Source organism: Halobacillus trueperi (assembly GCF_003386945.1).
Lineage (GTDB): Bacteria > Bacillota > Bacilli > Bacillales > Halobacillaceae > Halobacillus > Halobacillus aidingensis.
The window spans coordinates 228,193-284,877 of the sequence record NZ_QUAE01000001.1 but is presented as its reverse complement, the minus strand read 5'-3'; the positions used below and the strand labels follow the sequence as shown (position 1 = coordinate 284,877).

The following is a 56,685-nucleotide window of genomic DNA, read 5'->3' as shown; positions in this document are numbered from 1 at the left end:
GCTTCGTCCACGGTTTTTTCAATGCCGGTCCGAACTGTTTCAGCATGTGACGCATGCCGCCTTCTCCGCCAGCCAAGTGGAAGGTGAGAAAAGGCCCGTACTGGGCATAACGCAAACCTGCCCCGTGGGTGAACGCTTTGTCCACTTCTTCTGTAGTGGCAATGCCTTCATTGACGATATGCAGGGATTCTCTCCAAATCGCTTCAATCAGACGGTCAGCAATGTGCCCTTCAATTTCATGACGCACAAGCAAAACACTCATGTTCAAGCTTTCGTAAAAAGCCTTCGCTTTGTCTACGTTCTCCGTCGTCGTCTGTTTTCCTGCCACGACTTCCACAAGCGGCAGAATATACACCGGGTGGAACGGATGTGCGACAACTACGCGTTCCGGATTCTGCAAATTCGCCTGCAGCTCGGAAGGCATGATGCCGGAAGTACTGGATCCGATCAAGGCATCAGGCTTTGCATGCTGATCGATGTTCTGAAGAACCGTCTGTTTCAGCTCTTCTACTTCCGGTACGTTTTCCTGGATAAAATCCGCATCCTTCACGGCATCCGCCAATTCTTTTTCAAACGTCAAACGGTCTTTGGACGCTCCTTCGGCAAGTCCCAGCGCTTCAACATATGGCCACGCCTGATCGACCGCACGGCGCATGCGCTCTTCAGCTCCCTCTGCTGGATCTGTCGCGACAACGTCATACCCTTGTGCAAGCATGCGGGCGATCCAGCCGTTTCCGATGACTCCTGTGCCGACGACGGCTACTTTTTGTACGGTCATGATTACTTCCCTCCGTGTGGATTTCTAAGATTGTAGTATTCACGTGCTTCCTGAGGCGTCATTGGCTCAAGGTCAAGACCTCGCAGCATCGTCACCGCTTTGTCGACAAGCTGTTCGTTCCGTGCCACCACACCTTTTGAAAGGTAGATGTTATCTTCAAGACCGACGCGAACATTTCCGCCGAGCATCGCCGCCTGGGACGCCATCGGCATTTGCATACGGCCGATGCCGAACGCAGACCAATGCGCATTTTCCGGGATACGATTTTTCATATATAGCATCGTTTCCGCATCGGCTGCCGCTCCCCAAGGAATGCCAAGACAGAACTGATACATCGGATCCCCATCAATCAGTCCTTCTTCCACTAATTGATTAGCAAAACGGATATGCCCTGTATCGAAGCATTCAAGCTCAGGCTTCACACCACTTTCCTGAATCATTTTCGCCTGATCTCGAAGCCAGTCCGTCGGGCTCATATAGATCATGTTGCCGAAGTTCGTACTTCCACAGTCAAGCGTGCACATTTCCGGCAAAAGTTCTCCCACAGGTTCATGACGCTCCGCCGGCGTTTGGATGTCTGTCCCATCGCCACCAGCTGCCGGTGTACTCAAACTCGGAATAAAATCACCGCCGCCTCCGGAGGTAATATTAATGATGACATCCGTTTCTGATTCCCGAATGCGATCGACGATTTCACGGTAGTGCTCCAAGTTATGACTGATGCCACCCGTTTTCGGGTCACGGGCATGGACGTGAGCAACCGTCGCTCCTGCTTTGGCCGATTCAATCGCAGATTCCGCGATCTCTTTCGGTGTCACAGGGACATGTGGATTTTTCTTCATCGTATCTCCCGCTCCTGTCACGGCAGATGTCAGCAATACTTTATTTTTCATTCCAAAGGTCCTCCTTTGAATTCGTTTGTTTAATCAACCACCACAAACTATACCATCTGGACTGTTTAGTTTCAAATGCTTTTTATAGATTTTTCTATAGATCCTTTTTTCTTCCCCTAAACGACGGGCGTGCACAATTCAGCTATTTGTCAATTTTCACTTTATACAATGGATGAACTGGCACTAATACTTAAAACACATGAAAATAAGTGAAATATAACTTCACACCCTATCATTCCTTGAATATTGCTTAATATTCTCCCATTTACACCCTCATCCATGTTTTGAAACAAAACCGTCCAGATTGTACAGTTTAAAAAGTCACACACGAAACATCGCATCTGAATAAAGGAGGAATACCCATGAAGAAACAACTCATGGATTGGAAAACGTTCGGAGGGGCTCTTGCCTTATTACTATTTGTATCCCTGCCTCTGATCATTTTCCCTGAACAAGGTAAAGAAATTGTGCTGGCGGCGAATGAGGTCGTCACGCAACGATTAGGCTTCTTATTTTTATCAGTCGGATTAATCATGCTGCTTTTCTTATTGTTTGTCGGAGTGAGCCGCTATGGAGATATCAAGCTCGGAGACGCTGAGACAAAAGCAGAATTCAAGACGAGCTCCTGGGCAGCGATGCTGTTTACGAGTGGAATTGGAACGGGGATTCTTTATTGGGGCGTTATTGAATGGGCCTACTACTATCAAGGACCTCCCTTCGGTGTTGAAGCAGGTTCCAATGAGGCGATCCAGTGGGCATCCACGTACGGATTTTTCCATTGGGGGCCGATCGCATGGGCGATGTTCGCCATTCCAGCTCTTCCGATCGGCTATATGTTTTTCGTGAAGAAAACCGATGTTTTCAAAATCAGTGAAGCGTGTCGTCCAGTGCTCGGTAAATACACCGACGGCTGGGTCGGACGTCTTGTCGACATTCTGTTCATGTTCGGACTTTTAGGCGGAGGTGGAACAGGCCTTGCGCTTTCCGCACCGATCATTTCAGCTGGTCTGAACAACTTAGTTGGCATTCCAGATACGATGACGACGAAATCGATCATTCTGCTTTTCTGTACGTTGATCTTCGGATTGAGTGCTTATTCAGGTCTGCAAAAAGGAATTCGCGTCCTTAGTGATATCAACTTGTGGCTCGCGTTCATCCTGTTGATTTTCATTTTCACCGTCGGGCCGACCACATTCATTACAGAATCGACGACTTCAGCCCTCGGCCGGATGATGGACAACTTCTTCCTGATGAGCTTATGGGCAGAACCGTTCAACGATCTTGCTTCATTTACCCGGACTGGATTCCCTGAAGGCTGGACTGTCTTCTACTGGGCATGGTGGATTGTATATGCTCCGTTTGTCGGGTTGTTCATCGCACGGATTTCCAAAGGACGGACGATACGCCAAGTCGTTTTCGGAACCATCCTGTTTGGAAGCTTAGGGACGATCCTTTTCTTCGGAATCTTAGGAAACTATTCCATGTACTTGGAATTGAGTGGTCAGTATCCGGTCATTGATACCTTGAACCAACAAGGCGCACCTGCTGCCATCATCGGTACCTTGACTGAACTCCCGCTCGCAACACTTGCAATCATCGTCTTCATTTTGCTCGCCACCATTTTCTTATCGACGACCTATGACTCTGGATCGTATGTCATCGCATCCGTTGTACAAAAACACGTCGAAGGTGAACCGCTTAAATGGAACCGTCTGTTTTGGGCTTTGGCCTTATCCATTCTGCCGATGATTTTCATGAACATGGGCGGACTGACGACACTGCAGACGATCAGCATCGTCGGCGGTTTCCCACTGTTGATTATCCTGCCAATTCTCGGATGGTCCTTCATCAAAATGGTCAACGAAGACCGCGCGAAAGAAGAAAAAGAAGACAAGAAAGCATCTTAAGAAAGGAAGAGACACCATGAATACACGTTATGAAAAAGGATTGGAAACCCTCCGTTCCTATACAGATGAAGAAAAAGGCACCAACCATTTTGAACTTATGAAAGCACTGGAAGATATCGCCCCGGATCTCGGAAAATACATCATCGAGTTTGCCTACGGCGATATCTACAACCGCGATCACCTAAGCAAACAATCCCGCGCACTAACGGTATTGTCGAGCCTTGTCACGCAAGGCTCCGGCAGTCTGCCGCAGCTTGAGCTGCACATCAATACCGCTCTAAATGCTGGTCTTTCAGAAAAAGAAATCATTGAATCCATGATGCAGCTGATCCCTTACGTAGGCTTCCCATCGGTCATCAATGCTCTCACACAGGCACGAAAAGTGTTCCAGGAACGCACCGAAAAAGCTTTCGCCTGAAATTTTTTCATCATAATCAAGATTTCTGTAGCCAAATAAAAATCACCAGCTCTCCCAAAGAGCTGGTGATTTTTTATTTCGATTTGTATGTTTGCTCGTTCAATCGTTCAAGAACCTGTTTTCTAAGCGTCGGTGGCAAAGTCCCGAGCCCGAAAATTTCCGACAGCCATAACCCATCGACCGCAAGACGCAAAATCGTCGCATCGATTTGATCGAGGCCGTCATGCTCGATATGATTCTGCCAGTCGGCATATGTATCCTGAAGAGGTTTCAACAACTTGGGATTGATCCCTTGAGCGGCCAGCATCCCTGAACTGAGCGGTCGGTTTTCCGTACTTTTATCATGCATGACGTTAATGAACGACCTTGCCCATTTCCCCGTCTCCGCATCATCGTTTTCTACTAATTCTTCCACATTCTCCCGGTAGACATCGTTCATGTATTGGACGAGCCCTTCCACGAGCGCTTCTTTTGTGGAAAAGTGATACAGCAATCCGCCTTTGCTCACTTCTGCGCGCTTAGCAACAGCGTCCAATGTGAGCGCATCGCTCCCCTGCTCACGCACGATGAGTGCGGCTGCTTCCAAAATCTTTTGCCGTTTCGATACTCTTGGCATGTGCTTCCCTCATTTACGTTCATTTTCTCTACATATTATCAGTATTCATGGGGGTTTTCAATTTGAGTGAGCACCATATTCCTTCCTTTGTTGTTTCTTTTCGTATGTATTCCCGACAACATAGCTGCCTGCAATCGCCAGGATTGGCGAAACAACAAAAGGTACACACCTGCTTTCAGAAGTGTGTACCTTTCTATTCAATCCGATGAAAGCGTCCACCTTGATTCACGCGTGACTTTTCACATTTTCCAACGCCATAAAATAATTGAGCACAAATTGGCGCACTTCCCATTCAGGAACTTCCTTCACGCCATCCGTAAAAACCGACTGATGATAAGAGTAATTTCCGAAATGACGACGTTTGCCTGAAATCAAATCGGCCATCACTTTGTTCGTCTTCTCCATGTATTGCATGCTCATCATCCTTTCTATCACTAGCATAGCCAGAATACGAGACTCTTATACTAGGACGAGAGAAGATCAGCTATCCTCCTGATCACATCCATGACCTCTCCCTCTTTTTCAATGGTAAAAAAGTGGTCCACCTCTTCATCAGACGGGGGCTGGATATGCGGTGATTCTTCCTGCTGCCGCCTCAGTACTTCAGCAAAAGAAGAAGCAGTCCGCAACACCGATGAATCCCGCTTTCTGTCTGCTACGCGTTTTTCAAGGAGAGTGATTGGCACATCAAAATTTACAAGAATCGTAGAAAAACCTTTCCATTCAAAATCATCCAGCAGCGCTTTCCTTGCTTTTGGATTCCGGTTCGAATTACAGATGATGAGATGCAGATCCGTTTCTTCTACCGCATAATCGACGAGCATTTTCGTCATGCTGTGTTTGATCGTATTCGGTCCATGTCCAGGAACCAGCCGGGAATAATGTGTATTCAAAAACGCCGCCTGATCATCCTGGTCAATCACGACCGTGTTCTTCAACGCTTCCTCCAGCATTCTCGCAAACGTCGACTTTCCACTGTGCGTCATTCCGACAGTCATCACCACATATCTATTCATAACTTCTTCTCCCTACCCATTTTTGGACGAGATTTGTTTTCCACACGTGGAACCCAAGCCAGGCACCGAATAGATTCAAAATAAAATCATCGATATCAAAGCTACCCCTTTGGGTGAGTAATTGCGCGACTTCTGCTGAGAGAATGATCAACACAAAGGCGAGCAAGAAGGCACGCAGTCGGTCCAATTTTCTAAACAGGGCAGGCAGGAAAATACCCATTGGTGTGAAGACGAGCACATTCCCAAGCAGATTTTTAACAGCCGTCCACGTATTCATCGTCCCTTCCTGTAGGGCGGTTATATAATTAGTGATGGTTTTAAATGGAATCAGATTCGAGCGGCTTTGTATATATTCAAATAGACTCAAGGACATCCCCGCCGCCCCGCGTGATTGGAAAAACATATAAAACGCGAGAAAGAGGATATACCCGGTAAAACCTAAACTCATGATGATGCGTTGAACCTTTGACATAAGAACCTCCACCAACTTTTCTCATCGATATATTCCCTAACCATACCCCGGAGCAATGACAAACCAAACCATCCCGAGGACCTTTTCATGAAGATGTAACATTCCATCATTAAAAAAGCACGACCTATATCGCCGTTTGATTCACTTTCTTCTCTTTCCACTGGCGATTGTAATAACCTAGAGCTAACGTTACCAAAAGCATCATCAACGATCCTCCTATAACCGCCGTTTTTATCGAAACCCACTCTGCAGCCGCTCCTATAACGACGGTCGCAAAGATGACGAGCACACTTTCCAATAAACCGAACACACTCGTCACTCTCCCCATCACATGAACAGGGATCCACTCCTGGTAGAACGTGTGAAAGCCTGTATTCGCAAAAGCAAGCGCCAACGATAGCAAGAAGAACCCGACCGCCGCTCCTGAAAAATCTACCGAAAAGGCGTAAATCAAATAGCCGGCCGCTACAAACAACCCGCCGCAAGTGAGGAGGATTTTCGTCGAGAGATAATTTCCGAACCATGTAAGGAATATAGCCCCAACAGCGATTCCTGCTCCCGCAATACTGACAAGAAAACCATACGCCACGTCCGTCAACTGCAGGACTTCTTTTGAAAAAGCGGCCTCCACCGAATCAAGCGCTGCCGCCATCACCATCATCAGTCCGAACAGAAAATAAATCGTCATGATCAAAGCATGATGCTTCGTAAACGACCGCACAATGCCCCAATCTTTTTTCAGCAAGGTCACTGACCATGCTTCCCTTTCTTTTTCAACCTTTGTTTCCAAGCGGGGAAGCAGGAAAGAAATGATCCCTGAAATGAAAAACGTCCAGGCATTAAAATAAATCGCCAGCTCAGGAGTTCCGATGATGAAAAGAACGCCTGCAATCGCAGGTCCGATCAGAAATCCTCCCGAATCAATCAAACTTCTTAACGCATTGAATCGTTTCCGCTGATCGCTTGGAATCAGCTTCGTCACATATGTCATCGAAGCGGGCTCGAAAATAGACCCTGCCATATTCACAAACAGGACAAGTGTGTACATGGCCGAGAGAGAAGACAAAGCAGGAAGAACGACAAGCAAAAGAGCTCGGAACACATCGAGCCCAATCATAAGATTCCGCTGATTGACCCTGTCCACCAGAGACCCTGCCCACACATTTGTCATAAGCGTCGCTACCTGCTTCAGCAAATACAAAACCGTGACCGCAAGCGGCGAACCGGTCATTTCAAGCACGATCAAATTCAAGGCAATCAAATAGATCCAATCTCCGATGTTTGAAAGACCTACCCCTGATAGCAATAGAAACGGGTGCTTCCACGAACGAAACCTCTTTTTCAATTCCATACACAGCCTCCTCGCAGCTATTTTAAGAAATAAAAAAACTCACCCCCAAGACGTGTAAGTCTTGGGGGCGAGGTCTGTTTCATCCGCGGTGCCACCCCAGTTTCATGGATGTGTCGCCACACCCAGCTCATCGAGTACGCGCTTCATACCCTATCTCTGTAACGGGAGCTCCCGTCCCATGATCACCTCCACTGGTTCCCATGAGAAGCTCAGAGGTTTGTTTCGATAAAAGAATCCTTGCCCCTTTTCAGCACGCGGAGCTCTCTGTGAAGGCTTCTACTTATCTACTCTTCTCTTCAACGCCGTTTTCATTTCTCTATACTATGCAAGAATATTCCATTATTGTAAAGGGCATTTATTGAACTTATCCCATTAAGTAAAGGATTCCCCTTTATCCTTTTTCTACTATCAGACCCCTTTTGAGGTCCTGAGAAATGATAGGTTTCGTGATTCTTACGCTTTTCATTATCGAATCATAAACACTTATCTATGTTGATCGATGAGGATAGGGTTACCATCAGGGTCTTCAATTGTAAAACTTTCAGGTCCTTCGCCCGTTTCATCTGCTTCGGATAGGATTTCAATTCCTTTTTGTTTCAACTGGTTTTGTAATTCCCGTACATCTGTAAATGAATCGGTATTCTCTGCTTGTTGATTCCAACCAGGATTGAAAGTCAGTATGTTTTTCTCAAACATCCCTTGAAATAATCCAATGACACAGCTTTCATTTTTCATGATGAGCCAGTTTTGCGAAGGATCTCCACCATAAGATTGAAATCCTAATTTTTCATAAAAAGCTTTGGATTTGTTGATGTCTTTCACCGTTAAACTTACTGAAAATGCACCAAGTTCCATTTCATATCCCCCTTTAATTTTGCCCTATCCTGTAACATGTTCGCTTTGGTAAGGTAAAAAACCTGCCATTCCTTTTCCATATGGTTAATGAAGCGGAAGACGTTTTGAACAGAAAGAACAAATAAAAACAGGATCGTCCACAAGTGCGGATATGTTCAATTGAAAATTAGCGGCAAATAATCTCCATGGCCCCTGATCAGTTCAACCTCATCGATCGAAGAGATCCAAAAGAAATGAAACGTAAGCCCCTCTTCTTCTCCCCCACCTGTTGGATCGTGGTCCCATTCATCATCTACATGAAAGACCGGTAACTCATAAAAAAATCGGTGATGTATAGACCCGTCATCATTTTCCCACAAATCTTCAGCAAGGAGTTGTTCAACTCGAAGGTTTCTTAATCCCGTTTCTTCTTCCATTTCTCTTAGAACGGCATTCTGAGTTTCTTCACCCGGCTGCACCGTCCCCTTGGGTATTTGAATCCCTGCTTCAGCGACAGGATGCTGCAACACTAATACTTGCGGTCGACCTTCTATTATTCTCGTTACGTACCCATATGCTTTTTTGATAGAAGTCACTCTATGATATCCTCCTGATTCCTAAAGGTGCGGTTATCCTAATCGGACAGCTGCCACTCTATAAGTTTTCTTAACACCATAAACGACGTTGACCAAAGGAGATAGAGAATTTTCACCATGATTACGTCCGTCTGTTCTTCATCTCCCATAAAAAAAGAATGCGTATCCACTTCTACAACCCCATCTTCTTGCAGAAAATTATAGCATTCTCATTTCTTTTCCACACACCCAGCCATATCTTCTATTTATTAAATTCCAACGCAATTTTCACAGCTTCATTTAGCAGATACTTCCCAAATCCAAGCCTTTAAAATTTGTTGATTTAACGGCGTTAGAATAACATTCCCGTTTGATGAAAGGGGAAAGACTATACCTCCAACCATAAAAAGCGCCTGCCTTACTCAAAAGTAGGGCAGGCGCTTTTCCTTTTTAAAGAGAAGCAGGATCTTCAGAGGCACTCTTCGAACTCACCCGCTTCAACATATATTCAAGCAGGAAAAGATAATCCTGCTGATGGCCTGTGTTTTGAGCAAGTTCGGCTAACTGCTCTAAAATATACAGGCAATCATTTTCGTACAGACTGTAGTTATCAAACCCTAGAATCGTCTGACGGGCAAATTCCCATAGATCTTCGTGAACATTCTGATCCATCGTTTTACTGAGGAGCGAAATCATGGTCAAAAGCTCTGTCATCACGGTCGAGTTCTGGTCCGCGTACTCGCGGATGGAGGCAAATCCCCTATGAAGGTAATACCGGAAAGTTTTTTGATTCAAAATGATCCGAAGCTCCTCTTCATTGTCAAAAAGATAGGGAGAGAAATTGGTAGACTGACCGATGCTTTTCAACAGATCCGCAATCTGGTGAATCGTATTCGTCACCGTAAGCGGGTCATTATGACCTAAAGCCTTGATGGCTACCTCGGCCAGCTTATTGAGCCCGTACTCCAGGTCTTGAATTTCTGTTTGTTTGACCCCGATTTCCATCGACTTCAAATAGCGGTCGGGATGAATGGTTTGACCTTGTTCCCAATACGTAAGGATCGGTGTTCCTTCTAAAACAAACTCCCCGATTCTGACATCAAACCTAAGAAGGCTGTTGTCACTCTTCGCCTGCTTAATCAATCTTGAAAAGTCAGCCACTTGAAGATAACCAGACTGGCGGGTCTTGATCACCTTCCCATCCGCATCAGCGGGGAGTGATTCTACCTCTATCTCCTTTTCAAGGTGGTAAGGCTTTAATTCTTTTTCCAGAGAAGCCTGGACCTGTTTCGACTTGGTATTCATATTAAAACTGATGTTATGCACCTGCATCCAGGTGGTCGTATGGTTGATGAAATAAATAAACGTCACCGCAGCTGTAATCGCTGTGAGGATGGATAAAACCGGTGTTGCAACAATATACTCCTCTTCTTCATGCGTCACGTACAAAAAGTTCAGCAGTACATAAATAAAACTTCCGTTAAAAATACCAAGCACATGCTGGGTCGCCCGGTCACTGACAAAGTTCACAAGCATCTTGGACGAAAATTGCCCGCTGAACGTCGTCAAAGCGACGAGCAGGGAGTTAATGGTAAACGCGCTCAAGGTCAGTACCCCACCGACAAGGGCACTCAGAAGCACCTGCAGTGTCTGTCCGCTGAAACCTATGGCTGCTGGCAGATATAAACCGACATCCACCACATAATCAAGATAAAAGGTAAAGGCGGATAAACCGATCGCTCCCACGATATACCAAAAAGGCATAAACCATAACGTTGACTTTAATTCACTTTTCCGCTGTCGTCTCGACATCTTAAAATATTTCTTTATATAGTAAAAGATCCCCATATGATCCCCAATCTTTTCTTAAGACTTTTGAATCCTTCTATTTCCTACCCTGCAAAGAAGGAAGTGAACCTGTTTTTTTGTGTTTCCATCAAAAATAGGGATAAATATCGAAATCATCCCTGGGCTCATGAACCTAGAACTATTCAAACCCCATTGAATATAGAAAATTATTCAATTCAGTAGAGACCTCACCTCTTGTTATTTCCTTTATTCTTTCAAATTAGCTTTCCTATTCCATGCAATGAAATTCACGTTTAGGTGGAAAAAATTTGAGGAACTACCTTTAACACGTTAAATAAAAACACGCAGCACCGTAAATGGATGGGGCGCCCCATCCATTTACGTATATGAGTTCACTTTCTCTGACCTAGGAAAATTACGATGACTGAATATATAGGAGGCACATAATGAGATACGCAGGTGTAGGATTGGTTATACTGGCAGCAATATGCTGGGGCATTAGTGGAGGAATCGCAGATATTTTGATGAGCAAGGGCTGGGACCCTATCACCATTTCCTTTTACAGAGGTGCCGTTGGGTTCTTATGTTTTTTTGTTTGGTTTCTCATCCGATTTAGCAGGAAGTGGGTTTACACCAGCCGCTTATATCTATGGTCTCTGTTGGCTGGTGTAGGTGTTGCTGGTAACTTCACTTTATATTTTCTGAGTATTGAATCTGCAAGCGTAGCTGTGGCTGCTACTCTGATGTACACTGCACCTGTCTTTGTCCTTTTGATCTCTTTTGTATTAGGGATTGAGCGTTCATCATGGTTGAAATGGGGATGCATCGCAGGCGTACTCATAGGGATCATCCTTCTTACAGGTGCCTACAATATCGAAACGCTGTCCGGGAGTTTTCTAGGGACAGCCGCTGGACTCGGGGCCGGAATCTGCTATGCGGTGTTTATATTCGGATTTAAAAAGGCTTCTCATAAGGGCAGCGTGGAGACAGCGTTAGCCACCGCCTTTTTCTTCTTTTGTGTCATTCTCTTTGTTTTTACAGACAAGCAGGAAATGACAGATGCGTTGACGTCCAGCGACATCGGATGGTTCATTCTGTTAGGGCTCGTCGGGGCTGGAGTTTCCTTCATCCTCTATATTATCGGTATACGCAAGACGGCACCGTCCACAGCTTCGATGGTCGCTATGGTCGAACCCGTCACAGCGTCATTATTCGGTGTGCTGCTCCTTGGGGATCAATTGGGCATGATCCAGCTCGTTGGAATGGCTCTGATCCTGTTTACGATCACAACTCTAAGCGTGAAGCAGTCCGACTGAAGGAATTTAGTGCAGGCACGTTTAGCCGTTTCACAAAAAAACACGGCCTCCATTTAATTAAATGGAGGCCGTGTTTTTCATTTTCCCTTTAGGATTTCCGTAAAATCTTCTCCATCGCTTTCCCCTTGGCCAGCTCATCGATCAGCTTATCCAAGTAGCGGATTTCCTGCATCGTCGGCTCTTCGATCTCTTCCACCCGTACGCCGCAGATGACACCTTTGATCATGGCTCGTGAAGGGTTCAGTTCCGGAGCTTCTGCAAAAAAGGTTTCAAAGTCTGTCTTTTTTTCCAAATGCGCCTCTAACTCTTCTTGATTATAACCTGTCAACCATCGGATGATTTCGTCGACTTCAGTTTTCGTACGGCCTTTTTTTTCTGCCTTCTTCACATAGTGAGGGTAGACACTTGCGAAACTCATCGTATAGATCTTATGTTTGGTCATCATTCATCCTCCTTTTCTTGTCTTCTTCATTCATTGTTTTAATTATATCATTCCATAGTTTTGACTTGTCATAAATAAATGGTGCCATGACGGTGCGGTTTGGAAGATTTAATTTATCACTCGTGAAATTTTCAAATAAAGGTTTCGTTGTTGTTTGGTTTGTCATTGATCTGCCTCCTTTTTCAACGATGTATGTCATTATCACAGAGAAAAAGGGAAACGAAAGAAATCTGTTTCTATGCAGCACATCCATTTTTCGATTAGAACTGGTGTAAAGACTAAGACATTGAACTTTGTATTTAATCCCGTTCCTGTCATTTACCTTTTAGCATGGTGAGGGACAGATGGCAATAATAAAGAAGAAAGCCAACATTAAACGTTGACTTTCTTCTCAAGTAATTGCAATGATTCAATGGCCTTGTGGAGGCTGCTGAACGTATGGATCCCTTTCATATCAATTCCCAGACTAACCATTGTCTGTACAATATCAGGACGGATGCCGCTCATTATTCCATTCACACCTGTAAGTTTTAATGAATTAATGACTTTAAATAATTGGTGAGCCACCATTGTATCGATGATACTCACACCCGATAAATCTAAAATGATCGTGTCAAGCTCGTATTCTTCCCCTTGCTTCAAGGCATTCTCCATAAGCAGTTGGGCCCTTTTCGTATCTATTTCTCCAACGATTGGAATGACACCGACTGTCTCCGTAACTCGAACGATAGGAACGGAAAGTTCATCAACCGCATAATTAGCCGTTTGTATCGTATTTTCAAAGTCATCCATATACGATCGACTCATGAATTGCACCGCTTGGTCAACCGCATGATGAAACTGAGTAAGGATATCATAAAAATCGTCAAGGGACAGATTCTGTGTTTTCGCTTCGTCTTTGATCATAGCGCCAATGACTTCCCTATACTCATTTATTTCTACGAGGGCCAAGTTCAAAGGCAACCTTAATCCTACTAGTTCCCCTGAAACGTGATCGCTCCACTTTTCAAGATTTTGAGTCACTTCCTCAAAATCCTGACTTAAAGAGTTTGCATAGGCTTGAATCAATCCCATTCTCCAAGTAATTAATTGTTCTGAAACACCTTTTCCTATTTCATTAGGTATTGCAACCGCTCGAGCCAACTGTTCTTTCTGTTCAAGTATTGTAGTCGTTACAGGGCTCAATGCTCCTGACTTTGCCGCCGTCATTTATTTTCCTCCTCAAAAAATACAAATGAATGATTTAAACAATTTCCGCTGAAAATGTATCTTCTACTTTTATCTTTTTAAGTCCCAAAGGATATTCATTAATATATTACAATAATACGTACTATATTTCGAGTGGAAATATAAAACTCTTCTCATAGAACAATGTTCAGTGGGTGATGAGGCCCTGCAAAAGTAAAAACCCTGATTTCTCATGAGAAATCAGGGTTTTCATAACTATTAAAGAATGATCTAGTCTTTTAAGAACCCGCCCATACATCCTTAGCCAATCGGCCGGATCGCTCAAGCTCATCCAACCATGAAACAGCTTCCTGCTCGCTTACTTGATGGAGGTCCTGGTAACAAGCGATAAGCGTATTCGTTACTTCTGGGGCCATTTTGCTGCCATCCCCACAAATATAGAGACGGCCTCCTTGATCCAATAAAGAAAGGATAGCTTCCGCATTTTTCCTCATCATATGTTGGACATACACCTTTTCACCATGCTGATGTCTTGAAAAAGCGGTATGCAGGTCAATCAATTCTAAACGTTCCGCTTCTTTCAATTCCTCTTCGTACAGAAAGTCCTGTTCTGGGTGACGGCACCCGAAATAAAGGTGGGCTTCACCAAGCGTTGTCCCTTCCTGCTGCATCGCTTTACGAGCCTGAATGAATCCTCGGAAGGGAGCGATTCCAGTTCCCGGTCCGACAAGGATCATCGGGGTTTCAGGATCTTCCGGCAGTTGGAAATCTGATTGAGGTGTGCGGACGAAACAGGCGATTTTGTCTCCGATATCTCTTGATGCGAGGTAGTTCGAAGCCACACCTTCATACTCTCCGTTGCCGCTCCAAGCCTCTCCTCGAACAACACTCACCGTCACACTCGGTTGATGGGCATCAACACGAGGGGAACTGGAAATTGAATAATAACGGACTTTCAAAGCTGGAAGCAGGGAAATGAATTGTTCAAACTCCATTTCACAGGAAGAATAGGCTTCCAACAGTTCAAGCATCGTTTGACGTTTTTCCAGAATCTCAGTTTTATAGTTTTCATCCTCTACGAGTTGTTCCAGCTCGATTTTGTGAGGCGGGCAAGGATTACTCGCTGCGAGGGCACGGATTTGTGCACGAGTCGCCGGTTCCTGCAATTCCACGTAAGACGATAACAATTGGTGGAGTTGAACGGGTTGGCCTGTAGGCAGATGGGATGCCCGGCCGGTTCCTTCGCTCAAAATCACGTGCTCTTCTCCTTTGATTCCGAACCGATCCAACACCCTGTTGATAAGGGCCTGTGTATTTTCCGGCACGACACCCAAGTGATCTCCTTCTTTGAAAGTCATGCCTGCAGGAAGTTCAACCTCCACGTGTCGGGTGCTGCGCTCATCAGACTTCAACAGCTCCCTGTTTTCAAGCACAACAGCTGTGAAGGCGTCATAGGTACGAGCGACAGGCGTGTAGCTCGTTCCACTGACGAATTCCATGGAAACGGGGCTTGAGAGATCCTGTCCTTCTTCTAAATCCAATTTAAAATGGTCGGCTAAAGACGGCCATAGTTTCTCTTCCCATTTTTCCAAATCACCATCAAAGTCTTCGCTGGCATCACCTTCTCCTCGTTCAAGCAGGCGGACAGCTCCTTTCGCATCGAGCTCGTGATCGATCGTTGCAGGAACCCGTTGATAAGTGCTCGCCCAATTGCGGTCTCCACAGCCAAAAACCGCGTAAGTTACCCCATCGAGGTCTGCTTCCTCAGCAGAAGTCAGCCACTGGACAAAAGAGGTCGCGTTGTCTGGCGGATTGCCATTGTAGGAGGCAGATACGATCAAGGTAGCTCCTTCTTTTGGAAGACTCCCTGTCCATTCATCGAGTGGAGCCGTCATTACGGAAAACCCTTGATGGCGGGCGGTTTCTACAAGCTCCCGGGCCACTCCTTCTGCTGTCCCCATGTTCGACCCGAACAATACAAGGAATGGAGTGCCATGGGACTCACGTGCGGGAATATCCTTCACATCTTCCTTTTCATCAACGTCTTGTGGCTTGAACCCGTTGAATTCTCTTCTCGCTTTCACTTTCATCGTCAGCCCGTCAGGCTTGAACGTCAACGTTTCTTTGACATCCAGTTCATAATCGGTATGATCTTCAAGATCGAAATGCTGCAAAACCATGCCGAGAACGAGGGTCGCTTCATGGAGGGCGAACTGCTGCCCGATGCACGCTCTTTGTCCATTGCCAAAAGGCTTATACGCATGATGCGGGATGCTCGCTGGATTTTCAAAGCGTTCCGGATTGAATTCCTCCGCATCGTCTCCCCAAACGGTCGTATCCCGGTGAAGCTCCGGAATAAGCAGGGTGAACGTATCCCCTTTTTCCACCTCGTATTCGCCATCAAGCGTTGTATCTTCCTTGGCATACACAGAAAACGCTGGAGCGGTCGGCCATAGGCGTAAAGCTTCGTTCAATATCATCCGCACGTATTTCAACTGTTTCACTTGTTTATAGGAAGGGGTATCGTCACCAAGCACTTCATCCACTTCTTCATACGCCTTCTGTAACTTATCAGGATGTTTCAACAAATAGTACATGGCAAAAGATAGGAGTCCACTCGTCGTTTCGTGTCCGGCGATGAGAAAGGTGATGATTTGGAAGCGGATATTCTCATCATCCAGTGCTTCCCCTGTTTCAGGATCTTTCCCTTTCAGCATATGCCCAAGCAGGTCGTCCTCTCCTTGATCTCCTGCTTGTTTCCTTTCTTCGATTAATTGATCGACTAAGTTGAACATGTAATCGATATCTTCTTTGAATTGTCGTTTGGAACGGACCATCAGCTTATCCTGGATCCCGAGACGCTGCGTCTGGCTCATCGATTCATCAAGCGCCCGCACCATTTTTTCTATGAAAGGATGCGAATCTTCCCGATAGAAGCTGTTGAAACGATAATTGAATCCGCACAAACCGATGGTATCAAGCGTCAGACGTGTCATATCATCAGGTACATCAACTTCTTCATTCGGATTCAGCCTCGCCCATTTTTGGATCAGCTGGGAAGCAAGGTCGATCATTTTTTCATGATAGCCCTTCATGGCTTGCTGGCTGAAGCTTGGCAGCAGGATATTATGAGCCTTCTTCCAATTCGGTTCTTCCGTTCCACTTGTGAACAAACCATCACCGCCAAAAGCGCGTACTTTTTGGAGGGCAGGCCCTACTTTTTTATCAAAACGCGTCTCGTCACAGATTTCAGCAGCAAAACGTGCGTTTGAAATAAATGTACTGACCCGGCCCGGGAATTGGAGTTGATAGATCGGACCAAGTTCCCGGGCATGCTTCATAAACGACTGCACGGGTTTTTCTTTGTCAATGCCCGGTAAATTCCCGAGCGGTCCATAAGATTTCGGTTGTGGAAGATTTTCTGTATGATTCATGGACAAACACCTCTTTGATCGTATTGAAGATACCGGAATGAATATTCATTCCGCTTATAGGAGAAGAAAGCTCTGCCTCATCACTCATGATGACGCACAGCATCCCAGCAACTTTCCTCGACACCTGCTAATAATGCATCCGTCGCTTCGACCTCACCCGCACGGATCAATTTGAATAGCTCAAGAAATCCGCCGAAGATAATCGCAATCAACGCCTTCGATGGCAGTCCCCTGATTTGCTCTTTCTCCTTCCCCTCATCGATAAAGCCTTCAAGAATCATCAACAGATGATTGAATTGACTCCGGCTTGTCTCGTCAAGGAAATAAGCGGCGTTATGAGTTTTTATAAAATAAAGCGCGTGCTCATGCTCATTTGTAAAACGAACCATCCCTTGGAAAAGATGATGAAATTGATCACGGATCCCCGCGTCTTTAGGGTAATCTTCTTCAAGCGTCTTCGTGAACAAGGCCGCGTAATGTTGAAACAATGTATTGACGAGAACTTCCTTGTTCTCGAAATAGCGGTAAATCGTTCCCGCTCCCACTTTCGCATCACTCGCAATCATCGGAATCGTTGTGGCATCAAAACCGCGTTCTGCGAATAGGGACAGCGCGCTTTGGAAAATATGATCACGTTTACTTGTGGATGTCGGCATAAGAACTTCCTCCCTTCTATGCGGAATGAACATTCATTCCTGTTCAGCTTAGTATATTTTACCTCTTCTTTCAATCAAACGAAGGTCTCATAATTATTCGTTCATTTAATATAAAATCGGTGCCTGTCCCCGCTCCGTTACTATTGTAAAAGAGCTTGGTTCTGGCACCGATTCTAAACAACAATCATGCAGTGGCCTGTTGTTTTTTCGTCGTCAACGTAAAAAAGATCACTGCACCAATCGAAGCTGTCGTAAACAAGATCGCTCCCATCGGTACAGCCGTCGTCTCATCAAGACCGACAAGCGGAGATACTGTCGCGCCAAACAACAACGGCAGCATCCCGAGCACCGCACTGGCACTTCCTGCTCGGTGGCCTTGATGCTCCATCGCCAAGGTAAATGTACTTGTCAAAACCATCCCCATCGCTGTCATGTAAATGAAGATAGGAATGACAATGGAATACAACGCTCCTTCGACAATTGTCATCACTAAAAGGAAACTCGTCGCACTGACAGCAACGAGTACAGCGGTCCGAAGCAGATTCCTTTCATGGAAGATCCCCCCGAGACGTCCGACTAAAAAGCTTCCTGTAATGATTGCCAGGCCATTAATTCCGAATAGCACACTAAATGCTTGAGGGGACACGCCATAAATGCCCTGATAAACGAACGGTGTTCCGGATACATAAGCAAAACTTCCCCCATGGACAAAACCGATGGTGAGGGCGTACCCGATGAACGAGCGGTCCTTCAGCAGGCGGCCGATGGTCAGAATCGATTCTTTCACAGAGCTTGGGATCCGCTTTTCTACGGGAAGGGTCTCCGGTAATTTTCCTGCAACGGTTAAAACGATTGCTACACCTAAAATACTTAAAACGAAAAAGATCGTCTCCCATGTAGCGAATGGTAAAAGTAAAATCGCTCCCCCTGTCATCGGGGCAATCATCGGAGCTGTCGCATTGATCACCATGAGTAAGGCGAAAAATTTCGTCAGCTCCCTCCCTGAAAACACATCACGCACGACGGCTCGTGAAAGGACGACCCCGGCAGAAGCTGTGAAGCCTTGGAGGAAACGAGCGATGACGAGCACAAGGATATTAGGCGCAAGCGCACAAAGAAAGGACGCCAGTGCGAAGAGGGAAAGGAAAATGATGAGTGGTTTCTTCCTCCCTTGCGAATCACTGACCGGGCCTACGACGATTTGACCGACGGCAAGACCGATCAAACAGGTCGTTAAGCTAAGCTGAACAAGGGACGCGTTTGTCTCTAAATCGGATGCGATCCCCGGAAAGCTGGGCAGATACATATCAATGTTCAATGGCCCTAGAATTCCAAGCATTCCGAGTAGGAACGCGAGGCCAATTCTTTCTTTTCCTTTTGGATTATGCAACATAATTAAACACCTTCTTCAATTCTATCTACTTTTTTTAAAAAGACCCCTGAGTAATATCCCCACGTTCTCTAAGCTGTTAAACTATGATTTTATCTTTATTCACCAAGGAAGTCTATTCATCAGCATAGAAAAACCGTTCCATAAAACAAACATGGAACGGTTGGGATCTCATCGTTGATAATACTCTTTAACAAGCTCCCCCATCACCCTATTGGTTCGAAGCGCTGTTTTTCCCGTGCTCGGACAAGTTCCTTCTCCCAGCAGCTCATCAACGATCGTTTGAATATGAGCCTTTTGAATATGTTTTGGACGCTCGAAGTAAAAAGATTCTTCCCCTGAATCGTTTACAAGGACAACCGGCTTGTCATCAAAGGTGGAAAACTGTATTTCTCCTTTTGTTCCAACAATTCGGTTATCATCCTCATTCTTATAAGAAGAAAAATTCCATACCCCTGTTCCGACAGCTCCGCTCTCAAATTTCCATACACCGCTGACTGTGTCTTCAGCTAGATAGGAATCAGCAAGGTTCAGCCCAAATCCTCTCACATCTTTTAAAGGTCCAAGCAGATAGTCGAAGAGATCTAACGTATGAGAACCGACATCGTAAAATAATCCTGCCCCGCTTTTTTCCGGAATCACTCGCCATGGCCAATTCCCATGCTCATCCTTTTGCACGATCTGCTGGGTCTGCTGCATTGAAGCGAATCGTACATCTCCGATGGCTCCTTCTTCCAAAAGTTCCTTTACTTTTAAGAACCTCGGCAGGGATCTCCGATAATAAGCAACAAATAAAGGCACACCATACGCTTCGCAAACTCGGACCATTTCTTCACATTCTTCCAAACTATTTGCCATCGGTTTTTCCACATAGACAGGCTTTCCTGCTTTGGCTGCCATGATTGTATATTCTTTATGGGAAGAAGGTGGCGTGGCAATATACACCGCATCCACTTCGTCATCATGGATTAAATCCTCCGCCTTGTCATACCATCGAGGCACACCATGACGCTCGGCGTAGTCTTTCGCTTTCTCACCATTTCTTCTCATAACAGCTTGAAGTGAACTTTGTTCGATCAACTGAAAAGCTGGACCACTTTTCACTTCTGTCACGTCCCCGCATCCTATGATTCCCCATCTGATCGTTTTCATCTGAATTCCTCCCCGCATTTCTTTTCTTAGAATTCGATACATAACTACTATTCCGTTACAACTTTAGCATAATAGGGACGGACACTAAATTATGGAAGCCTTCCCCTTTAAGAAGAATCGGAGGCCGATATTTTTCGTGAAGACCATTCCCCGCATATTACAAGGGCATGGCAAAGGAGTGGTTCCTTTTCCATGAATCATCGATTCGATTTTTTTCGACATTTTATATAAAAAGCGTTTTCAAAATTGAAAAGTTGTACTACACTACTTGTATACAAGTATACAAAGTTACACAAATGAGGTGAATAGATGAAGGATTCCAATGAATTTCTGTACCCGCTCCAATGGTTATCAAAAGCATCCGCTGGTGAACGCGTGGCCTGCGAGCTCCGAATGCGTATCATTTCGGGCACTGTTGAAAGCGGTTCAATCCTATCTGAGAATCAGCTGGCTTCCGAATTTTCCGTAAGCCGCTCCCCCGTAAGGGATGCATTGAAAGTCCTTGCTTCGGAAAACCTGATCCGGTTGGAAAGGATGGGAGCACGCGTTCTCCATATCACAGAAAAAGAAATCCAGGAAATGTACGATGTTCGGTTACTCATTGAGAGTTTCGTATTTGAACGTCTCGTCCATATGGAGACAGAGGAACTGGTCAAAGATCTCAGCAAGATTTTTGAAATGATGAAAATAGCGATTCAATATAAGGATGCCGATGAATTTTCCAAGCAGGACCTGGAATTTCACGATACGATCATCCGCTCGATCGGTCATTCTCATATTCAGATGATTTGGAACAACCTGAAACCCACACTCGAAAGCCTCGTCCTCCTTTCCATGAGATACAGGTTTGAAGAGATGTATGGAGACTTTGAAAGAATCATAGAGAACCACGAATTATACATTGAAGCCATTCGCAAGAAAGATCGCGACCTTATGGTTCAATCCCTGCACCAGAATTTCGATGATGTCGCCAAAGGCCGGGTCGAAGAACTATGGATGGCGCAGGAAACCTTTACTAAAGGAGTCGAAAAAGAAGATGACTAACTTCATGCTCGGTATCGACATCGGTACCACAAGTACAAAAGCTGTATTATTCAGTGAAAAAGGCGATGTCATTCAAAAGGAAAGCAAGGGCTACCCCCTGCATACACCGGACATCTCAACGGCTGAACAAGATCCGGATGAAATTTTCCAGGCGGTTGTCACTGTCATGACCGCCATTATGAATGATCATAAAGACAAGAATCTCTCGTTTGTGTCATTCAGTAGTGCCATGCACAGTCTGATTGCCGTAGACAAAGACGGCCACCCCCTGACCCCATGTATCACCTGGGCGGATAACAGAAGTGAAGCATGGACGCAGAAAATCAAACACGAATGGAATGGTCATGACGTTTACAGACGTACAGGCACTCCGATTCATCCCATGTCTCCTTTGAGTAAAGTGACATGGATGGTTCAGGAGCATCCTGAAATCGATTCCATCACCAGCAAGTACATTGGAATTAAAGAATACATTTTCCATAAGTTTTTCGACGAGTATGTCCTTGATCATTCTCTTGCTTCCGCTACTGGAATGATGAACTTGGAAAAATTGGACTGGGAGGAGGAAGCGCTCCACATCGCAGGGATTTCCCGGGATAAGTTATCAAGGCTTGTACCAACGACGGAAGCTTTTACTTCCTGCAACCGTTCACTGGCAAAGAAAATCGGATTGAACCCGGAAACTCCATTTATTATCGGTGCGAGTGATGGTGTTTTATCAAACCTTGGTGTAAACGCTATCGGAAAAGGAGAAATCGCGGTTACGATCGGGACGAGCGGTGCCATCCGTACGATCATCGATCAGCCGCAGACCGATGAAAAAGGAAGAATCTTTTGTTACGCACTGACAGAAAATCACTGGGTCATCGGTGGTCCTGTCAACAATGGCGGGATGATTCTGCGCTGGATCAAAGACGAATTCGCTGCCGCTGAAATTGAAACCGCGAAGCGTCTCGGCATCGATCCTTATGAAGTCCTGACAAAAATCGCCGATGGTGTGAGACCAGGGGCAGAAGGATTGATTTTCCATCCTTATTTAGCTGGGGAGCGGGCACCGCTTTGGAATCCGGATGTCCGTGGGTCATTCTTCGGGCTGACCATGTCCCATAAGAAAGAGCATATGATCCGCGCCGCCCTGGAAGGAATCATTTACAACCTGTACACCGTCTACCTCGCCCTTGTGGAATGTATGGACACACCAGTAACCCGGATTCAGGCAACGGGTGGTTTTGCCCGTTCTCACGTATGGCGCCAGATGATGGCTGACATTTTTGAATCAGAGGTTGCTGTACCGGAAAGCTATGAAAGCTCTTGTCTCGGGGCTTGTATTCTAGGACTCTATGCCACAGGAAAAGTAGAATCGTTTGAAGTGGCTTCCGAGATGATTGGAAATACCCATCAACACACACCGATAGAGGAAGCTTCACACGAATACCGGCAATTGCTGCCGATCTTCATTGATTTATCCAGAAGGCTGAGCAGCGATTATACAAGAATTGCAGAATACCAGAGAGGTTTAATTCACAAGTCATAAACACAACATGGAGGGATCATCATGCCATTAGTAATGGTTGCTATAGGAATTGTCGCCCTGTTGATCTTAATTATGGGGCTTAAACTGAATACATTTGTTTCTTTGATTATTGTTTCGTTTGGTGTAGCTATATTGCTCGGAATGCCGCTTGAAGATATTGTCGGAACGATTGAAACCGGATTAGGCGGTACACTCGGACACCTGGCACTGATCTTTGGTCTTGGTGCGATGCTCGGTAAGCTGATTACAGATGCCGGCGGTGCACAGCGTATTGCCATGACGTTTGTAAACAAATTTGGTGAAAAGAACATTCAATGGGCGGTCGTTTCCGCCTCCTTCGTCATCGGAATTGCGCTCTTCTTTGAAGTAGGACTTGTCCTTCTCATTCCTATTGTTTTTGCGATTTCAAGAGAATTGAAAGTTTCTATTCTTTATTTAGGGATCCCGATGGCCGCTGCTTTGTCGGTCACCCATGGATTCCTGCCGCCTCACCCGGGTCCAACGGTAATCGCCGGTGAATATGGCGCCGATCTTGGGGAAGTCCTGCTTTATGGAATCATCATTTCCATCCCAATCGTTATCGTAGCGGGACCCCTTTTCACGAAGATGGCTCAAAAAATCGTGCCCGATTCGTTTACCAAACAAGGGGATATCACTTCATTAGGAGAACAAAAGAAATTCGACCTAAAGGATACACCGAAGTTCGGCATCAGTGTCTTCACGGCTATGCTTCCGGTTATTCTAATCGCCATTTCCACGATCATTACATTGATCCAAGAGATGGCTGGGTTTGAAACAAACGCGTTCTTATCCATTATCAATTTAATCGGTAACGCTTCCACGGCTATGGTCATTTCCCTGCTTGTGGCTATGTACACGATGGGGATTGCGCGAAATATCCCTGTGAAAACCGTCATGGAATCCTGCTCGACAGCCATATCTCAAATCGGTATGATGCTCTTAATCATCGGGGGTGGCGGTGCGTTCAAACAAGTATTGATCGACGGTGGAGTCGGTGATTACGTCGCTGAACTCTTCGAAGGGTCTACCATGTCCCCGATTGTACTTGCATGGTTGATCGCTGCTATTCTAAGGATTTCTTTAGGTTCAGCCACTGTTGCTGCTTTGACAACGGTCGGACTTGTCATCCCTCTATTAGGGCAGACAGACGTCAATCTGGCTCTTATGGTTCTTTCTACAGGAGCAGGCAGCTTAGTCGCCTCCCACGTCAACGACGCCGGGTTCTGGATGTTCAAAGAATACTTCGGCCTCACGATGAAGGAAACGTTCGCCACATGGACATTGCTTGAAACGATCATCTCGGTCCTTGGCCTTGCCTTTACACTATTACTGAGTTTGTTTGTATAAAACTGAATCTGAACAAAAAAAAGACTGTCGAGACTTTCTCGACAGTCTTTTTTTAGTATCTTTTCAGCAAACCAGATGCCTGATCTCATCCTCCGATTCATTTCAAATGACCAGCGGCAAAAAACCAAATGAATGAGTATTCTATTAAATGAGGCTATTGTACAAGCGCATTTGATAGATTTTCATAGAGTATCTATGTAAGAGACGTCTCCTACACACATTCTTGTGATGAAGGAGGAAAAACGATGAATTTCTTAAGAAACTTAGTCGCTGTGGTCATTGCTGTTTTGTTTTTGCTGGCGCTTTTGGTCGCTGTTCTACTAGGATCAAGTGAGCAACGCCAAATTGTCATCTCATGTATTAATGAGATTCTTGGAACCATTAGCTAAATCTTAGAGGGCTATGAATAACAACATAGCCCTCTCTATTATAAATAGAAAGGGGTCATTCCTTTGAAAAGAAAAAAACTGAAAAAAGAAAACACATCAGACTCTATTGATTTAAATCTAGACAGTCTGCTGAAGCTTGCTTCAAATTTATCGAGTCAACATTCATTATTGGATACTCTCTCACATTCAAATGTATCAAACGATTCTGACGACGTCGATCTATCCAGCATCATTACAGATATCTCTGAAGCCGCTTCTCATACATTTGCTGGAATTGAAGAAAAGTTAAGCAAAGTTCTTGCAGAGCTGGAGAAATTGAACAAAAACATAGAGTCCCTCAATCATAACACCGAACAATAGGTAAGAGGTTGATTCGTCTCTGCCTCCCCCACCCGGTAGCATTTTTTGGATGTTGCCATCAAACATCAACACAAGTCCATCCACCTTTGTATGATTACCACTACACCCGAATACAGGAATAAAAAAAAGAAGGTTCCTAAATGAACCTTCTTAACAATATTTTCTTATCTAATGTTTTACCGATTTTCCAACCTGTCCAACAATTCATCCAGGTTGGGATCACTAATATAGTTTTCAATTGTGATAATCTCTTTGTCTTGATGAGCGTGTTTCGCTCGGTCATAGAGATCTTTATGAACGACGATAATATTGGAGTCCTGGGGTGCATCTTCAATTCTGTAGTGTTTCACTTCGATCCCGTCGACTCCTCTCTTCTGCAGTTTCTTTCTGAACGTCGTGGCACCTAATGCACTACTACCTGCACCGGCGTCACAAGCGAAGGAGACTTTATCGATGTTTTCATCTTTTTTACTGCTGTTCGCCACTTGTTTTCCTTGTTGTTTCATCGCTTTGGATTTTTCGATGGAATCGGAAAGCTCATCTTCTTCCTCATCTTTATTTTTCTCCATTTTTAAAATCAGCGATGTGATCAAGAAGGTCACAGCCGCGGCAGCCAGTACGCCGGCGATAATACCGATAAAGCTTCCTTTAGGAGTCAGTCCTAGATAGGCAAAGATCGAGCCGGGACTTGGCCCTGCGACGAGTCCTGCATCAAACAAACTGAACACGCCGATCCCTGTCGCGCCCCCTGCGATCATTCCAATAATTGTAAGGGGTTTCATTAATACGTAAGGGAAATATAGTTCATGAATACCGCCGAAGAAATGAATAATAATGGCACCTGGTGCTGTTCGTCGAGCCGTCTTTTTACCAAAGAAAGTAAACGCCAGCAGCAATCCAAGGCCTGGGCCAGGGTTGGAAGCGACAGTAAAGTAAATGGACTTTCCTGTTTCAGCCGCCGCCTGCATGCCGAGCGGGTAATAAATCCCTTGATCGATTACGTTATTTAAAAACAATACTTTTGCTGGTTCGTTTATAAGAGAAAGTAAAGGCAGTAAGCCGGTAGCCACCAAAGCCTCGATGGCTGAAGTTACAAAATTGTTCGCCGATTCGATCACTGGACCGATAAAGAAGAACGATACGATCATCAGCAGGAATCCTAGAATCCCGAGGGAGAAATTGTTCACAATCATTTCAAACCCGGCAGGAATTCTGTTTTCAACCAAGCGATCAAATTTCTTTATGATCAATCCGCCCAAAGGACCGATCACCATCGCTCCTAAAAACATCGGAATATCCGATCCGACGATCAAACCAATGGCCCCGATCGCCCCCATCACAGCTCCACGCTGACCTCCGACCATACGACCACCCGTGATCGCGAGAAGCAGGGGAAGCAAGAATTTAATGGCTGGATCGACAATTTGAGCAAGCTGCTCATTGGGAATCCATCCTGTTGGTATAAATAAGGCGGTCAACAGACCCCAGGCGATAAATGCGCCGATATTCGGCAGGACCATGTTGGTTAAAAAGCCGCCGAAAGCTTGAACTCTGGCCCTTGCAGAAGGACGATTAATGTCTACTACATTGCTATCCGTCGTTTCCTTAGCTGGACTTGCCATCTGAATCATCCCTTTCCAATTTTTTAATAATCATCTTCGCTGCCTATGATGATCAGGAGACCGGACTTATTCGACCGTCTGAAGCAAGTCCAGGATCTCCTCTTCACTGTTGGCTTGTTCGAGTTTTTCTCTCACCTCATCTTCGATCAGTAAAGAAGATAAATCTGAGATCAAATCCAAGTGACCTGAAGTATCTTCAGCAGCTAATGTGAACAGAAGATTGACTTTTTTGTTTTCAGGAAATGGCACGGCCTCTTCTAACTTCAAAAGCGAAATCCCTGTCTTCACAACGCCGCCTTCATTTTTGGCATGAGGCATAGCGATTCCTGGAACGATGACGATATACGGTCCATTTTTGTGAACGTTCTCAATCATATCCTCAACATATTTAGGAGTTATGGAACCGTCATCCAGTAAAGGAGTCGCCGATTCTGAGATCGCTTCCTCCCAAGAGTTTACAGATTTCAAAAAATGGATATTACCTTTCAATTGTTCGCTTAGCATATAGTCAGCACCCTTTCTAATCAGCTTTTTAAAGCTTGTTCTTTTTTCAATTGCAAATATTGACTCTTGATCTTCGATACGATCGTGGTTTCTTTAAATTCAGTGAAATGAGTGATGGCCTGTTCGATTCCTTGATCATCAATATAGCTTTGAAGCGTCACAGACTCCTCATCTTCGGGGTTATCGAATAAAAACGCGGCCGCTATCGCAGTCGTCAGGTTTTCGATCGGCAGGTCCAAATCAAAAAGAACTTGGGCTGGTTTGATTAACCGCTCCTCTGGCCCCAACTTTCGGATCGGTGACCTTCCCACTCGTAAAATGTCATCGCTTATATTTTCGTTTTTGAAGCGATCGACGGTTTTTTCAATAAACGCGTCCATTTCCTGCTCGTCCATGTGGTGGATGTGAGTGAAATAACGGGCAGACTCTTGAAGGGTTGCTCTTAAAAACTCCTCAAGTCTTGAATCCTGCAATGCACGCTGAATGGTTGGATAGCCCTTCAAGTGCGCCATATACGCTGTAGCTGCGTGCCCCATGTTCACCATGTATAATTTGCGCTCAATATGGGGTTTTAACGTATCTACGTAGGTGGCGTTTTTTATTGGAGGCAGATCCTTATTCACCATTTCCGACCGGTTGATGATCCATTCGTAATAGGGTTCTACAAGGGCAACTTCCCCTTCACTCCTATTTTCAGAGAGCGAAAGACGGTCAATCGCCGAGTTCGGAAATCCAACAAAAGACATGATTTCTTCCATATCATGTGCAGAAACTACACTTTTCACTTCCTCTTTCAATTGAGAAGAAGCATTGATTGTATTCTCATTGGCCATCACATTGATGGGAGGTTTGCTCTGTTGCTTTCTTGTTAGAAGGCCTTTGGATAGGATAGGAGCAATTCTGGAAAGATTTTGTGCTCCTACAGATGTCGTAATGATATCTGCTTCTAAAATAGCTTCGATAATCTCATTCTGAGCAGTTGTATGCAACGCTCTCACAGGAGAAACGGTTTCTTGTGTATGATTTTCATTTAGCAATTCTATAACATACTGCTGGCGGTCGTTGATGCTTTCAACCAGCTTTTGGTCTGCATCCACAAAACAGACTTCATATCCCGTCTTGTTCAAGAGATATCCGATTAAACCTCGCCCGATATTACCCGCTCCAAAATGTAGCGCTTTCATTTGTGGACCTCCTTTACGTCAGGTTCTCTTCATTCGTCCAAACGCCAGTAAACCATAAAAATCAGTATAATATGACAATGGGAGAGCGTCTATAGAGAAAAAAGAAAAATAACTCTTTTTGTATAATTTTACAAATTTTATAAAAGGCTTTTGCGTAGATCGGGACTCACCAGAGGCCCCTTGACCGGCCCCTCTGACCTTCCTTTCTATATCAAAGGGGCTTGGAATTTGCATCAATCTACTATTCTAAGTTCGCATGGTATTCCCAAAGCGAATGCAGTTCGATGTTCTCTTTTTTTACAATCATTAACGCGATGGTATCTCCCAGTAGAAGAAGACTCTGTTCAAATAGACTCTTCATCGGCTGCTGGGATTGTACTTCTTCAACTGTCTCCGGATTGGAGCTTATTGGGAGACGGACGAACACATCTGCATATTGGCTCATCGAACTATTTGGGTTCGTACCGATATGAGCAACCGTTGCATTTAGTTCTTTCGCTTTTTTCGCAATGATGAGGGGAAAAGCCGTTTCGCCGCTTCCTGATCCAACGATCAGCAGGTCCTTCTCCGTCATGGCCGGTTCTGTGATCTGGCCAACGACGTAAGTCTGAACACCGAGGTGCGCTAATCGTTTAGCGATTGATTGCAATGATAAGAGCACCCGCCCTACGCCTACGAAGAATACTTTTTCTGCTTGATTGATTTGCTCGATCAATCGTTCAATCTCCTGGCTGTCCACGTTGGTTAATGTGGATGTGATTTCATTTGTAATGACCCCTGATGCTTCCTTATAGTTAACCATTGATTCCAACCTCCTCATGCAATCCTTCTTGTATCAGTGATTCCATCAATTTTTTGTTGTCTTTCAAACCATTGCTCTTTTCAAACAAACTCGTGCTTCCAGCCACTAAGATGTCCGCCCCGGCTCTGACCAGAGTCGGAATCGTATTCAATGACACGCGTCCGTCCACTTCAATCTTCGTATCCAAATCTCTGGACCGGATCAACCTAGCCGAATCCTCTACTTTTTTCGTAGCGTACGACACTTGCTGTTCCCCTTTATCTGTGGCGAAACCTGGATTGATCAGCATCAGCAGGACCGTGTCTATTTGCGGTAATACATAATCCAGTACCGATAATGGAGTGGCTGGGTTCAGGGCGATTCCTACTTTGGTGTCATGCTTTTTGATTAAGTTGATATAGCGGTCAATGTGGACACTTGTTTCCACATGGAAAGTAATTTGTTCGACCCCGATCCGGAGCATTTCCTGTATAAAGAATTCATTCGTATTCGCCATAATATGAACATCGAATTTCATATCCGTTATTTTTCTTAGTTGTTCAATGGTTTCGATTCCCAAAGGCATGCTTGGACTGAAAGTTCCATCGATGATGTCAATGTGCAAAGTATCCAATCCCGCTTCTTCAATTTCTCTGACACTTTTTTCAAGATTGCAGAGATCCGCACACATGATGGACGGTGCAATTGTTATATTTCGTTGCATGTTTGTGCCTCCTTGTTTGTGTTTATGCGCCTTTGTCAAAATAATAAGGCACAAACAAGAAAAAGTAAAGCGTTTTCTTGCATGTTTTTGCTTTTATTTGCACTTTAATGCTGTTTTTCGATTTATGAAAGGAAAAATCCGTGATATACTGGAAGAAATTAAGAGAAGGAGTCTTTCGTGTATGCTTAAACAAGAACGCCAACAAACCATTATCGATATTGTTAATGAAGAGCACAAAGTCATTGCCAGCGACTTAAGCAGACGGCTGTCTGTTTCAGAAGATACGATTAGAAGAGACTTGAAAGAATTGGACAGCCAAGGAGTGATCAAAAGAGTTCACAGCGGTGCGTTGAGAAAAGGCCCCCCCGTCCAGGATTTTTCAACAAGACAGGAAATTTACAATGAAACGAAGTCGAATCTAGCAAACAAAGCCTTACAATATATTGAAGATGATATGGTCCTGTTAATTGATGGAGGGACAACGAATTTACAATTGGTCCGGCAGCTCCCTTTGTCTTTGAAAGGTACCGTCATTACCAACAGCCCGCCGATTGCGATGGCCCTTTCCAACCACAATGATATTGAGGTCATCATGATCGGAGGCACCTTATTTAAACAGTCGATGGTGAATTTAGGAATCGACACCTATGAAGCTTTGAATTCGATGAGGGCCGATCTTTATATTATGGGAATTTACAACATAGATCCTGAAATCGGGATCAGCATCCCCCGTTCGTCAGAAGCACTCATCAAACGGAAAATGGCGTCCATTTCCACCGAAGTGTTAAGTATGGTGACCAATGATAAGTTAGATACGGTTTCCAATCATATTGTCTGTCCAACCGACCATTTAACATACTTAATCACAGAAAATGTGCATCCAGAAATTAAACGCTTATATGAAAAACAAGGCATAGACATCATTGATCACGCATAACCATTTATCTCGAAGGCTAAGTCAGGACCTTTATTCTTGAGAAAAATGAACCTCAAAAAAGCCAACCCTGAGAGGGTTGGCTTTTTCCATATTGATTAGTCCTTGAAGTGGTAGCTAGGCTCAAAAGTAATAAACATTCGCCTGGTTCCCATGTGCTTTTATTTTTAATCCCGTATGATACCGTGACTCGAACCAATCAACACTTCTTTCCCTTTTTGATTGCGATAGACAGACTTCATTTCCACTTTCTTATGCCCATCCGCTTGAACAACCTTTTCCAAGCTCACGTCACAGGTAATCGTATCCCCAGTAAAAACCGGGCGGAGAAACTCACTGACCATATCTCTTGCAATGTAGTGCAAATCGCCGCCGATCTTCGTCCCGATGCTCGCCGTCAGCAACCCTTGGACCATCAACCTTCCCTCTTTATCCGGCTCCACATGATGTCTCCCCTGATCTCCGGAAATCCGACCGAACTCCAATACTTCCTCATTCGTAAACGTGCGCTTCCAAGTGTACACATCACCTGTTTTCATCGACCTCTCCCCTTTTCATGATTGGTATTCAGCCCAGTTCATCATCCATCCTTTATTATGAAACCTCAAACCTCTAATGTTTTTTCAAAATGATAACGCTGACCATCATCCGAAACAAGGTGATAGCCATTCGATGTATAAAGCTGTATCGCACTTTCCCATCTGTTGTTCGTCTCCAACACAAGTCTTTTATACTCGCTGGATCGAGCAGCGTCCTCAAGCTTCGCCAGCATCCTCTGCCCGATTCCTTTTCTTCTATAAGTACCCTTCACAGACATCCGTTCAATTCTCCCCACCCGATGATCTTCTTTCGTAACGGCCCCCGTCGCAACAAGCCCCCCATCAGCCAAAGCAACAAAGAATCCATTTCCTTCCTTATTATAGGTACCCATCATATCTTTCAGATCAGGATTGAGAGAATGATCAATAAATCCAAAACGCTCTAAAAAACCAGCCAATATGAGATTTCTAGCTTCCTCCACCACCGCTTCATGTAAGGGCTGGATGTCCAGTGAGAGAATCTGCTTGTTTTCCTCTTTGTTCAAAAGGCGTCGCCCCCTCTCCAATTGTCACTTTCACATTAAAAATTCTCTAATTCGGTTAGATAGATGTGTAGACGCTTTTCGATTTGGTCTTTTGTTCCAAAGCGGATGACCTGTTCCTTTGTTAACGTTTCTTTCTTCAACATCTCAAGATGAGTATGAGCCATCGTCACAAGTTTCAAAAACACTTCGATATGTAAATCCATGCGTTTCTGTTTTGAATCTTGCGTATATCCTTCCACAAATCCATCCGCATGGGCTCTCAGAAGAGGTACATGAAGATGGTAGTTTCCTTTCCCATATCTTCGTGTGTCGTAAACGGTATGGAAAAAGGTGTGATAATTGAAGACATGATTGGCGGCAAGGGAGGTTCCTGTATAGAGAAGCGGAACAGGGTCGATCATTTTCACGCCGTTCTTCGTGAAGATCAAATTTTCAGGTGAGGTATCCTGATTGGTAAGGATCCGCTTCTCCCGATCGATGGACCGATTTGGGATTAATTCGTTTCCGATAGCAGAAACTTTTTCTTTATTGAATCCATGAGTATATGAAAGCAGGGCATGAAATTCTTCTTCATACTCTCCTCTCTCTTCGACGATACACGCTCTCAATTCCATGTCGAGGCCGCCTTTTAATTCCCCGTTTTCTCCGACTTCCAAATATCCGATCCCTTCATAAGGGGGAGCGATCTCTTCAAGGGCGCGAAAGAAGTCGCCGAGGTTTCTCCCGTACTGCTTCGATTGTTGCTGCGTCTGCCCTTCCAGCCCCAACGTTTTACCCACATAAGATTCAATCGTATAAGTAAGGTCTTCATCAATGAAATAATGGAAGTGTTCGGGACACATGCCTTTCTGTGCTTCGTTGGCTATCTTGTAAAAAGCTTCGGTAGACCCATATTCCGCCTTCAACTGATCACGGTTGAAGGCGACTGCTTCATCATAAGCGACCTTTTTCGGAATTCGGAGGACTAGCTGTTCATTCTCAATCAAGTAAGCATAATGCCAGGAGCCCTCACCTAAGCGTTTGATATCAGAGTCTCCAGACAATAAGTTTAACCCCTCGTTTTCCAGCGCACAGTTGATCTGTTCTAACTCTGTGACCGATTGTTTCGTCAAAAATTCCACGTTTCCGTCTCCTCTTTTCATTAAAAGTGTCATATGATTGAATTCTGCAGCCTTCTTTTTGTTTTTGTTCTAATCACGATCAATCTCTTCTATGATTCAGGAAAGCAAAGCAACCTTACATATTTTAACATATAATTCAGAACTATCTGAATAAAATCAAACGTTTCACTAAAAGAAACACAAAAAACTTCGCTATCGTCTTTAAATGATTTAGAAGAAATAGTGGAAGAAATATACTTTTTGACTCTTTCCCTCTTAAACGTTATACTAGACAAACTCTTGAGGCTTCGGTACTCATAAAAAATAGTGATCAGGAGTGAGCGTATGTCAGAATTAAAAGTGGGGCAGTCCATCATGGAAAGATGCACAAGCTGCTACCATAATGTTCTAAAAGTAATCAAAGTCGTTCCGAAAGAATTTGAAGATAAAACGGCTTATGTAGTCTGGACACAGTGTCCACAATGTGGAAACAATGATCATCAATTAACTCAAAAAGATGCATAGAGGACAGGCGATCTTTTCCATAGTCTTGTCATAAATAATGAGCAAACAGAGCAAAAGGACTTCCTTAATCAGGAAGTCCTTTTACTTTTATCGGAGAAATGACCTCCTCCATTCATAAAGAAAGCGATGTCACCACGATATTTCCTAAGAATATCGAAAAGTCTATTGTCCCTTGTGGAGATTCTTGTTAGCATTATCTTTATTCCTTTAAAGCAAACCAATACATCAAGAAAGGAACAAACCTATGAAACAGAAAAACTCATTCTCTACCTATGCCGTCATCGGGACGATGCTTTTCGGCCTCTTCTTCGGTGCTGGTAATTTAATCTTCCCTATTCAACTTGGACAAATGGCAGGGACTTCGTTTTGGCCCGCATTAATTGGCTTTCTCGTGACAGCCATCGCTCTTCCTCTCATGGGAATTCTCGCGATCGTTTTGTCTGGCAGCCGCGGGTTAAATGATCTTGCCGGTCGTGTTCATCCTTTATTCGGCATGACATTTGCCGTCGTGCTTTATTTGACCATCGGACCGTTTTTCGCCATTCCAAGGACTGCAACTGTCCCGTTCGTGGTCGGCTTTGAGCCATTCATTCAACCCGATCAGACCCAACTGTGGCTTGCTGTGTTCAGTTTTATCTTTTTCGCACTCGTCTATTATTTTTCTCTGAACTCAGCTAGAGTCATGGATATCGTCGGAAAATATTTAACACCGACTTTCTTACTGTTTTTATCCATACTCATCATCACCACCATCGTCAAACCGATGGGTGGTTTCGGTGCCCCGACTGGCGATTATGCTTCGGTCCCTTTCATGACAGGGTTCACAGAAGGCTATAATACGATGGATGCCCTCGGTGGCTTGGCGCTTGGAATTGTCGTCATCACCGCGATTCGTAATATGGGAATCACTGATACGAAGGCAATCGCTCAAACCACATGGAAATCAGGAATTTTCGCCATGGTGCTCATGATGCTCATTTATGGACTCATTGCTTACATGGGCGCCTCCAGCGTTTCTGTCGTCGGGAATCTTGAGAATGGCGGTCTGACCTTTGCTGCAGTCGCCGAGCATTATTTCGGTCCTTATGGAGCGATTTTACTTGCCATCATCATTGTCCTCGCCTGTTTGAAAACAAGTATTGGACTGATCATCGCCTGTAGTGAATTTTTCCATACGGTTTATCCGAAAATCAGCTACAAAACATTCGTGCTGCTCCTTTCGTTGATGTCGTTCATGATCGCAAACTTCGGTCTGACGAACATCATCCAGTACGCTATCCCTGTGCTGATGTTCTTATACCCAATGGCAATCGTCCTGATCCTTTTGGGGCTCAGCTCCAAACTGTTTCAGCATAAACGAAGCGTCTATGCCGGGGCTATGACGCTGACCTTTTTCGTCAGTACCATCGATGGCTACAACGCGCTTTTGGGAACGATCCCTGGTGCAGCCAACCCTCTGATGGAGTCCATCAGCAGCTTTTATAGCTCACACCTTCCCTTATACGGAATCGGACTCGGCTGGATCCTACCCGCATTAATAGGCGCCGTCATCGGTTACTTGTTGAAAGAAGGAAACAAATCCGAATCCTCTGTCCTCACGCGTGAGGCTGAACACCTATCTCATTAATAAAGAAAAGACCAAGCCCCACGGGTTTGGTCTTTTTTTATGCTATTTATTCTTACGACGGTACAAATCCAGTGATTTATTTCCTTCCGCTAAGATTTCTATCATCTGTTTTGCCCGTTTATCGCGAGTCGATTGCTGTTTCGCAGAAAAAAACTGCCGCGCCCAATCCGGTTTATAACCTGGCGCCAATCTCCTGTAAAATTCCTCTTCGACCGGATGATCCTTTTGTAAGTTTTCTACTTCCTCTACCTTGTTTTCATTGTCTGCGACACACACTGACTGGCTGGAGTGGTTTTCGGTGCTTTTTTCTTCTTCCGCTTCATGCCGACAACCGTGAACACGTCATCCATACTGACGATACGCGAAAATTTATGCATACGCCTTCCCCTTCTACACAAGACGATTATCTTTCTATTATAAAGAATATTTCCAGAAAAAATAGCTGGCTGGTGCCGAAAAGCAAATCTTTTGTCATCCACCTGACATTTTGAAATAATTGTAAAATGTCAGGTGTCACCATATAAATTTTCCATGTTATGAAACGATTTGAAGGGTTGCAATGCCTTGATACAGAAAAAGGTACCCCCTTATCCAACCACGCATGCAAAGAAGGAAGAAGCAAAGCCAGAAGCGAACTGCAGCTGTCTGATCAAGTGATCAAAGGAGATTGGCTGCGATACAAAGAGTAAGGAGTCATGGGACCATGACTCCTTTTTTCTTGTGCGCGTTCCTGTGCTTCTTGCGCGCGACTCACTCTTCCTGCGCGCGACTCGCTCTTCCTACGCGCGACTCACTCTCCCTGCGCGCGACTCACTCTTCCTGCGCGCGACTCGCTCTTCCTACGCGCGACTCGCTCTCCCTGCGCGCGACTCGCTCTCCCTGCGCGCGACTCACTCTCCCTGCGCGCGACTCGCTCTCCCTGCGCGCGACTCGCTCTCCCTGCGCGCGGCTCAGCTTTCCTGCACGATATACATTTTTCAAAGCAGCACCCATAGGCCAGCCTCCACACAAGTAATCGGTGCCTGACCCCCATTTCGCTAAAGTTGTAACGGAGTGGGGGTCAGGCACCAAGAAGGCACCAAGAAAAAAAAGAAAGGCCCAGGAGACTAGTGCTCTGGACCTTTCTAGTTTTACTTAATTTTTATTCTTCCCTTTGCCTTTAGCTTTTGATGTTTTCTTATCATTATGGAAGAAAATCTTCACTTTTTTCGTTTCATCTACAGGAACGTTAACAAACGTCGTTCCATTCTCTTCATCATAATAGTAAGTGTTTTCGTTATTCTTCACTTCTTCTTCCGAATCTACTTCTTTGTACTTCGTGGAAGAAGCCTGGACTTTTCTCGGCATATTTTCATTGTTTAATTTCAATGTGTAAGTTTCAAGAGCCGACTCGTAATTGGAGACTTCTTGATTGGATGTGAATTCTACATGTTTCCCTTTACGCTTCACATGAAAATCTGTCTGATTAAATTCACCATTTTTGTAGTCTTCCGTTTCTCCATCGTCTTCAATAAACGTATAAGAAGACTCGTCATCCAGATAGGTATCAAGGATCAAATTCTCCAGAGGCTTCTCACCTGTATGTTTTTGTACATTACGATGAGGGACGATTTCTCCTTTTTTGACGTAAAGAGGAAGCGTGCCTAGGTCAGCTTCTCGATTGATCGTCTGTCCGCCTTCATGTTCTTCTCCTGTCCAGTAATCGACCCACGTTTCTCCTTCAGGAAGATAGACGTCTCTTGATGTCGCGCCCTCTTCTACAACAGGAGCCACCATAAGAGAGGATCCGAACATGAACTGTTGGTTGATATCATATGTGTTTTCATCTTCCTGGAACTGATAGACGAGCGGCTGTTGGACAGGCGTGCCGTTTTCACTAGCCTCTATGAAGGCATTATATAAGTACGGCATCAGCTTGTAACGCTGCTCAATATATTTTTTACTGATGGCTTCTACTTCTTCGCCATACTGCCATGGTTCCTGACCTGGGATATCCTTAGCATCAGGGTCGAAGGCTACTGTACTTCCGTTATCCGCATGAATACGGGAGAAAGGAACGAAGACTCCGAATTCAATCCAACGGGCGAATAGTTCAGGGCTCGGACGCTTAGCGAACCCTCCAATATCATTCCCGACAAATGGTACGCCTGATAAACCGACATTGTTATTCATCGGAATAGCTAAACGCATGGATTCCCAAGAGCTTTCGTTATCACCTGTCCACAGTGTGCTGTAGCGTTGAGATCCCGCGTACATATCCCTTGTAAGAACAAACGGACGCTTGTTGGGTTTTAAAATATCGAAGGCTTTGTCTGAGGACATCGCTTCGTAATGAGCAAACATGTTGTGGAATTCGGAGTGCAGCATATCTCCGTATTGTACATCTAGAGGTTGTGTCTTTGTAGGAGTATCAAAAACAGCAGGTTCATTCATGTCGTTCCAAATGCCATCGACCCCTGCATCAAAGATTCGACGGTGACTCTCAGCCCACCAATCACGGACATCTTCTTCAGCAAAATCAGGGAAGACAGAATCTCCAGGCCATACTTCTCCAACATAAGGGGATCCATCCGGATTCGTAGCCCAGTAGTTATTAGCCGTACCTTCATCATACATGTAGTAACCTTCATCCACTTTAATACCAGGGTCACTGACAGCAACAGAACTCACGCCTTTATCCTCCAGCCATTGGTTGAAAGCGACAGGGTCTTCGCTGAAGTCTTCTCCCCAAGTGAAATTGCGGTAGCCGTCCATGTGGTCGATATCCAAGTGGACACCATCAAGCGGGATATCTTTTTCGCGATACTTCTCTACAATTCCTTTGATCTCATCCGCTGTTTCGTATCCCCATTTACTCTGGTGAAGTCCAATCGACCATTTTGGAGGTCGCTGCATCGTCCCTGTGAGTTGACTGTAGCGCGTCAACACATCCTGTATTTCGGGGCCATAGGCGAAATAGTAGGACAATTGACCGTCATTTGCGTAAAAGTAGTAGTAATCATCGCTCTCACTAGCCATCTCATAATACGAGCGGTGACTATTATCGAAAAAGATTCCATAAGCTTTCTCATCTTTGAGCCCGATAAAAAACGGAATCGTCGTATATAAGTATTTTGTATCTTCTTTATAATTATAAGCATCATTGTTCCACATACCCATGCTGTCTCCACGTCGGTTCAGGTCACCCGCCTGTTCTCCAAAACCATAGAAAGCTTCCTCGTTGGACGTGTCTTTGAACACATACGGTTTTCCTTCTTCATAACCAGCGCCATATTCCTGGTTGTCTTGGTTAATGACATTCCCTTCACTGTCCAAGAACTTGATACCAAATGGCTTTTTACTAATTTTCACGGTGATCTCATCAGTGGAAACAGAAATGGTCTCGTCGTTTTCTTCCACTTCAAAATTTGGAGTATCCCAGTCGTTTTCTGTGATCGCAGCCGTTTCTTTTTCTTCTTCTCCTTGCTGCAAGATCGAAATTTTAGCTACGTCTTCTGTTTTCAGTTTGATGTGAGCCTTGTAGTTATCTGATAAGACAATCTTCACACCATCCTCAACGGTTTGTACCGACTGAACCATAAGCTTTTGCTGCATCGCAGCAGCTTTGTCCAGTTCTTTTTCAGGGTAGGTATCCGCTACCGCTTGTACACTCGATTCCGGGATGACAGACGGGAGCAAAAGCGTTGTGGCTACTGTCATCGTAGCTAAACTTCTGCCCACATTTTTCGTTCTCTGTTTCTTCTTCAAAGCAATCACCTCTTTTTTGTTTTCGTGGAATAACTTCCACATTTAAAGTTTATTTCATTTTCTGAATAATTCGCAAACAATATCTAAAGCAGATTGTCGTAGGTCATAAGGAGGAAATATTGGAATTGTTTTCCCGTCATAGAGCTTTTTTTCCTTTTATTTTAACAACTAAAAACTAAGCTGATGGTAGGTAGTCGTTTACATGCCATTTACATAAGTCAAGACATATTGAGGACGGATCAGCCCTCATCGGTATAGGAACGCCCATGTCTAAATGAGGTGTAAAGTCCCATTATTAGTATGTAAATATAATGTTAAGTGGACTTTTACATCTTGTGCGCGGTCCTCAAAAATCGGTGCCTAGTCCTCATCTCTAAATGTAACAGAGCGGGCGCCAGGCACCATAACAAGGCCAGCCTCCACACATCATCCCCTCCACTCATGAATAGGATAGGTACAAGGACAAATGTTTCACTTCGTAAAGGAGGATCGATCCGTATGATCCAGGTATCCGGGATGCCGTTTCAACCAAGTGATTCGTGGAAAGCAGATCCAACTGAAACGTCGATCATAGAAGCTTTACAAAAGACTCCGAACGTCTACTCATTTTCTTCTGAAAAAGAGCTTTTATTTGAGGTCAAAAGCAGAAACAACATCATAGCCAGTGCGAAAGAAATGAACGACGGAGAGTCAACCTTTGCTACTTTTCGAACGGCACGCTGTAACCCTGATTATTGGCAGCTCACGACAGCCGGCGGTTTTTTATTAAAGCGTCAAGTCTCACCGGCTGATGCCCTTCGAGATATTTTCAAAAACAGTGATAAGTATAAATTCGAGTGTGCGACCGCTTGTGTCATCAACTTTTATAACGGCCTCCTGAAAACGATGGGCGCCTCTTCTTTTAACACACTTTTTCCGAACCTCTACTTATACAGCTGGCACACCGACGATGATCTCGGGTTGTATTCTTTTTTTGCCAATCATTATATTCCCGGAGATGTCGTGTATTTCAACAACCCTGATGTGGATCCGACCACTCCATGGTTCCGGGGCGTCAACGCGATAGCACTCGGGAATGATGAGTTTTTCGGGCATGGATTCAGCATCCGAACGGACGGAAAGATGATCGAAGGTTTGAATACAAAAAGAAAATCCGACAGCCAGCAGTCCGCTTATTTGTCCGGCTTGATCACCCGTCCTTCATTCCAGCCTTTAGCCAGGTTCTCGCCCGGTCGTACGATTCATAAAACGAGACCATTTATCGTTCACCATAACAAGACATCAGTATCGTTCAGGCAATACCTATATGAGCTGATCTATAAGCCTAAGTATTGAAAATCCCTGTTTTGTGTACTCGTGACATGCACCCATTTTTAAGGTTGACGGGCTCAACTTTCTGTTAGGCGAGTACAATATAGTGACAAAGAAACAAAACGAAAGGGATGTTTTCACATGGAAAATGTTAATGCTCCGTACACGATGGGTGCAAATGTAAACGCGCCATATATGGGTGCGAATATGCCTCACATGCCGTCCGCTCCTATGTATCACTGTCGTCCACGTCGAAACAATTTTGTTTTGATTGTGGTATTGTTCATTCTATTGATCATTGTCGGCTGCAGCATTAAGTGGTAAACCATCGCTGATTCCGTCCATCATATGAAACTTCTCATGGACGGCCGCCTGCCAAAGATGAAAACCTAAAAAAGGACGATGGCTGTTCATGAGCCATCGTCCTTTTTACATAGACTTATTTCATATACTTGTATTCCATCAAGCTGTTCAAAATATAGATCTCCTGCAGCAGTTCTTCCCCTACATTCGTCTCTAAAACCTTCTTCCTCTCAAGCTCCTTATCTACCAATCGCTTCACAGACAAAACATCCGTTCCATCCCGCAAGACTTCCTCCTTCGAGTTGAAGCGCTTATGGGCGACAAGCTGCATGCCGAAAGAGTTATACAATAAGGTATAGCCGGCAATTCCTGTCGTCGATTGATAGGCTTTCGAAAACCCTCCGTCGATGACGACCATCTTTCCTCCTGCTTTGATCGGGTTTTCTCCCTCGATTTCTTTCACCGGCGTATGTCCATTGATGATATGACCCTGGTCTGGATTCAAGTCGAATTCAGCAAGAATTTTCCGGCACACTTCTTCATCTTCCCGCAAATAATAGTATGGGTTTTTTCTCTCTTTGTGTGTGGTTTTATCAGAGATGAAGTAGCGCTCGAACGTCGTCATTTCCCTTTTCCCGAACAAAGAAGAATATTGCCCCGTCCATAAATACCAAACCATATCTGTCGCCAAATCATCCGTTTCTTTTGGATTCGCAAACGAATGACGTAGATAGTGCTCAAAAATATCGAGCAGCTCACGCCCGGCATAGGACTTGTCTTCAATCGTCATTTTCTCCATATTTCCTTCTTCATCGACCGGGATACACCCGTGAATCAACAAGTTTCCGTTGTATTTCAAATAAAGACTGCCCTTTTTCATAAGGAATTTCATATGTCTTGCAAGCTTCTCCGAATGCTGGATGGAAAAGAGCAGCTTTTCAATCACCTTCTCCTCTTCCTCCAGGAGACGATTCGGGTCTTCAGGATCGATCGTTGCAAAGCACGGATTTTCAAGAGGATACGTTTTCCCGTGAAGTGTGATTTCTTCACGGTCATAATCCACTTTTTCAAGCAGCAAACGCTCAGACATATTGAAGTACGGACGCCTCTTAATGATCGAACTCTCGAGTTTGAACTGGATCATCGCGATCGCCTGATGCATTTTCGTAATCTGCAGCTGCTCATGATCCGACGGTTTGTCATCGGTATGGATCTTAGGTCTGAACGCAGCATGATCGCCATAATATTTCTCGGCAAGATTGAGCAGCGGCCTTAAATTGATGCCATACGCATCTTCAATGATTTCCAAGTTGTTGTAGCGGGCGCAAATGCGTAGGATATTGGCGAGACACACCTTCGATCCGGCAAAAGCACCGATCCATAAAACATCATGATTGCCCCACTGGATATCGACCGACGGATAATGGATGAGTGTTTCCATGATTTTATCCGGCTCCGGCCCACGGTCATAAATATCCCCGACGACGTGAAGGTGGTCCACGACCAGTTTTTGTGTAGCGTAGGCAAGACCGCTGATGAGCTTGTCCGCCTGTCCAAGAGAAATAACTTGTTGAACAATTTTTTTATAATACGATTCTTTATTTGTAATGTCATCCGTTTTATATAGAAGTTCCTCTATGATATAAACGAATTGCGTCGGCAGTGCTTTACGCAATTTGCAACGCGTGTACTTGGAGGAAGCATAGGAAATGAGCTTGATCATCCGGTCGATGGTGTGCGTGTACCACTTTTCCAGCTCTTCATTATTGTCAAAACCGTTTTTGATCAGCTTGATTTTTTCTTCCGGATAAAAGACGAGTGTCGCGAATTCATCCAATTCCTTCTCCGTCAATTCATCTTCAAAAAGATCCCTGATTTTCTCTTTGACTCTCCCTGAGCCATTTCTCAACACATGTTGAAATGCTTGATATTCCCCATGAAGGTCACTGACGAAGTGCTCGGTTCCTTTTGGCAGGTTAAGGATCGCTTTCAGATTGATAATTTCAGTGACGACTTTTTCTTCGCTATCGTATTTTTGAGCAAGTAAGTCTAAGTATTTTGTATTCAAGGTATGTATCCCCTTTCAAAATTCACCATGAGATCATTTTTTAAAGACGAATTCTCTGACAAGCCCTGTTATTCCATTTAATTATTTCAAAGGATTCTTTCTAAAACAACACTCTTTAATAAAAAAAGAGGGATTTCCCTTTCGGAAGTCCCTCTACAAGAATTTAAGCATTGGAATTCACTTGCACCTCTCTACTCTTTACAGGCTCATTCGCATGGGGGATGGACCGTCTCCAAATAAGGTTCTGGAAGACAATCCCCAAGGAACCGACACCTACTAAGCTGAAGCCGATGATTTTAAAAGCCGTCGCTACACCGAACTGATGAATGAATAGACCACCAAGAAGCGGACCGATGATAAACAACAGACTCAAGGTGGAATCCACAATGCCGGATACCCTCCCAATGGCTTCTTTTGGAGGCTCTTTTTGAATCAAATAATTGACGGCAGTAAAGGCGAGGCCATTTCCTATGCCTCCTAACAGAGCAAGCCCGATGACTACAAAGAGGAAGGTCGAGGCATTCAGAAAGCCGAACCCGCCGGTCATGACACCAATGAGCAGGCTCGCTGTGCCGAAAAACCATCCGTATTTTTTGATACCATCCAATTTGTTCAGGGCAAGTACAACGAGGAGCGAACCGATCCCGATCGCGGAAATGACCCAGCCGGTCAGCTCCGCTCTTTCAGGAAAGACCTCACTGAATAAGGTGACGAACTGGGCATCAATCATCTGGATGGTCAAAGTGGTGACGATACCGTATAAGAGGCTGGCCGTCAGAATCCGGCTTTTCAATACGAAGCTCCAGCCTTCCTTCCACGATGTCCAAAACCCCACATCTTCCCCTTGCTTTTCTTTCTGCTCACCCTCCTCCTGCTTCTTTGGACGAATGAACAGAAGGATCACTCCGGAAAGGAGAAAAGAAGCACTATTGATCGCTATTGAAAAAGAGGGGGAGAAAGCAGCGGTCAGGGAGCCGCCGATCAAAGGCCCCACCACTTTCACGAGTTGAAACAAGCTGCCGTTTATCGTTACCGCCTTCATGATGTCCTCTTCCTCCACAATCCTTCTCACCAGTCCCTGCTGGGCAGGTAGACTGATCGCCCCCGCCGTATTCCTCAGGAAAATTAATGCCAGTGCAAGAAATGGGAAAGGAGTGAAAACGAGCACCAGCGTCAGGACACCTCGGACCCAATCGGAATAGACGAGGATCTTCAGCTTATCCTTACGATCTGCAAAAACACCAGCAAACTGGCCAAGTAATATGCTGGGAATCGCGTACATGACAGGGATCAACGCAATCAGTAAAGGATCCGCCTGCCACGTATATCGAAATAAAATCAACACAGCCACAAAGTCAAACCAATTCCCCAAATTGGACAACGCATTGGCTGAAAAGAACGTAACAAAATTCCTGTTTCTCCAAAATGAATGTTTCATTTTAATACCTCCCCGTTCTCTTTTAAAAAGCATAACGGAGAAATATCAGAGGAGTATCAGAGGGTATTATTTTTTCTGTTCAAATGAACATCCAGTTGGTATTCGATCTGACTCTTCAACTCAGAAAACCGGTATTCAAAAGCAAGGTCCTGCCACATCTCCTTGTATGTAGAGAATAAATCACTCTCTGATCGGAATTCATGGATGAAAAAGAGGATGACGTTCAGACTGATCATAAGTCCTGGAATATATTTGGCTTCCTTAAAAAGCTTAAATCCCTCTTGAAAGAAACGATCCGCTTTGTCTTCTTCATGATTCAAAAAGCAGTGGATCCCCTGCATAATTAAAAAAGTCGCTTGTTCCCGAGAGAAAGGGTACTTCTCAAGTGTCTCTCCCACTTCCTTCATCTTTTTCTCTATAGCCGGCTTATCGTTTTGCAAGAATACAAGGTAGAGTTCTGTTAAAAGAGTCAAAGGATACAAGTTTTGTAATCCTCGATCAACGATTTCTTTCTTTGATGCGGTGAGCTGGGTTTCTGCTTCAGGAAGCCTCTTCGTGAAGATCAAGAGACTCAACCGGTTCAACAATCTTATTTCTGTCCTATGGGCTCCGGGCAGCTTCTCTTCAGCCAGCGCTTTAGTGAAATAGTGCAGGCTTTTCTCTTTATCTGGTTGAATGTACGAATAGATATGCATCAAATAGTAACAGGTATCCCAAAACGAACGTTCATCCTTCAGAAACCACTCAAAATCACCCTTCATGAAGTGAAGATAACATTGGTGTTCAACGTCGAGTTCAAAACCGAAAATATCCTGGTTTTCCTCAAGCACCTTCAATGCTTTCCCCTGCCCGTAGAGATGGTATTTGTGAAAAAGAACTTTCGCACTGGAGGCAACATCCTGGTCCTGAGCGAGGGGGCTCCGATGGACTTGCTCATCCACTTTCAACAAATACCCCTTCCCCCTGACTGTGGCGATGCTTAAGAGAGAGGCTAACGGCCTCAGCTTTTTCCGGAGCCGGTAAATATGGTCATCGACGGTCCGGTCCGTCGGATTTTCCAGAGACCATACAGCATCAAGCAGTTCCTCCCTGGAAAACACTTGAAAAGGTCGTTCCCATAAATGTTGCAGCAACTGATATTCTTTTGGAAGCAAAAGAACTTCTTCTGCGCCATGTTTCACTTTCAGCTCATGATCGATCCACTTTAATTTCTCCATACCTTTCACCTTCACTTATGCGGTTCAGTCTCTTGAACATTCCTTTCTCTCAACACAACGACAATCGTACCTAGAAAGCACCATTTTCATTCGGTGTGTCTTCTGGAATCGGTTGGCCGATATCCCACAACTCAATGATTTTCCCGTTTTCAAAACGCATCATATGGACTACGGCTACTCCCGTGTCTTCCGGGTTTTGTTTAATGTGGGAATGGACGACAACAAAATCTTTTTCTTCAATCACACGATGGACCTCAAGTGCCTTATGAGGGTTCTTGGATGCGTCCTCTTCCATTGCCCTCATCAGTGAATCTTTATCCCCCCGGAAGTAAGGGTTGTGATGGGAAAAACCAGAAGAGATATACGTTTGATAAGCGTCCCTTACCTCTCCATCTGCCACCTGCTTCAGAAAAGAAACGGCTCTTTCTTTGTTGGACAATAACGCAGAACTCATATAAAACACCCTTTCATCCATACTACATCGATTTAGTTATGTACCTTTCAATTATTTCAAACGCTTTCAAAATACTCAAGATTTATGAAAAAAACGTAACCCCTTGAGAGGTTACGCTTTCCACATGGTTTGATGAATGCTTTTACTTTTTCTAAGCTTAAAAGGAGACGCCTCCCTGCTAGCCATTTATGAAAGGATGTTCACAACCGTTCTTCCTCTCACTTTTCCTTGTAGAATATCTGACAAGGTATCAGGAAGCTCTTTTAGAGAAACTTCATTTTCAATTTCTCCTAAATCATCCGGCTTCAAATCCGCAGCCATCCGCTGCCATAACTTCTCCCTCAAGTCTTTAGGACAATAAACGGAATCAATACCGAGCAGATTCACACCTCTAAGGATGAAAGGGAACACCGTTGTCGGCACTTCAACTCCAGCCGTCAAACCACTTACAGCAACAGCACCACCGTATTTCGTGTTACTGAGGACAGAAGCCAATGTTTTTCCTCCTACGGGATCAACTACACCTGCCCACTTCTGCTTGCCGATCGGGCGGATTTTCTCTGGTGTCACCTCTTCCCGGGAAATGATTTCTTCTGCACCTAACGTCTTCAAATATTCGTGTTCCGACTCTTTTCCTGTACTGGCCGTCACATGGTATCCACGTTTTGCGAGCATTGAAACAGCCATACTGCCGACACCACCTGTAGCTCCAGTTACAAGAATCGTTCCGTCTTCCGGTGTGACGCCGCTTTCTTCGAGGCGGTGGACAGAAAGCGCTGCCGTGAATCCTGCCGTACCAAACGCCATCGCTTCCTTCAAGGACATATTCTCCGGCAATGGTACAACCCAATCCCCTGGCACTCGAGCGTATTCGCTGTATCCACCATAATGAGAAACACCTAATTCGTAGCTCGTGACAACCACTTCGTCCCCCTCTTGATAGCGGTCATCATCCGATGAAACAACCGTCCCGGCAAGATCGATGCCAGGTACAAAAGGATACGATTGAACAATTTTTCCGTTCGGAATACTTGCTAATCCATCTTTATAGTTGACGCTGGAATAGTGGACACGAATCGTCACATCCCCTTCTGGCAGATCATTGAAAGATAAAGATTCTACATTCACTGAAAAATCTTCGTCCGTCTTGTTCACCACTAAAGCTTTGAATTCTTTGGTCATCGGTACATTTCCCCTTCCGAATAGTCATTTAATAGCTTATGAATCTATCATAAATCATTTTATACTGACTGGTCAATTTATTTTGACCAGTCAGTATAAAACATTCGTGTACTTCCCCCATTTCTTGTATAATGGAAAGGAATATCCTATGGAGGTTGTATTGAATATGGCAAAAAAAGCAGAACAGAGACGTAAGCAGATATTGAAAGCCGCCTTCCAAGCCGCAACTGAAAAAGGCTATGAATCCGTCACCTTACAGGACATCGCCGATTATGCGGATGTCAGCAAAGGGGTCACCAACTATTATTTTAAAAATAAATCCGATGTTTTCACGCAATTGTTTGAATGGATTACGACACGCATCTATGAAAAAGAAGCCGCATCCATCAGTGAGAAGGAAACAGCCATTGGGAAGCTTGAAGCCTATATAAACCGTGTGTTCATCAGTCCAGAAGAAAATAAAAACTTCTATCGTGTGTACCTGGACTTTTTATCCCAAGTGAAAAATAACGATTCGTATAAAGAGATCAACCAAAAATTTTACGAAAACTGTTGGTCCATCGGCAGAGAAATCATCCATCAAGGGCAGGAAGAAGAGATCTTTGAAGTCGGTGATGTGGAACAAGCGGCCATCAGCATCCGCTCTATGATTGATGGGAGCTTGATTCAATGGTTGATGAGAGACGACGCTCAACTGCACGACTATTACCGGACCACCTGTTTCGAGTCCATACTAAAAATCCTTCAATACAAAAAATAAAGCGACCGCTCACGGTCGCTTTTTTCTATGAGACAGGTGTCATCATTTGATAGTACTTATACAACGCCTGCGTCCCATCATTATCTCCACCAGCTTCACTCAATTCCTCATATAACTGTTTGGCAAGTTTCAAACCAGGAACCGGGATCTGCATGTTCTCCGCTGAATCAATGGCGATCTTCATATCTTTTATAAAATGCTTCACATAAAACCCTGGATCAAAGTTCCCGTCAATCATTCGAGGTCCAAGATTAGACAACGACCAGCTACCAGCAGCACCGAATTCAATACTGCTTAACACTTTTTTCGGATCAAGGCCGGCTTTTTCGGCATATGTAATGGCCTCACAAACGCCCATCATGCCAGATGCAATCGCAATTTGGTTACTCATTTTCGTATGCTGACCGGCTCCCGCTTCGCCCTGGAGGACGATGTTCTCACCCATCGCTTGGAAAACTGGAAGGATATCGTCAAACAGCTCCTCATTGCCGCCGACCATGATGGTAAGCTTCCCATTTCTTGCTCCAACGTCCCCACCGGATACAGGAGCATCATACGCATAAATATCCGCCGCTTCGGCTTTTTCGGCGATCTCCTGTGCCAAGTCAGGTGACGACGTCGTCATATCGATGACATAGGAACCAGGCTTGGCATTTTCTAAAATCCCCTCGCCACCGAAATACACTTCTTTCACATCGCTTGGATATCCGACAATCGTAATGATGATATCGGAATTCACCGATAAAGCGGCCACACTTTCCTTCCAGTTCGCCCCTTCGGCTAAAAGGTCAGTCGCTTTTTCTTTCGTACGCGTAAAGACGTTCAGCTCATATCCAGCCTTCCTCAAGTTGCGTGCCATGCTTTTCCCCATCACACCTGCGCCGATGAACCCAATGGTTTGTTTCGTCATCTGCCTCTCCCCTTCATAAATAGAGTTGTCTCAAGTATAGCAACTTCAGTACTCTATATAGAAGTGAAACCCACGATTCTTAAGGAGAAATAGTTGTCCCTATAAGACTGATCTTTTTTAAGCAGGCGTTGATTTCTCCGCTTCCACTTACCTCTCTTTTGTCACAAACTCGAAACTGAAATTTTACCATCAAGAGAGTGAATGTTTATATGGTTTCCTTTGTATATTTTTTTAACAATACCCGCCTTATGATCACCCCTATCCCTAAGCCAATCGGCAAAAATAACATAGGTAGCCATATCGGGCCAAATAAGTACCCAAAAAATGTGAATTCGGATGAAAATATTAGGCCTGTTGTTACAAAATAGGCCGAGAATACAAGAGGCAAATAGGCAAAGGGTTTGTCCATTCCCCCACCCGCATCCTTATATGCATCCCAAATAGAAAAGAAGTATAAACACGGATAAAACATGAGCCACAAATAATTGGTTTCAGCGATTGCTTCTTCAATCTTAAAATTAAAACTTAAAATAATGATTTTATTAAAGTTTCCCATGATATTAACCAGGATTTCTAAGATGACCAGGAATAATCCTTTTATATATTTTCCATTTAACAATTGTCCAAAGCCCGGCAAAGCAATACTCCATAATAAAACTTCTAATTTCTTACTTTTTTCAGAATTACCAATTCCCATAACTTCACCTAATTTGCTAAGCCTTTTCTATCACCAGCTCTATTTACTTATCTTTTGCTATTTCCTTTCTATTTGGGGCAAGTGGTGGCTGTTCCAACCAATTATTTTTGGTCATTAAATTAAACCACTCTTTTGTAATCATTATATTTTTTACTATGATTTTTTCATAAGTGGTTACGAGATCTACTCGCATTGCTGATGCCAGACCTGAACCATGGTAGGATTGGGCAGATTGTAATAAGAAACCCATGTGGTACAACATTAACTTGTCAGAAAAGGGCGAATCCTGTGAAGAAGTAACCTCTGACTCCCATGACATTGGAACAGGTAAGTTATCTCCTTTTAAGATATTACCTAATGATTGAATTTGTTTGTTGGATTCATTTTGCATACTCTCTAAAAATTTTCTAACCTCTTTTGATTGGGCCACTTGGCTAAATCCTATAGAAAGTGACTTTTCCAATATTTTTTTCTTTATATTAAGGGATAGAGCAACGATTTCTGTTGCAGCTAAAGGGCGTTTATCACTTGAAAATCCATGAATAAAAGAGTGACCTGAAACAAATTCAGGTTTTTTATCAGGGTAAAAGTAAGGATCCCTCTGAAAATGCCCCTTCTTCAATAGTAAGTCAGTCGTTCGCTGATACATGGTCATAGCATCATTACTGCATGATTCATAAAAATGTCTGAGATCCTTTCTAACAGAAGAACTAAGTGATGTCGTATGGCCAATTAAACCGTGTAACGTCATAATATGCAAATAGTGTAAACAGAAGATGTCAGAAAACAATCGATTGGTACCTTCATTAAGGTCGGATTCTGAAAATCCAACGGGAATTGGGAATCCATCATTTTCAATAAACCGTGCTATTTGCTGCTTTTGATTATCAGAAATTTTTATTGCATCTTCAAAGATTACTTTAATCTCCTCATCTTCTATGGTGGACAGCATATATTTATTTACAATATCAATGGCCGTTCCATTTACGTACTGCCCCCATAATGTTCCTATTTCAGCAGATGTGAGTTTTAATTCATCTTTATCCATATCATCACCTCTTTCTCATTTTGTCCAAAGTGAGAAGGTTTTATATAGATAATTGTTCAAGTGACTTTAAGTTTCTAACGTTTACCTGTAAACGTTAAGAAATTTGTTAGATAAAAACACTCAAACGAGACGATCAATCACATGTATAACACGAGAGTATGCATGAGCAGCATTTCCTTCAGGCAGAATAAATTCATTATATGGGTTTGTCTCCTTATCATAGTACTTTAATACCTACTATTTATGTAAATAGAACATTAAAAACAAAACTACTTTCTATCTGAATAACTGTTATCGTTTTTACGCCAAAACATAAAAATGAACTGACTTATTGAAACTCCTATAAAAATTCCGATAAAAGACGGCCAATCGACTGTAAATCCGTCCAACATATACGTAAACATCACGCCTAGTAGTCCAGCAATGATCGGATAGAAAATTAACTTCCATTTCACCAAATGAACACCCCCCTTTATCAAGCCCTTATGGATAGAAAACATACCCTGGACGCTTAGAGCTTCTATTACCTCAAAAATGACCTCACAAACTTTCCCAATCAAATAAAAAGGGTGATCCTCCCTGATGGAAGAATCGCCCTCTTCAGCTAAAGTTTTTATTTCAAGATTAATCAGCACCATTTGTTTTTCTTTCGCAAGTCACTCATAAATAAGAAGAACCTAACACCCTTAACCACCTCTGTTTTCTCCTTTGGAAACTGGCGTATTAATTAGTATATGAATAAGAGTAAAGAAATCGATCAAAACGAATACCCGGTCCTATACTTAAAAAGGCATCATGGAGATAACTTGGTGAAAACTGTTATTTCGGTGCCTGTCCCAAGTCTGTTACCACATAGGCAAAAGGCAGAGATCCTCATAAATAATCACGTTTAGATAAAGGAAGAGACGCCCCTACTTTCTCCTTTATTCTTTTTTCTAGTTCTTTTTCTTCAACGTAAACTTCATGCCTGCTTCTCCTGAAAAATCTACAAACAGCTTGGTCGCTCCTCCAGAATCAAGGGCCCCTGTCACGTGTAATTCAATCGTATCAAGCTCAAAGCCGTTAAAAGAATTGACCAGTTCCGTCAGTTCATCCGGTAGAAATTCTAAATACTTTTCGCTTGTAGTATCTGCGATCGATGCCTGTTTTTGTTGATCGGGCAGCATAAACGTTACCTTTTTTTCTTCACTCATCCGTGCACCCCCTCTTTTTCGCCATTATACCATCAACTGCCAATGTAAATAGCCCAGCGTTAACGTTGGAGAGGATCATTAATCATACCGAAATTATAAGGAAGAGTTTTAGAAAAAATGAGTAATAGATGATTGTGAGGGGTAGGAAAAGAATAGTAAAACCACATGAGGAGGATGCATCAAATGGAACATCGAATTTCACATAGAAATATGGACGAGTTATTGAAAGGGCTGGAGGATGATTATGTAAAAGCAGTCAGAGGTAATAAAGCCAAGAGTGTAGATGCATTCGTTGAACAATTTTTATACGATTCCTGGGATTATAATGATCAAAATATAGAAACAATCAAAGCTGTGATGAGCCGTTACACTCAAGGTGAAATCTATGAAACGACCTTTAGTGGTGCTTTCAATGAAATGGTCGATCATGTGCAGGAAAAATTGGAAGAGCTTGACTCTTACAAAGAATACCCAGTTATTCAAGACGGTCAAGGCGCTTCTATACTAATCGCTTTCGTTGATGGTCTCGTGATTCAATACTTTACGGGGTGTTGTACTGTAGACCAATTAAAAGGATTGGTCCCTCAGCATAAAAAGATTCTTTTGCAGGCACTGCGAACGGAAAAATAATTATTCCAAACAAATACTGAAATAAAGCAGAAGCTCAGAAAGGTTGAGAGATCCCTCCTGAGCTTCTGTTTAGTTCCACACCATAAATAGGGTAGGTTGGTCGTTATTATGATATACCTTAATTGCTTCGTTTACTGAAAGAGCCTTGAAGTTAATAGCCTTCTCCTCTTTCACTATATCTTCGTAATAATTTTAAAAAAGCCAATATTTTCGCCCCTACTTAGAAAGTATAAAGTAAATAAACTAATCCAGATGGCCAAGATGGATTTTAAGTCTGTCTAAACCCTCCTTCAATTCTTCAAAGGAATTTGTGGCAGCCATAGAAATTCTCAGGTACTTATTATCGGAAGTTTGTCCACCACTGATAAACCGATCTGAATGAAAAACATAAACTTGCTTCTTTTTTATTTCTTCCTCCACTTGAAGGCCGGGTGCTTTACTATGAATTGGCAGCCGACGAAAGTAACTTAACGGGTTTTCGTATTCATTACTTATAGGAAAATAGGAGTTATATATTTCATTCGCTTCTTTTAGTAACGACTTTTTTTGTTTGAAAATAGAATGAGCTTTCCCTGTAAGAATCAGTTGTGAAACAACCTCTATATCAAGAGAAGAGGGTTTTGTATTTATATTATAAATGCCCACTATTTTTTAGACAGACTTTCCCCAAATATCATGTAGGCTACCCTCAACCCGGAGCAGATGGTCTTCGATGTACTGTTAATATAAACGGTTTGCTCAGGCAATAAATTAAACATGGGTTGCTTGTAATCATCCAGTTCCTCCGCAATGAATAATGCGTTAATCTCGTCCTCTATGAGAATGAGCCGGTGCTTTTTAATGACCTCCGCGAGTTCCTTTTTTCTATGATCAGAAATCATATGTGCTGTCGGATTACAACCAGACGGCATTAGAAAAACCCCATGAATATTTGTTTTAGAACATATTTTATCGAGGTCACCGGCTGACATACCATCTGCATCTGCCTTTCTCCATCGAGATTCTCGTATTTGAATATCCCAGTTTCTTGTATAATCGATAAGCCTTCTCATTTTTTATTTCATTACTTTATAGTGAAGCCAAATTGATCCATTACCAACAGTTTTCATATTTTTTAGTTCGATCCTGGTCACATCATTTAATTCTTTCAAGTTCTCTGAATCGAAGATCGAGGGTGTAGTAGTACCTCCTATCGCTAAAGGGGCAATAACTAAACTTATTTCATCTATTAGACCTTGCCTTAAGAACGCTCCATTTATTACTCCGCCACCGCTAAGACCCAATTTTTTATATCCTAATTCGTATAATTTATGTAGAGCTAGAGGTAAATTTATGTGAGCACCGGTGCCTGCTGAAATATAGGTAATACCCTTCTCTTCTAATTGTTGAATATACTTTTCTGAAACATCTTCCCTAGTAACTACTAATAACCCCTCCGTTTGATACCAATCAATGCGCCCTCGACCATCAAATACAATATAAGCTTTTGATTTTTTCGGCTCATAAATGGGCTTCTCCAGCTCTACACCATTCGCGCCCCATACGATTAAACTTTCGCTACCTGAAACTAAACCATCACAGTCTAACTCATCGTATAGTTGATGCGTTACTTCGTGGGCTTCTCCATCAATACCTGCTGCTGTCCATTCCGCTACATCCCTTTTCGGAGTAGTTGTAATTTTCCCATCGATCGAAGAAAAGACATTTAAGACTACTTCGGGTTTTTTCAATACCAGTCACTCCTTTCACTGTTGTACTCATAATGGTAATGTATTCCAAAAAATAATGTCAGTGTTTTTTACAATTTTCTTTTTCCTACGATATAAAGCTCGTTAGTTAAATGCGGAATTTAGTTAAATGCCGAACATACAAATTTATCAATCGCCCCCGTTTCATTAAGACATTAAATCAAGATAATCTGAAGAATATTCTTATGCGGCATGCGTATCTGATCATTTAGGGCAGAACAAATATTTTTTGTAAAATATTCCAATATGCCATATATTAAACATAAGAATTTATTTTAGGAGGGACTGCATGAAGGATTTGGATGGAGCTCTTACTATACTTCTTTTTATTTTTTTAATCCTGGTAAACGTTTACACCATTAAGTGGTATAGAAATGGACGTTTACATTTATGGGGTTCCGGTCTTCTACTGGCAATTGCGGGTGTTATACTTGGCTTTTTAACAGGTGCCATTCTAATACCGTCGAGTGGCGCAGGAGGAGCGATGTATGGAGCATTCGTAGGTCTTGTTATCGTAGGCAATGGATTACTTCTTTTCCTTGCAGGGCTTGCCGTAACCATCGGAAAACGATTGACTAAAAAGAATACTCAAGCATAAGATAACCCCAAAACCGACCATCTCTTAATGAGATCGTCGGTTTTTTGGCTATGTTTAAGTTTAGTGATGATATTACCCATACAAAATGACTTCAACATTTATTACAGGCTCCTCATATGGATGGATACTTTTTATTAAATTCCTAATCTCCTCCATATTCTCGTAAGACGACTTAAACTCCATTTTACACTCTAATCAAAATTCCTTTTTATTCTTTTCACCTGAATAAGAGTTAACTAGACCTTGAATACCACCTTCTTTCAAAGTGCTTAGGATCCATTGTCTTTTCCGTTTAGATAAACCACAACTTCATCATACATATATAGTTACATAATGGATAAACTGAAGGTTAGACTACATTTGATTTGGAGTGAAGACAATGGAGTTCATTCAACAAAACGTCAAGTTAACATCGGCCGAGATATCAAATTTATGGGCTACATACATGAATGACAGTGGTTCCATTTGTCATTTAAAATATTATCTCAATACAGTAGAAGATACTGAAATTAAATCTGTTATTCAATATGCATTAGACATTTCACAATTGCACGTTAACACAATAACAGAGATATTTACTCGGGAAGGTTACCCTGTTCCTCATGGTTTTAAATTAAATGAAGACGTTGATGTGAATGCACCAAGGTTGTTTTCTGATACTTATTATTTAAATAATGTTAATCAATTGGGTAAGATTGGTTTAAATGCATATAGCATGTCTTTACCTGTTGCAGTAAGAGAAGATGTTTATAGCTTTTTTAGTCAGTGTTTACGTGAATCAGATAACCTTATCAAACAAACGAATGATATATTATTGGCAAAGGGTCTGTTTATCAGGTCACCATATCTCCCAATACCTGAATCATATGATTTTGTAAAACAGAAAAGTTTTTTGGCAGGCTTTTTTAGAGATAAAAGACCCCTTATAGGTACCGAAATCACAAACCTATATACCAACTTTCAAAGGAACGCATTAGGGGCAGCCACCCTAATTGGTTATAGCCAAGTTGCCCAGGATGAAGAAGTAACACAATTCCTATTAAGAGGAAAGCAAATCGCAAATAAACATTGTGAAATATTTGGTTCATTTCTAAAAGAAAGTGATTTACCTTGTCCTATGACATTGGATACAGAGGTTACTGATTCTATTACGTACACTTTTTCTGACAGGAAAATGATGTTTTATACAACAAGTTTAATTGCACTTAGTGTAGGATATTACGGAGGAAGCATGTCCATGAGTCCAAGAAGGGATATTGGCGTTATGTATAGCAGATTAGTTGCGGAAATATTAAAATACGCTGATGACGGGGCTAAAATCATGATTAAAAATGGGTGGATGGAAGCACCGCCACGGGCATTAGACCGTGATGAACTATCCAAAAAATGAAATAGTAGAGGATAAAAGCAAAGTTCTTGAGGGAATTTTTTAGAGTATTGCATTGCCTGGCTTTGCTCAAATCCTAAACGGAAAGATAATAAAGGGTTTTATGTTTATTGTTTTAGAAATTTTCATTAATGTTAAATCAAACTTTAATGAAGTTATTTATTTAAGTTTCCATGGAAAAATAAAGGAAGCTATTGTACAAACAAATTATCAGTGGTTAATGTTTTATCCTTGTTTGTATATGTTTGTTATGTGGGATGCATTTAAAGATACTGGGGACGGAAAGGAACCATATGCATTTATTCCCTTTGCCTTTTCTGTATTTTTTATAACAATTGGTTTGATCTATTCATCAACGTTTAAAATTGGTGGTGTTCTTTTGGGTTCAATGTGGCTACCTATACTATTCTTACCTATTGGGATAGTGTTTGGAAATTTGAAGGTCAATTATTATTAAAAATATTTAAAGCTAAAGAAGATACTTTTTGGTATCAATTCAAAGATATACAAAATTTATGTATATTTTTTTGTATAATTCAACTCGAAGAATTTATATAAAATTAAGCGTCTTGGTCTATAAAATTTTTGTCTATATGAGTATTCCTTCAAACTTAACCTGTGATTATCTTCTTCGGGATATTGAATAATATCTGGGGATTGCCTGGCAAATGCAAAAGCGAAAATTAATGGTCCTAATTTCTCCACGAGCATACATTATGATCGTTACTTTACCTAGTGTTGACAAACTTGCTGGATTAGAAAGAAAGTGGGCTTGTCCCATAAGTCTGTAAAAGAATTACAGGAGCAAGCCCCCTAGGTTGCGAGGACATTATTTATTTTTTAACAGAAGCAACGTTAACTAGGAATTGCCCCCGTTTATGTAAGACTCGGATTCGAGATATTTATAACCCTAACACTGAAACCTTAACTAAGACTTAGACATATTGTAAGTGCTGTTCTCCATGAA

The 56,685-nt window shown here is 43.4% G+C and carries 58 protein-coding genes, 2 pseudogenes and 1 other annotated feature (2 of these 61 cut by a window edge); of the genes and pseudogenes, 18 read left to right on the top strand and 42 right to left on the bottom strand.

Annotated elements, in window-relative coordinates; all coding sequences use genetic code 11:
• Window positions 1-778 carry the 5' portion of a 3-hydroxyacyl-CoA dehydrogenase NAD-binding domain-containing protein gene (locus DYE48_RS01490; protein WP_115822085.1) on the bottom strand. The gene continues 176 nt to the left of window position 1, outside the view, so only the first 778 of its 954 coding nucleotides appear in the window; the start codon lies at window positions 776-778; its stop codon lies beyond the left edge, outside the window.
• 2 nt (window positions 779-780) lie between these two features.
• Window positions 781-1,671: a beta-keto acid cleavage family enzyme gene (locus DYE48_RS01485; RefSeq protein WP_115822084.1), complete on the bottom strand. Its 891-nt coding sequence runs from the start codon at window positions 1,669-1,671 to the stop codon at window positions 781-783.
• Window positions 1,672-2,033: 362 nt separating this feature from the next.
• On the opposite strand from DYE48_RS01485, the gene DYE48_RS01480 reads away from it, so the two are divergent.
• Together DYE48_RS01480 and DYE48_RS01475 are read left to right on the top strand one after the other, a co-directional pair.
• Entirely contained in the window at window positions 2,034-3,578 is a 1,545-nt protein-coding gene (locus DYE48_RS01480) for a BCCT family transporter (protein ID WP_115822083.1), read from the top strand.
• A gap of 16 nt (window positions 3,579-3,594) precedes the next feature.
• Window positions 3,595-3,996, top strand: a complete 402-nt coding sequence (locus tag DYE48_RS01475; RefSeq protein ID WP_115822082.1) for a carboxymuconolactone decarboxylase family protein — start codon at window positions 3,595-3,597, stop codon at window positions 3,994-3,996.
• A 73-nt stretch (window positions 3,997-4,069) separates the two neighbouring features.
• Here the strand turns inward: DYE48_RS01475 and DYE48_RS01470 are convergent, their stop codons facing one another.
• The 9 genes and pseudogenes from DYE48_RS01470 to DYE48_RS01430 all read right to left on the bottom strand — a co-directional run bounded on the left by DYE48_RS01470 (window position 4,070) and on the right by DYE48_RS01430 (window position 10,672).
• On the bottom strand, window positions 4,070-4,612 hold the full coding sequence (locus DYE48_RS01470) for a TetR/AcrR family transcriptional regulator (RefSeq protein WP_115822081.1): 543 nt from the start codon (window positions 4,610-4,612) through the stop codon (window positions 4,070-4,072).
• Between the two features lie 225 nt (window positions 4,613-4,837).
• Window positions 4,838-5,026 (bottom strand): hypothetical protein, encoded by a 189-nt coding sequence (locus DYE48_RS01465; protein WP_089651021.1) that lies wholly within the window; start codon window positions 5,024-5,026, stop codon window positions 4,838-4,840.
• A gap of 50 nt (window positions 5,027-5,076) precedes the next feature.
• Window positions 5,077-5,628, bottom strand: a complete 552-nt coding sequence (locus DYE48_RS01460) for an AAA family ATPase (protein WP_115822080.1) — start codon at window positions 5,626-5,628, stop codon at window positions 5,077-5,079.
• Window positions 5,621-6,100 carry a VanZ family protein gene (locus DYE48_RS01455; RefSeq protein WP_244199345.1) on the bottom strand — a complete coding sequence of 160 codons (480 nt, stop codon included), beginning with the start codon at window positions 6,098-6,100 and terminating at the stop codon, window positions 5,621-5,623. The genes DYE48_RS01460 and DYE48_RS01455 overlap by 8 nt, the downstream gene beginning before the upstream one ends.
• 124 nt (window positions 6,101-6,224) lie before the next feature.
• Window positions 6,225-7,445 (bottom strand): MFS transporter, encoded by a 1,221-nt coding sequence (locus DYE48_RS01450; protein WP_115822263.1) that lies wholly within the window; start codon window positions 7,443-7,445, stop codon window positions 6,225-6,227.
• 66 nt (window positions 7,446-7,511) lie between these two features.
• Window positions 7,512-7,760 (bottom strand) — a binding site (T-box leader).
• Between the two features lie 174 nt (window positions 7,761-7,934).
• Entirely contained in the window at window positions 7,935-8,306 is a 372-nt protein-coding gene (locus tag DYE48_RS01445) for a VOC family protein (RefSeq protein WP_115822079.1), read from the bottom strand.
• 155 nt (window positions 8,307-8,461) lie between these two features.
• Window positions 8,462-8,881, bottom strand: a complete 420-nt coding sequence (locus tag DYE48_RS01440; RefSeq protein WP_115822078.1) for an NUDIX hydrolase — start codon at window positions 8,879-8,881, stop codon at window positions 8,462-8,464.
• A 38-nt stretch (window positions 8,882-8,919) separates the two neighbouring features.
• Window positions 8,920-9,182, bottom strand: a pseudogene (locus DYE48_RS21335) (GNAT family N-acetyltransferase); the annotation flags it as partial.
• A gap of 128 nt (window positions 9,183-9,310) precedes the next feature.
• Window positions 9,311-10,672, bottom strand: a complete 1,362-nt coding sequence (locus tag DYE48_RS01430; RefSeq protein ID WP_167449420.1) for a DUF2254 domain-containing protein — start codon at window positions 10,670-10,672, stop codon at window positions 9,311-9,313.
• 443 nt (window positions 10,673-11,115) lie between these two features.
• Between DYE48_RS01430 and DYE48_RS01425 the strand changes: the two genes are divergently transcribed.
• Entirely contained in the window at window positions 11,116-11,985 is an 870-nt protein-coding gene (locus DYE48_RS01425; protein ID WP_115822076.1) for a DMT family transporter, read from the top strand.
• Between the two features lie 88 nt (window positions 11,986-12,073).
• Here DYE48_RS01425 and DYE48_RS01420 read toward each other — a convergent pair whose 3' ends face one another.
• From DYE48_RS01420 to DYE48_RS01390, 7 genes are all read right to left on the bottom strand, one after another.
• Complete coding sequence (locus DYE48_RS01420; RefSeq protein ID WP_115822075.1) at window positions 12,074-12,427, bottom strand: DUF2200 domain-containing protein; 354 nt, start codon at window positions 12,425-12,427, stop codon at window positions 12,074-12,076.
• Entirely contained in the window at window positions 12,414-12,593 is a 180-nt protein-coding gene (locus tag DYE48_RS01415) for a hypothetical protein (protein WP_115822074.1), read from the bottom strand. Before DYE48_RS01415 ends, DYE48_RS01420 begins: the two co-directional genes overlap by 14 nt.
• Window positions 12,594-12,799: 206 nt before the next feature.
• The gene (locus DYE48_RS01410; protein ID WP_115822073.1) at window positions 12,800-13,636 is read right to left on the bottom strand and encodes an STAS domain-containing protein; all 837 of its coding nucleotides are present in this window, start codon (window positions 13,634-13,636) and stop codon (window positions 12,800-12,802) included.
• 257 nt (window positions 13,637-13,893) lie between these two features.
• Complete coding sequence (locus DYE48_RS01405; RefSeq protein ID WP_115822072.1) at window positions 13,894-17,049, bottom strand: bifunctional cytochrome P450/NADPH--P450 reductase; 3,156 nt, start codon at window positions 17,047-17,049, stop codon at window positions 13,894-13,896.
• 80 nt (window positions 17,050-17,129) lie between these two features.
• Entirely contained in the window at window positions 17,130-17,705 is a 576-nt protein-coding gene (locus DYE48_RS01400; protein WP_115822071.1) for a TetR/AcrR family transcriptional regulator, read from the bottom strand.
• 184 nt (window positions 17,706-17,889) lie between these two features.
• Window positions 17,890-19,098, bottom strand: coding sequence for a Bcr/CflA family efflux MFS transporter (locus DYE48_RS01395; RefSeq protein WP_115822070.1), 1,209 nt, complete (start codon window positions 19,096-19,098; stop codon window positions 17,890-17,892).
• 168 nt (window positions 19,099-19,266) lie between these two features.
• Window positions 19,267-20,247: a Gfo/Idh/MocA family protein gene (locus DYE48_RS01390; RefSeq protein WP_115822069.1), complete on the bottom strand. Its 981-nt coding sequence runs from the start codon at window positions 20,245-20,247 to the stop codon at window positions 19,267-19,269.
• Between the two features lie 309 nt (window positions 20,248-20,556).
• On the opposite strand from DYE48_RS01390, the gene DYE48_RS01385 reads away from it, so the two are divergent.
• From DYE48_RS01385 to DYE48_RS01370, 5 genes are all read left to right on the top strand, one after another.
• Window positions 20,557-21,291, top strand: a complete 735-nt coding sequence (locus tag DYE48_RS01385; protein WP_115822068.1) for a GntR family transcriptional regulator — start codon at window positions 20,557-20,559, stop codon at window positions 21,289-21,291.
• Window positions 21,284-22,825, top strand: a complete 1,542-nt coding sequence (gene gntK, locus DYE48_RS01380) for a gluconokinase (protein ID WP_115822067.1) — start codon at window positions 21,284-21,286, stop codon at window positions 22,823-22,825. The genes DYE48_RS01385 and gntK overlap by 8 nt, the downstream gene beginning before the upstream one ends.
• 21 nt (window positions 22,826-22,846) lie before the next feature.
• Complete coding sequence (locus tag DYE48_RS01375) at window positions 22,847-24,193, top strand: GntP family permease (protein ID WP_115822066.1); 1,347 nt, start codon at window positions 22,847-22,849, stop codon at window positions 24,191-24,193.
• 245 nt (window positions 24,194-24,438) lie between these two features.
• Window positions 24,439-24,582: a hypothetical protein gene (locus DYE48_RS21065; RefSeq protein WP_167355989.1), complete on the top strand. Its 144-nt coding sequence runs from the start codon at window positions 24,439-24,441 to the stop codon at window positions 24,580-24,582.
• A gap of 63 nt (window positions 24,583-24,645) precedes the next feature.
• Window positions 24,646-24,942: a hypothetical protein gene (locus tag DYE48_RS01370; RefSeq protein WP_115822065.1), complete on the top strand. Its 297-nt coding sequence runs from the start codon at window positions 24,646-24,648 to the stop codon at window positions 24,940-24,942.
• 176 nt (window positions 24,943-25,118) lie between these two features.
• Here the strand turns inward: DYE48_RS01370 and DYE48_RS01365 are convergent, their stop codons facing one another.
• The 5 genes from DYE48_RS01365 to DYE48_RS01345 form a co-directional block, all read right to left on the bottom strand.
• Window positions 25,119-26,564: a PTS mannitol transporter subunit IIBC gene (locus DYE48_RS01365; RefSeq protein WP_115822064.1), complete on the bottom strand. Its 1,446-nt coding sequence runs from the start codon at window positions 26,562-26,564 to the stop codon at window positions 25,119-25,121.
• A gap of 66 nt (window positions 26,565-26,630) precedes the next feature.
• A complete protein-coding gene (locus DYE48_RS01360) occupies window positions 26,631-27,068 on the bottom strand; it encodes a PTS sugar transporter subunit IIA (RefSeq protein WP_115822063.1) in 438 nt (145 codons plus the stop codon).
• 20 nt (window positions 27,069-27,088) lie between these two features.
• A complete protein-coding gene (locus DYE48_RS01355) occupies window positions 27,089-28,252 on the bottom strand; it encodes a mannitol-1-phosphate 5-dehydrogenase (protein WP_115822062.1) in 1,164 nt (387 codons plus the stop codon).
• 241 nt (window positions 28,253-28,493) lie between these two features.
• On the bottom strand, window positions 28,494-29,054 hold the full coding sequence (hxlB, locus tag DYE48_RS01350; protein ID WP_115822061.1) for a 6-phospho-3-hexuloisomerase: 561 nt from the start codon (window positions 29,052-29,054) through the stop codon (window positions 28,494-28,496).
• Window positions 29,047-29,757, bottom strand: coding sequence for a ribulose-phosphate 3-epimerase (locus tag DYE48_RS01345; protein WP_115822060.1), 711 nt, complete (start codon window positions 29,755-29,757; stop codon window positions 29,047-29,049). Before DYE48_RS01345 ends, hxlB begins: the two co-directional genes overlap by 8 nt.
• 181 nt (window positions 29,758-29,938) lie before the next feature.
• Between DYE48_RS01345 and DYE48_RS01340 the strand changes: the two genes are divergently transcribed.
• On the top strand, window positions 29,939-30,694 hold the full coding sequence (locus tag DYE48_RS01340) for a DeoR/GlpR family DNA-binding transcription regulator (protein WP_115822059.1): 756 nt from the start codon (window positions 29,939-29,941) through the stop codon (window positions 30,692-30,694).
• A 164-nt stretch (window positions 30,695-30,858) separates the two neighbouring features.
• On the opposite strand, the gene DYE48_RS01335 is transcribed toward DYE48_RS01340, so the two are convergent.
• From DYE48_RS01335 to DYE48_RS01325, 3 genes are all read right to left on the bottom strand, one after another.
• Window positions 30,859-31,230 carry an FAS1-like dehydratase domain-containing protein gene (locus DYE48_RS01335; protein ID WP_115822058.1) on the bottom strand — a complete coding sequence of 124 codons (372 nt, stop codon included), beginning with the start codon at window positions 31,228-31,230 and terminating at the stop codon, window positions 30,859-30,861.
• Window positions 31,231-31,295: 65 nt separating this feature from the next.
• Complete coding sequence (locus tag DYE48_RS01330) at window positions 31,296-31,775, bottom strand: GNAT family N-acetyltransferase (protein ID WP_115822057.1); 480 nt, start codon at window positions 31,773-31,775, stop codon at window positions 31,296-31,298.
• 35 nt (window positions 31,776-31,810) lie between these two features.
• Window positions 31,811-32,896: a hypothetical protein gene (locus DYE48_RS01325; protein WP_115822056.1), complete on the bottom strand. Its 1,086-nt coding sequence runs from the start codon at window positions 32,894-32,896 to the stop codon at window positions 31,811-31,813.
• A 324-nt stretch (window positions 32,897-33,220) separates the two neighbouring features.
• Between DYE48_RS01325 and DYE48_RS01320 the strand changes: the two genes are divergently transcribed.
• Together DYE48_RS01320 and brnQ are read left to right on the top strand one after the other, a co-directional pair.
• A complete protein-coding gene (locus DYE48_RS01320; RefSeq protein WP_115822055.1) occupies window positions 33,221-33,400 on the top strand; it encodes a hypothetical protein in 180 nt (59 codons plus the stop codon).
• A gap of 244 nt (window positions 33,401-33,644) precedes the next feature.
• Window positions 33,645-35,027 (top strand): branched-chain amino acid transport system II carrier protein, encoded by a 1,383-nt coding sequence (gene brnQ, locus DYE48_RS01315; RefSeq protein ID WP_115822054.1) that lies wholly within the window; start codon window positions 33,645-33,647, stop codon window positions 35,025-35,027.
• Window positions 35,028-35,069: 42 nt separating this feature from the next.
• On the opposite strand, the pseudogene DYE48_RS01310 reads toward brnQ, so the two are convergent.
• Window positions 35,070-35,398, bottom strand: a pseudogene (locus tag DYE48_RS01310) (YdeI/OmpD-associated family protein); the annotation flags it as partial.
• 763 nt (window positions 35,399-36,161) lie between these two features.
• Window positions 36,162-38,774 carry a glycoside hydrolase family 31 protein gene (locus DYE48_RS01300; protein WP_244199343.1) on the bottom strand — a complete coding sequence of 871 codons (2,613 nt, stop codon included), beginning with the start codon at window positions 38,772-38,774 and terminating at the stop codon, window positions 36,162-36,164.
• Between the two features lie 498 nt (window positions 38,775-39,272).
• Here DYE48_RS01300 and DYE48_RS01295 point away from each other — a divergent pair, with 498 nt between their 5' ends.
• Window positions 39,273-40,109 (top strand): protein-glutamine gamma-glutamyltransferase, encoded by an 837-nt coding sequence (locus DYE48_RS01295; RefSeq protein WP_115822051.1) that lies wholly within the window; start codon window positions 39,273-39,275, stop codon window positions 40,107-40,109.
• A 117-nt stretch (window positions 40,110-40,226) separates the two neighbouring features.
• Window positions 40,227-40,409 (top strand): YjcZ family sporulation protein, encoded by a 183-nt coding sequence (locus DYE48_RS21570; RefSeq protein ID WP_089650981.1) that lies wholly within the window; start codon window positions 40,227-40,229, stop codon window positions 40,407-40,409.
• On the opposite strand, the gene DYE48_RS21455 is transcribed toward DYE48_RS21570, so the two are convergent.
• The 6 genes from DYE48_RS21455 to DYE48_RS01265 form a co-directional block, all read right to left on the bottom strand.
• Window positions 40,374-40,499 (bottom strand): hypothetical protein, encoded by a 126-nt coding sequence (locus DYE48_RS21455; RefSeq protein ID WP_279629289.1) that lies wholly within the window; start codon window positions 40,497-40,499, stop codon window positions 40,374-40,376. The two genes, DYE48_RS21570 and DYE48_RS21455, sit on opposite strands and share 36 nt — an antisense overlap.
• Before the next feature lie 25 nt (window positions 40,500-40,524).
• Window positions 40,525-42,456 (bottom strand): fructose-1,6-bisphosphatase, encoded by a 1,932-nt coding sequence (locus DYE48_RS01285; RefSeq protein ID WP_115822050.1) that lies wholly within the window; start codon window positions 42,454-42,456, stop codon window positions 40,525-40,527.
• A 163-nt stretch (window positions 42,457-42,619) separates the two neighbouring features.
• Entirely contained in the window at window positions 42,620-43,894 is a 1,275-nt protein-coding gene (locus tag DYE48_RS01280; protein WP_167449419.1) for an MFS transporter, read from the bottom strand.
• A 56-nt stretch (window positions 43,895-43,950) separates the two neighbouring features.
• Window positions 43,951-45,111: a winged helix-turn-helix domain-containing protein gene (locus tag DYE48_RS01275; protein ID WP_115822048.1), complete on the bottom strand. Its 1,161-nt coding sequence runs from the start codon at window positions 45,109-45,111 to the stop codon at window positions 43,951-43,953.
• Between the two features lie 70 nt (window positions 45,112-45,181).
• Window positions 45,182-45,565: a nuclear transport factor 2 family protein gene (locus DYE48_RS01270; RefSeq protein WP_115822047.1), complete on the bottom strand. Its 384-nt coding sequence runs from the start codon at window positions 45,563-45,565 to the stop codon at window positions 45,182-45,184.
• A gap of 186 nt (window positions 45,566-45,751) precedes the next feature.
• Window positions 45,752-46,747: an NADPH:quinone oxidoreductase family protein gene (locus DYE48_RS01265; RefSeq protein WP_115822046.1), complete on the bottom strand. Its 996-nt coding sequence runs from the start codon at window positions 46,745-46,747 to the stop codon at window positions 45,752-45,754.
• Between the two features lie 166 nt (window positions 46,748-46,913).
• Here DYE48_RS01265 and DYE48_RS01260 point away from each other — a divergent pair, with 166 nt between their 5' ends.
• A complete protein-coding gene (locus DYE48_RS01260; RefSeq protein ID WP_115822045.1) occupies window positions 46,914-47,507 on the top strand; it encodes a TetR/AcrR family transcriptional regulator in 594 nt (197 codons plus the stop codon).
• A gap of 25 nt (window positions 47,508-47,532) precedes the next feature.
• On the opposite strand, the gene DYE48_RS01255 is transcribed toward DYE48_RS01260, so the two are convergent.
• The 5 genes from DYE48_RS01255 to DYE48_RS01235 all read right to left on the bottom strand — a co-directional run bounded on the left by DYE48_RS01255 (window position 47,533) and on the right by DYE48_RS01235 (window position 51,355).
• Window positions 47,533-48,417, bottom strand: coding sequence for an NAD(P)-dependent oxidoreductase (locus DYE48_RS01255; protein ID WP_115822044.1), 885 nt, complete (start codon window positions 48,415-48,417; stop codon window positions 47,533-47,535).
• A gap of 205 nt (window positions 48,418-48,622) precedes the next feature.
• Entirely contained in the window at window positions 48,623-49,114 is a 492-nt protein-coding gene (locus DYE48_RS01250; protein WP_115822043.1) for a hypothetical protein, read from the bottom strand.
• A 43-nt stretch (window positions 49,115-49,157) separates the two neighbouring features.
• Window positions 49,158-50,162 carry a DUF3231 family protein gene (locus DYE48_RS01245; RefSeq protein WP_115822042.1) on the bottom strand — a complete coding sequence of 335 codons (1,005 nt, stop codon included), beginning with the start codon at window positions 50,160-50,162 and terminating at the stop codon, window positions 49,158-49,160.
• Window positions 50,163-50,431: 269 nt separating this feature from the next.
• On the bottom strand, window positions 50,432-50,620 hold the full coding sequence (locus tag DYE48_RS20990) for a hypothetical protein (RefSeq protein ID WP_147299261.1): 189 nt from the start codon (window positions 50,618-50,620) through the stop codon (window positions 50,432-50,434).
• A 477-nt stretch (window positions 50,621-51,097) separates the two neighbouring features.
• Entirely contained in the window at window positions 51,098-51,355 is a 258-nt protein-coding gene (locus DYE48_RS01235) for a hypothetical protein (protein ID WP_115822040.1), read from the bottom strand.
• 183 nt (window positions 51,356-51,538) lie between these two features.
• On the opposite strand from DYE48_RS01235, the gene DYE48_RS01230 reads away from it, so the two are divergent.
• A complete protein-coding gene (locus DYE48_RS01230) occupies window positions 51,539-51,985 on the top strand; it encodes a hypothetical protein (protein ID WP_244199342.1) in 447 nt (148 codons plus the stop codon).
• A 644-nt stretch (window positions 51,986-52,629) separates the two neighbouring features.
• On the opposite strand, the gene DYE48_RS01220 is transcribed toward DYE48_RS01230, so the two are convergent.
• Together DYE48_RS01220 and DYE48_RS01215 are read right to left on the bottom strand one after the other, a co-directional pair.
• Window positions 52,630-53,037 (bottom strand): aminotransferase class I/II-fold pyridoxal phosphate-dependent enzyme, encoded by a 408-nt coding sequence (locus DYE48_RS01220; protein ID WP_115822038.1) that lies wholly within the window; start codon window positions 53,035-53,037, stop codon window positions 52,630-52,632.
• A gap of 3 nt (window positions 53,038-53,040) precedes the next feature.
• Window positions 53,041-53,715 carry a RibD family protein gene (locus DYE48_RS01215; RefSeq protein WP_167449417.1) on the bottom strand — a complete coding sequence of 225 codons (675 nt, stop codon included), beginning with the start codon at window positions 53,713-53,715 and terminating at the stop codon, window positions 53,041-53,043.
• Between the two features lie 307 nt (window positions 53,716-54,022).
• On the opposite strand from DYE48_RS01215, the gene DYE48_RS01210 reads away from it, so the two are divergent.
• From DYE48_RS01210 to DYE48_RS01200, 3 genes are all read left to right on the top strand, one after another.
• Window positions 54,023-54,331 (top strand): inner-membrane translocator, encoded by a 309-nt coding sequence (locus tag DYE48_RS01210; protein WP_115822036.1) that lies wholly within the window; start codon window positions 54,023-54,025, stop codon window positions 54,329-54,331.
• 379 nt (window positions 54,332-54,710) lie between these two features.
• Complete coding sequence (locus tag DYE48_RS01205) at window positions 54,711-55,721, top strand: DUF3231 family protein (RefSeq protein WP_115822035.1); 1,011 nt, start codon at window positions 54,711-54,713, stop codon at window positions 55,719-55,721.
• Between the two features lie 52 nt (window positions 55,722-55,773).
• Entirely contained in the window at window positions 55,774-56,175 is a 402-nt protein-coding gene (locus DYE48_RS01200; RefSeq protein WP_341865604.1) for a hypothetical protein, read from the top strand.
• Window positions 56,176-56,653: 478 nt separating this feature from the next.
• Here the strand turns inward: DYE48_RS01200 and DYE48_RS01195 are convergent, their stop codons facing one another.
• Window positions 56,654-56,685 carry the final stretch of a metallophosphoesterase family protein gene (locus DYE48_RS01195; protein ID WP_115822034.1) on the bottom strand. The gene runs 721 nt beyond the window's last position, so the window shows 32 of its 753 coding nt (coding positions 722-753); the start codon falls outside the window, past its right edge; it ends in the stop codon at window positions 56,654-56,656.

What these genes read in the sequence shown, in the direction of transcription:
- DYE48_RS01485 (WP_115822084.1), bottom strand. Translation starts at nt 1,671, where the DNA reads ATGAAAAATAAAGTATTGCTGACATCTGCCGTGACAGGAGCGGGAGAT.
- DYE48_RS01480 (WP_115822083.1), top strand. Translation starts at nt 2,034, where the DNA reads ATGAAGAAACAACTCATGGATTGGAAAACGTTCGGAGGGGCTCTTGCC.
- DYE48_RS01475 (WP_115822082.1), top strand. Translation starts at nt 3,595, where the DNA reads ATGAATACACGTTATGAAAAAGGATTGGAAACCCTCCGTTCCTATACA.
- DYE48_RS01470 (WP_115822081.1), bottom strand. Translation starts at nt 4,612, where the DNA reads ATGCCAAGAGTATCGAAACGGCAAAAGATTTTGGAAGCAGCCGCACTC.
- DYE48_RS01465 (WP_089651021.1), bottom strand. Translation starts at nt 5,026, where the DNA reads ATGCAATACATGGAGAAGACGAACAAAGTGATGGCCGATTTGATTTCA.
- DYE48_RS01460 (WP_115822080.1), bottom strand. Translation starts at nt 5,628, where the DNA reads ATGAATAGATATGTGGTGATGACTGTCGGAATGACGCACAGTGGAAAG.
- DYE48_RS01455 (WP_244199345.1), bottom strand. Translation starts at nt 6,100, where the DNA reads ATGTCAAAGGTTCAACGCATCATCATGAGTTTAGGTTTTACCGGGTAT.
- DYE48_RS01445 (WP_115822079.1), bottom strand. Translation starts at nt 8,306, where the DNA reads ATGGAACTTGGTGCATTTTCAGTAAGTTTAACGGTGAAAGACATCAAC.
- DYE48_RS01430 (WP_167449420.1), bottom strand. Translation starts at nt 10,672, where the DNA reads ATGTCGAGACGACAGCGGAAAAGTGAATTAAAGTCAACGTTATGGTTT.
- DYE48_RS01425 (WP_115822076.1), top strand. Translation starts at nt 11,116, where the DNA reads ATGAGATACGCAGGTGTAGGATTGGTTATACTGGCAGCAATATGCTGG.
- DYE48_RS01420 (WP_115822075.1), bottom strand. Translation starts at nt 12,427, where the DNA reads ATGACCAAACATAAGATCTATACGATGAGTTTCGCAAGTGTCTACCCT.
- DYE48_RS01415 (WP_115822074.1), bottom strand. Translation starts at nt 12,593, where the DNA reads ATGACAAACCAAACAACAACGAAACCTTTATTTGAAAATTTCACGAGT.
- DYE48_RS01410 (WP_115822073.1), bottom strand. Translation starts at nt 13,636, where the DNA reads ATGACGGCGGCAAAGTCAGGAGCATTGAGCCCTGTAACGACTACAATA.
- DYE48_RS01405 (WP_115822072.1), bottom strand. Translation starts at nt 17,049, where the DNA reads ATGAATCATACAGAAAATCTTCCACAACCGAAATCTTATGGACCGCTC.
- DYE48_RS01400 (WP_115822071.1), bottom strand. Translation starts at nt 17,705, where the DNA reads ATGCCGACATCCACAAGTAAACGTGATCATATTTTCCAAAGCGCGCTG.
- DYE48_RS01395 (WP_115822070.1), bottom strand. Translation starts at nt 19,098, where the DNA reads ATGTTGCATAATCCAAAAGGAAAAGAAAGAATTGGCCTCGCGTTCCTA.
- DYE48_RS01390 (WP_115822069.1), bottom strand. Translation starts at nt 20,247, where the DNA reads ATGAAAACGATCAGATGGGGAATCATAGGATGCGGGGACGTGACAGAA.
- DYE48_RS01385 (WP_115822068.1), top strand. Translation starts at nt 20,557, where the DNA reads ATGAAGGATTCCAATGAATTTCTGTACCCGCTCCAATGGTTATCAAAA.
- gntK (WP_115822067.1), top strand. Translation starts at nt 21,284, where the DNA reads ATGACTAACTTCATGCTCGGTATCGACATCGGTACCACAAGTACAAAA.
- DYE48_RS01375 (WP_115822066.1), top strand. Translation starts at nt 22,847, where the DNA reads ATGCCATTAGTAATGGTTGCTATAGGAATTGTCGCCCTGTTGATCTTA.
- DYE48_RS21065 (WP_167355989.1), top strand. Translation starts at nt 24,439, where the DNA reads ATGAATTTCTTAAGAAACTTAGTCGCTGTGGTCATTGCTGTTTTGTTT.
- DYE48_RS01365 (WP_115822064.1), bottom strand. Translation starts at nt 26,564, where the DNA reads ATGGCAAGTCCAGCTAAGGAAACGACGGATAGCAATGTAGTAGACATT.
- DYE48_RS01360 (WP_115822063.1), bottom strand. Translation starts at nt 27,068, where the DNA reads ATGCTAAGCGAACAATTGAAAGGTAATATCCATTTTTTGAAATCTGTA.
- DYE48_RS01355 (WP_115822062.1), bottom strand. Translation starts at nt 28,252, where the DNA reads ATGAAAGCGCTACATTTTGGAGCGGGTAATATCGGGCGAGGTTTAATC.
- hxlB (WP_115822061.1), bottom strand. Translation starts at nt 29,054, where the DNA reads ATGGTTAACTATAAGGAAGCATCAGGGGTCATTACAAATGAAATCACA.
- DYE48_RS01345 (WP_115822060.1), bottom strand. Translation starts at nt 29,757, where the DNA reads ATGCAACGAAATATAACAATTGCACCGTCCATCATGTGTGCGGATCTC.
- DYE48_RS01340 (WP_115822059.1), top strand. Translation starts at nt 29,939, where the DNA reads ATGCTTAAACAAGAACGCCAACAAACCATTATCGATATTGTTAATGAA.
- DYE48_RS01335 (WP_115822058.1), bottom strand. Translation starts at nt 31,230, where the DNA reads ATGAAAACAGGTGATGTGTACACTTGGAAGCGCACGTTTACGAATGAG.
- DYE48_RS01320 (WP_115822055.1), top strand. Translation starts at nt 33,221, where the DNA reads ATGTCAGAATTAAAAGTGGGGCAGTCCATCATGGAAAGATGCACAAGC.
- brnQ (WP_115822054.1), top strand. Translation starts at nt 33,645, where the DNA reads ATGAAACAGAAAAACTCATTCTCTACCTATGCCGTCATCGGGACGATG.
- DYE48_RS01295 (WP_115822051.1), top strand. Translation starts at nt 39,273, where the DNA reads ATGATCCAGGTATCCGGGATGCCGTTTCAACCAAGTGATTCGTGGAAA.
- DYE48_RS21570 (WP_089650981.1), top strand. Translation starts at nt 40,227, where the DNA reads ATGGAAAATGTTAATGCTCCGTACACGATGGGTGCAAATGTAAACGCG.
- DYE48_RS21455 (WP_279629289.1), bottom strand. Translation starts at nt 40,499, where the DNA reads ATGAACAGCCATCGTCCTTTTTTAGGTTTTCATCTTTGGCAGGCGGCC.
- DYE48_RS01280 (WP_167449419.1), bottom strand. Translation starts at nt 43,894, where the DNA reads ATGAAACATTCATTTTGGAGAAACAGGAATTTTGTTACGTTCTTTTCA.
- DYE48_RS01275 (WP_115822048.1), bottom strand. Translation starts at nt 45,111, where the DNA reads ATGGAGAAATTAAAGTGGATCGATCATGAGCTGAAAGTGAAACATGGC.
- DYE48_RS01270 (WP_115822047.1), bottom strand. Translation starts at nt 45,565, where the DNA reads ATGAGTTCTGCGTTATTGTCCAACAAAGAAAGAGCCGTTTCTTTTCTG.
- DYE48_RS01265 (WP_115822046.1), bottom strand. Translation starts at nt 46,747, where the DNA reads ATGACCAAAGAATTCAAAGCTTTAGTGGTGAACAAGACGGACGAAGAT.
- DYE48_RS01260 (WP_115822045.1), top strand. Translation starts at nt 46,914, where the DNA reads ATGGCAAAAAAAGCAGAACAGAGACGTAAGCAGATATTGAAAGCCGCC.
- DYE48_RS01255 (WP_115822044.1), bottom strand. Translation starts at nt 48,417, where the DNA reads ATGACGAAACAAACCATTGGGTTCATCGGCGCAGGTGTGATGGGGAAA.
- DYE48_RS01250 (WP_115822043.1), bottom strand. Translation starts at nt 49,114, where the DNA reads ATGGGAATTGGTAATTCTGAAAAAAGTAAGAAATTAGAAGTTTTATTA.
- DYE48_RS01245 (WP_115822042.1), bottom strand. Translation starts at nt 50,162, where the DNA reads ATGGATAAAGATGAATTAAAACTCACATCTGCTGAAATAGGAACATTA.
- DYE48_RS01235 (WP_115822040.1), bottom strand. Translation starts at nt 51,355, where the DNA reads ATGAGTGAAGAAAAAAAGGTAACGTTTATGCTGCCCGATCAACAAAAA.
- DYE48_RS01230 (WP_244199342.1), top strand. Translation starts at nt 51,539, where the DNA reads ATGGAACATCGAATTTCACATAGAAATATGGACGAGTTATTGAAAGGG.
- DYE48_RS01220 (WP_115822038.1), bottom strand. Translation starts at nt 53,037, where the DNA reads ATGAGAAGGCTTATCGATTATACAAGAAACTGGGATATTCAAATACGA.
- DYE48_RS01210 (WP_115822036.1), top strand. Translation starts at nt 54,023, where the DNA reads ATGAAGGATTTGGATGGAGCTCTTACTATACTTCTTTTTATTTTTTTA.
- DYE48_RS01205 (WP_115822035.1), top strand. Translation starts at nt 54,711, where the DNA reads ATGGAGTTCATTCAACAAAACGTCAAGTTAACATCGGCCGAGATATCA.